The sequence below is a fragment of the Alistipes senegalensis JC50 genome (genome assembly GCF_025145645.1).
Taxonomy (GTDB): domain Bacteria; phylum Bacteroidota; class Bacteroidia; order Bacteroidales; family Rikenellaceae; genus Alistipes; species Alistipes senegalensis.
Genome location: NZ_CP102252.1, coordinates 461372 through 518896 on the forward strand (window position 1 = coordinate 461372; position 57525 = coordinate 518896).

51 protein-coding genes and 1 tRNA gene (2 of these 52 only partly in view) are annotated in these 57525 nt (G+C 62.0%); 28 read left to right on the forward strand and 24 right to left on the reverse strand.

Annotated features, from left to right (window positions below; genetic code table 11):
* Positions 1–1018, forward strand: partial view of a glycerol-3-phosphate dehydrogenase/oxidase gene (locus tag NQ519_RS01805; protein WP_019149776.1) — the 3' portion only. It extends 554 nt beyond the left edge of the window; the window shows 1018 of its 1572 coding nt (coding positions 555–1572); the start codon falls outside the window, past its left edge; the stop codon is at positions 1016–1018.
* A gap of 132 nt (positions 1019–1150) precedes the next feature.
* Complete coding sequence (gene pgtP, locus NQ519_RS01810) at positions 1151–2539, forward strand: phosphoglycerate transporter protein PgtP (RefSeq protein WP_026076331.1); 1389 nt, start codon at positions 1151–1153, stop codon at positions 2537–2539.
* 10 nt (positions 2540–2549) lie between these two features.
* On the opposite strand, the gene NQ519_RS01815 is transcribed toward pgtP, so the two are convergent.
* The 4 genes from NQ519_RS01815 to abc-f all read right to left on the reverse strand — a co-directional run bounded on the left by NQ519_RS01815 (position 2550) and on the right by abc-f (position 7704).
* Positions 2550–3125 (reverse strand): M48 family metallopeptidase, encoded by a 576-nt coding sequence (locus tag NQ519_RS01815; RefSeq protein ID WP_019149774.1) that lies wholly within the window; start codon positions 3123–3125, stop codon positions 2550–2552.
* Positions 3122–4870, reverse strand: a complete 1749-nt coding sequence (locus NQ519_RS01820; RefSeq protein ID WP_019149773.1) for a DUF4153 domain-containing protein — start codon at positions 4868–4870, stop codon at positions 3122–3124. The genes NQ519_RS01815 and NQ519_RS01820 overlap by 4 nt, the downstream gene beginning before the upstream one ends.
* Positions 4871–5021: 151 nt before the next feature.
* Entirely contained in the window at positions 5022–5759 is a 738-nt protein-coding gene (gene rlmB, locus NQ519_RS01825) for a 23S rRNA (guanosine(2251)-2'-O)-methyltransferase RlmB (RefSeq protein WP_019149772.1), read from the reverse strand.
* On the reverse strand, positions 5752–7704 hold the full coding sequence (gene abc-f, locus NQ519_RS01830) for a ribosomal protection-like ABC-F family protein (protein WP_019149771.1): 1953 nt from the start codon (positions 7702–7704) through the stop codon (positions 5752–5754). Before abc-f ends, rlmB begins: the two co-directional genes overlap by 8 nt.
* A 79-nt stretch (positions 7705–7783) precedes the next feature.
* Here abc-f and NQ519_RS01835 point away from each other — a divergent pair, with 79 nt between their 5' ends.
* On the forward strand, positions 7784–8344 hold the full coding sequence (locus NQ519_RS01835) for an HD domain-containing protein (protein WP_019149770.1): 561 nt from the start codon (positions 7784–7786) through the stop codon (positions 8342–8344).
* Here NQ519_RS01835 and rpe read toward each other — a convergent pair.
* The 4 genes from rpe to NQ519_RS01855 form a co-directional block, all read right to left on the reverse strand.
* Positions 8334–8984, reverse strand: a complete 651-nt coding sequence (rpe, locus tag NQ519_RS01840) for a ribulose-phosphate 3-epimerase (RefSeq protein ID WP_026076330.1) — start codon at positions 8982–8984, stop codon at positions 8334–8336. The genes NQ519_RS01835 and rpe overlap by 11 nt on opposite strands.
* A 162-nt stretch (positions 8985–9146) precedes the next feature.
* On the reverse strand, positions 9147–10346 hold the full coding sequence (locus NQ519_RS01845; protein WP_019149768.1) for a hypothetical protein: 1200 nt from the start codon (positions 10344–10346) through the stop codon (positions 9147–9149).
* The gene (locus NQ519_RS01850; protein WP_019149767.1) at positions 10343–10990 is read right to left on the reverse strand and encodes an ATP-binding cassette domain-containing protein; all 648 of its coding nucleotides are present in this window, start codon (positions 10988–10990) and stop codon (positions 10343–10345) included. The genes NQ519_RS01845 and NQ519_RS01850 overlap by 4 nt, the downstream gene beginning before the upstream one ends.
* A gap of 67 nt (positions 10991–11057) precedes the next feature.
* The gene (locus NQ519_RS01855; RefSeq protein WP_019149766.1) at positions 11058–12632 is read right to left on the reverse strand and encodes a DUF4836 family protein; all 1575 of its coding nucleotides are present in this window, start codon (positions 12630–12632) and stop codon (positions 11058–11060) included.
* A 156-nt stretch (positions 12633–12788) separates the two neighbouring features.
* Here NQ519_RS01855 and NQ519_RS01860 point away from each other — a divergent pair, with 156 nt between their 5' ends.
* Positions 12789–14216 carry a DNA recombination protein RmuC gene (locus tag NQ519_RS01860; RefSeq protein WP_019149765.1) on the forward strand — a complete coding sequence of 476 codons (1428 nt, stop codon included), beginning with the start codon at positions 12789–12791 and terminating at the stop codon, positions 14214–14216.
* Between the two features lie 44 nt (positions 14217–14260).
* On the opposite strand, the gene NQ519_RS01865 is transcribed toward NQ519_RS01860, so the two are convergent.
* The 5 genes from NQ519_RS01865 to dnaG all read right to left on the reverse strand — a co-directional run bounded on the left by NQ519_RS01865 (position 14261) and on the right by dnaG (position 19054).
* Positions 14261–14812: a hypothetical protein gene (locus NQ519_RS01865; protein WP_019149764.1), complete on the reverse strand. Its 552-nt coding sequence runs from the start codon at positions 14810–14812 to the stop codon at positions 14261–14263.
* Positions 14813–14827: 15 nt separating this feature from the next.
* Positions 14828–15535 (reverse strand): tRNA (adenosine(37)-N6)-threonylcarbamoyltransferase complex dimerization subunit type 1 TsaB, encoded by a 708-nt coding sequence (gene tsaB, locus NQ519_RS01870; protein ID WP_026076329.1) that lies wholly within the window; start codon positions 15533–15535, stop codon positions 14828–14830.
* Between the two features lie 139 nt (positions 15536–15674).
* A complete protein-coding gene (locus tag NQ519_RS01875) occupies positions 15675–16451 on the reverse strand; it encodes a Cof-type HAD-IIB family hydrolase (RefSeq protein WP_019149762.1) in 777 nt (258 codons plus the stop codon).
* Positions 16448–16912 carry an SsrA-binding protein SmpB gene (gene smpB, locus NQ519_RS01880; RefSeq protein WP_019149761.1) on the reverse strand — a complete coding sequence of 155 codons (465 nt, stop codon included), beginning with the start codon at positions 16910–16912 and terminating at the stop codon, positions 16448–16450. Before smpB ends, NQ519_RS01875 begins: the two co-directional genes overlap by 4 nt.
* 171 nt (positions 16913–17083) lie before the next feature.
* Positions 17084–19054, reverse strand: a complete 1971-nt coding sequence (dnaG, locus tag NQ519_RS01885; protein WP_019149760.1) for a DNA primase — start codon at positions 19052–19054, stop codon at positions 17084–17086.
* A gap of 100 nt (positions 19055–19154) precedes the next feature.
* Here dnaG and uvrB point away from each other — a divergent pair, with 100 nt between their 5' ends.
* Positions 19155–21203, forward strand: a complete 2049-nt coding sequence (gene uvrB, locus NQ519_RS01890; protein WP_019149759.1) for an excinuclease ABC subunit UvrB — start codon at positions 19155–19157, stop codon at positions 21201–21203.
* 206 nt (positions 21204–21409) lie between these two features.
* On the opposite strand, the gene NQ519_RS01895 is transcribed toward uvrB, so the two are convergent.
* The 6 genes from NQ519_RS01895 to NQ519_RS01920 all read right to left on the reverse strand — a co-directional run bounded on the left by NQ519_RS01895 (position 21410) and on the right by NQ519_RS01920 (position 26249).
* Positions 21410–21889: a GtrA family protein gene (locus NQ519_RS01895; protein ID WP_019149758.1), complete on the reverse strand. Its 480-nt coding sequence runs from the start codon at positions 21887–21889 to the stop codon at positions 21410–21412.
* Positions 21889–22854 carry an SPOR domain-containing protein gene (locus tag NQ519_RS01900; protein ID WP_026076328.1) on the reverse strand — a complete coding sequence of 322 codons (966 nt, stop codon included), beginning with the start codon at positions 22852–22854 and terminating at the stop codon, positions 21889–21891. Before NQ519_RS01900 ends, NQ519_RS01895 begins: the two co-directional genes overlap by 1 nt.
* A complete protein-coding gene (gene lgt, locus NQ519_RS01905) occupies positions 22851–23738 on the reverse strand; it encodes a prolipoprotein diacylglyceryl transferase (RefSeq protein WP_026076327.1) in 888 nt (295 codons plus the stop codon). The genes NQ519_RS01900 and lgt overlap by 4 nt, the downstream gene beginning before the upstream one ends.
* A gap of 217 nt (positions 23739–23955) precedes the next feature.
* Positions 23956–25005 carry a sensor histidine kinase gene (locus NQ519_RS01910; protein WP_019149755.1) on the reverse strand — a complete coding sequence of 350 codons (1050 nt, stop codon included), beginning with the start codon at positions 25003–25005 and terminating at the stop codon, positions 23956–23958.
* Between the two features lie 12 nt (positions 25006–25017).
* The gene (locus NQ519_RS01915; RefSeq protein WP_019149754.1) at positions 25018–25614 is read right to left on the reverse strand and encodes a riboflavin synthase; all 597 of its coding nucleotides are present in this window, start codon (positions 25612–25614) and stop codon (positions 25018–25020) included.
* A gap of 5 nt (positions 25615–25619) precedes the next feature.
* The gene (locus tag NQ519_RS01920; protein WP_019149753.1) at positions 25620–26249 is read right to left on the reverse strand and encodes a transcriptional regulator; all 630 of its coding nucleotides are present in this window, start codon (positions 26247–26249) and stop codon (positions 25620–25622) included.
* Between the two features lie 43 nt (positions 26250–26292).
* Here NQ519_RS01920 and NQ519_RS01925 point away from each other — a divergent pair.
* Positions 26293–26367: transfer RNA gene (locus tag NQ519_RS01925), tRNA-Arg, on the forward strand.
* A gap of 220 nt (positions 26368–26587) precedes the next feature.
* Here NQ519_RS01925 and NQ519_RS01930 read toward each other — a convergent pair.
* Together NQ519_RS01930 and NQ519_RS01935 are read right to left on the reverse strand one after the other, a co-directional pair.
* Complete coding sequence (locus tag NQ519_RS01930; protein ID WP_019149752.1) at positions 26588–27922, reverse strand: porin family protein; 1335 nt, start codon at positions 27920–27922, stop codon at positions 26588–26590.
* A gap of 9 nt (positions 27923–27931) precedes the next feature.
* On the reverse strand, positions 27932–28480 hold the full coding sequence (locus tag NQ519_RS01935; protein WP_026076326.1) for an RNA polymerase sigma factor: 549 nt from the start codon (positions 28478–28480) through the stop codon (positions 27932–27934).
* A 135-nt stretch (positions 28481–28615) separates the two neighbouring features.
* Here NQ519_RS01935 and NQ519_RS01940 point away from each other — a divergent pair, with 135 nt between their 5' ends.
* The 4 genes from NQ519_RS01940 to NQ519_RS01955 all read left to right on the forward strand — a co-directional run bounded on the left by NQ519_RS01940 (position 28616) and on the right by NQ519_RS01955 (position 34625).
* Positions 28616–29341: a NigD1/NigD2 family lipoprotein gene (locus tag NQ519_RS01940; RefSeq protein WP_019149750.1), complete on the forward strand. Its 726-nt coding sequence runs from the start codon at positions 28616–28618 to the stop codon at positions 29339–29341.
* Positions 29342–29527: 186 nt separating this feature from the next.
* Positions 29528–31942: a glycoside hydrolase family 3 N-terminal domain-containing protein gene (locus NQ519_RS01945; RefSeq protein ID WP_019149749.1), complete on the forward strand. Its 2415-nt coding sequence runs from the start codon at positions 29528–29530 to the stop codon at positions 31940–31942.
* Positions 31943–32029: 87 nt separating this feature from the next.
* On the forward strand, positions 32030–33037 hold the full coding sequence (gene ruvB / locus NQ519_RS01950) for a Holliday junction branch migration DNA helicase RuvB (RefSeq protein ID WP_019149748.1): 1008 nt from the start codon (positions 32030–32032) through the stop codon (positions 33035–33037).
* A gap of 307 nt (positions 33038–33344) precedes the next feature.
* Positions 33345–34625, forward strand: a complete 1281-nt coding sequence (locus NQ519_RS01955; RefSeq protein WP_026076325.1) for a malic enzyme-like NAD(P)-binding protein — start codon at positions 33345–33347, stop codon at positions 34623–34625.
* 73 nt (positions 34626–34698) lie between these two features.
* Here NQ519_RS01955 and aroB read toward each other — a convergent pair whose 3' ends face one another.
* Positions 34699–35715, reverse strand: a complete 1017-nt coding sequence (gene aroB, locus NQ519_RS01960; RefSeq protein WP_019149746.1) for a 3-dehydroquinate synthase — start codon at positions 35713–35715, stop codon at positions 34699–34701.
* Positions 35716–35796: 81 nt separating this feature from the next.
* Here aroB and typA point away from each other — a divergent pair, with 81 nt between their 5' ends.
* The 3 genes from typA to NQ519_RS01975 all read left to right on the forward strand — a co-directional run bounded on the left by typA (position 35797) and on the right by NQ519_RS01975 (position 38640).
* On the forward strand, positions 35797–37599 hold the full coding sequence (gene typA, locus NQ519_RS01965; protein WP_019149745.1) for a translational GTPase TypA: 1803 nt from the start codon (positions 35797–35799) through the stop codon (positions 37597–37599).
* A gap of 12 nt (positions 37600–37611) precedes the next feature.
* Positions 37612–37926, forward strand: a complete 315-nt coding sequence (locus NQ519_RS01970; RefSeq protein WP_019149744.1) for a hypothetical protein — start codon at positions 37612–37614, stop codon at positions 37924–37926.
* 87 nt (positions 37927–38013) lie between these two features.
* Complete coding sequence (locus NQ519_RS01975; protein ID WP_019149743.1) at positions 38014–38640, forward strand: DUF4377 domain-containing protein; 627 nt, start codon at positions 38014–38016, stop codon at positions 38638–38640.
* 72 nt (positions 38641–38712) lie between these two features.
* Here NQ519_RS01975 and NQ519_RS01980 read toward each other — a convergent pair whose 3' ends face one another.
* Positions 38713–39078, reverse strand: a complete 366-nt coding sequence (locus NQ519_RS01980) for a YbaN family protein (RefSeq protein WP_019149742.1) — start codon at positions 39076–39078, stop codon at positions 38713–38715.
* A 151-nt stretch (positions 39079–39229) separates the two neighbouring features.
* Here NQ519_RS01980 and rpiB point away from each other — a divergent pair, with 151 nt between their 5' ends.
* Positions 39230–39673: a ribose 5-phosphate isomerase B gene (rpiB, locus tag NQ519_RS01985; RefSeq protein WP_019149741.1), complete on the forward strand. Its 444-nt coding sequence runs from the start codon at positions 39230–39232 to the stop codon at positions 39671–39673.
* A 7-nt stretch (positions 39674–39680) separates the two neighbouring features.
* Here the strand turns inward: rpiB and ispE are convergent, their stop codons facing one another.
* Positions 39681–40493 (reverse strand): 4-(cytidine 5'-diphospho)-2-C-methyl-D-erythritol kinase, encoded by an 813-nt coding sequence (gene ispE, locus NQ519_RS01990; protein ID WP_019149740.1) that lies wholly within the window; start codon positions 40491–40493, stop codon positions 39681–39683.
* A 33-nt stretch (positions 40494–40526) separates the two neighbouring features.
* Between ispE and NQ519_RS01995 the strand changes: the two genes are divergently transcribed.
* From NQ519_RS01995 to NQ519_RS02060, 14 genes are all read left to right on the forward strand, one after another.
* Positions 40527–41492: a GSCFA domain-containing protein gene (locus NQ519_RS01995; RefSeq protein ID WP_019149739.1), complete on the forward strand. Its 966-nt coding sequence runs from the start codon at positions 40527–40529 to the stop codon at positions 41490–41492.
* Positions 41493–41517: 25 nt separating this feature from the next.
* Complete coding sequence (locus NQ519_RS02000) at positions 41518–43083, forward strand: alkaline phosphatase family protein (RefSeq protein ID WP_019149738.1); 1566 nt, start codon at positions 41518–41520, stop codon at positions 43081–43083.
* Positions 43084–43105: 22 nt separating this feature from the next.
* Positions 43106–43522 carry a SufE family protein gene (locus NQ519_RS02005; RefSeq protein ID WP_019149737.1) on the forward strand — a complete coding sequence of 139 codons (417 nt, stop codon included), beginning with the start codon at positions 43106–43108 and terminating at the stop codon, positions 43520–43522.
* A gap of 6 nt (positions 43523–43528) precedes the next feature.
* Positions 43529–43849: an iron-sulfur cluster assembly protein gene (locus tag NQ519_RS02010; protein WP_019149736.1), complete on the forward strand. Its 321-nt coding sequence runs from the start codon at positions 43529–43531 to the stop codon at positions 43847–43849.
* Between the two features lie 2 nt (positions 43850–43851).
* Complete coding sequence (locus NQ519_RS02015) at positions 43852–44808, forward strand: DUF2851 family protein (RefSeq protein ID WP_019149735.1); 957 nt, start codon at positions 43852–43854, stop codon at positions 44806–44808.
* 107 nt (positions 44809–44915) lie between these two features.
* A complete protein-coding gene (locus NQ519_RS02020) occupies positions 44916–46382 on the forward strand; it encodes an MBOAT family O-acyltransferase (RefSeq protein WP_019149734.1) in 1467 nt (488 codons plus the stop codon).
* A gap of 7 nt (positions 46383–46389) precedes the next feature.
* Complete coding sequence (locus NQ519_RS02025) at positions 46390–47331, forward strand: hypothetical protein (RefSeq protein ID WP_019149733.1); 942 nt, start codon at positions 46390–46392, stop codon at positions 47329–47331.
* Positions 47332–47435: 104 nt separating this feature from the next.
* A complete protein-coding gene (gene secA / locus NQ519_RS02030) occupies positions 47436–50729 on the forward strand; it encodes a preprotein translocase subunit SecA (protein WP_019149732.1) in 3294 nt (1097 codons plus the stop codon).
* A gap of 101 nt (positions 50730–50830) precedes the next feature.
* A complete protein-coding gene (locus NQ519_RS02035) occupies positions 50831–51268 on the forward strand; it encodes a deoxycytidylate deaminase (protein WP_019149731.1) in 438 nt (145 codons plus the stop codon).
* Between the two features lie 8 nt (positions 51269–51276).
* A complete protein-coding gene (locus NQ519_RS02040) occupies positions 51277–51702 on the forward strand; it encodes a hypothetical protein (RefSeq protein ID WP_019149730.1) in 426 nt (141 codons plus the stop codon).
* A 107-nt stretch (positions 51703–51809) separates the two neighbouring features.
* Positions 51810–52544, forward strand: a complete 735-nt coding sequence (locus NQ519_RS02045) for an SDR family NAD(P)-dependent oxidoreductase (RefSeq protein ID WP_019149729.1) — start codon at positions 51810–51812, stop codon at positions 52542–52544.
* Between the two features lie 30 nt (positions 52545–52574).
* The gene (locus NQ519_RS02050) at positions 52575–54107 is read left to right on the forward strand and encodes a histidine kinase (protein ID WP_019149728.1); all 1533 of its coding nucleotides are present in this window, start codon (positions 52575–52577) and stop codon (positions 54105–54107) included.
* A 127-nt stretch (positions 54108–54234) separates the two neighbouring features.
* The gene (locus tag NQ519_RS02055) at positions 54235–56862 is read left to right on the forward strand and encodes a zinc-dependent metalloprotease (RefSeq protein ID WP_227901049.1); all 2628 of its coding nucleotides are present in this window, start codon (positions 54235–54237) and stop codon (positions 56860–56862) included.
* 155 nt (positions 56863–57017) lie between these two features.
* Positions 57018–57525, forward strand: partial view of a SusC/RagA family TonB-linked outer membrane protein gene (locus NQ519_RS02060; RefSeq protein WP_019149726.1) — the 5' portion only. It continues 2873 nt past the right edge of the window; only the first 508 of its 3381 coding nucleotides appear in the window; its start codon is at positions 57018–57020; its stop codon lies off the right edge, out of view.

The window sequence follows — 57525 nt, forward strand, 5'->3', positions numbered from 1 at the left end:
CCACGCCACGGTGACGGGCATTCTGCACGACGAGGCGGGCAAGGTCGCCGGCGTGAAGTTCGTAGACAACCTCTCGGGCGAGGAGTACACCCTCAAGGCCCGCAGCGTGGTGAACGCCGCCGGCTGTTTCGTCGATGACATCATGCACATGGACAGCCCCGAGCACCGCAAGATGGTCACCCCGAGCCAGGGCGTGCACCTCGTGCTGGACATGAAGTTCCTGCAAAGCGACTACGCCATCATGGTCCCCAAGACCTCCGACGGCCGCGTGCTGTTCGCCGTGCCCTGGCACGACAAGGTCGTGGTCGGCACCACCGACATCGTGCGCCCCACCGCCGAGGAGGAGCCGCGCCCGCTGAAGGAGGAGATCGACTTCATCCTCGGCACCGCGGGACTCTACATGAACCCGGCGCCGACCTATAAGGACATCCTCTCGGTATTCGCGGGCCAGCGTCCGCTGGCGGCGCCCAAGAAGGAGGGCAAGAACACGAAGGAGATTTCGCGCAGCCACAAGGTCATCACCTCGGACAACGGACTGGTGACGATCACGGGCGGCAAATGGACCTCCTACCGCCTGATGGCCGAGGACACGGTGGACAAGGCCATCGAAGTGTGCGGACTTCCCAAACGCAAGTGCGTCACCAAAAAGTTCCGCATCCACGGCTACCGCAAGAACCCCGACCTCACGGACCACATGTACGTCTACGGATCGGACGAGCCGAAGATCCTCCGGCTGATCGAGCAGGAGCCCGCATTGGGCGAGAAGCTCTCGCAGAAATTCGGCTACACGCTGGCCGAGGTGGTCTGGGCCGTGCGCGAGGAGATGGCCATCACGCTCGAAGACGTGCTGGCGCGCCGTGTGCGTATGCTGTTCGTCGATGCCCGCGAGGCGATGGCCGCAGCCCCGAAAGCCGCCGCGGTCATGGCCCGCGAACTGGGCCGCGACCAGGCATGGATCGACGAACAGGTGAAAAGTTTCACCGATCTGGCGAAAAATTATATCTTTGAGCAAAAATAAACCAGCTTGACCCGTCGGAAACCGATCATACCCCCGAAGCCCCGTCCCGAACAAGGAGGGGCTTTCGGGGATAAATCCGGAACCGCACGGCGGACCCGGCGGAACAAGAGCTAAAAACCATCAACCTGCCCTATGTGGAAACTACTGCAACCCCCTGCGTATAAACCGGAAATGGAAGCCGACAAGGTGGATGCGAAATACAAACGCATGCGCCTGCAAGTATTTCTCGGCATCTTCATCGGATACGCCGGATTCTACATCGTCCGGAAGAACTTCTCGATGGCGATTCCCGAACTTACGCTCCTCGGCTTCGACCAGAGCGAACTGAGCATCGTCCTCTCGATGAACGCCGTAGCCTATGCGCTGTCCAAATTCCTGATGGGAAGCGTCTCGGACCGCAGCAACGCCCGCGTGTTCCTGCCGCTGGGACTGGTCCTGGCAGCCGTGTCGATGATGTTCATGATCGTCCCGGTCACGCTGCTCGGCCCGGAGCGCAAACAGCTGGCCATCGTCCTCATGGCGGTCCTGAACTTTCTGGTCGGCTGGTTCAACGGCATGGGCTGGCCCCCGTGCGGCCGCGTCATGACCCACTGGTTCTCGATCAACGAACGCGGCACGAAGATGTCGATCTGGAACTGCGCCCACAACGTGGGCGGAGCGCTGGTCGGCCCGATGGCCGTCTACGGCGCCATCTGGTTCGGCTCGTGGTTCTACGGAGGCCATACGGAGCTCTATTTTCTGATCGGCACCTATCTTTTCCCGGCCGTGGTCGCCATCTTCATCGCCCTGCTGGCCTACGTGCTCATCCGCGACACGCCGCAGTCGTGCAGCCTCCCTTCGGTGGAGAAGTGGCGCAACGATTTCCCGAAGAATTACAGCGCCAAGCAGGAAGAGGTGCTCACGACCCGCGAAATCTTCTTCAAGTACGTGCTGAACAACAAGTTGCTGTGGTTCATCGCCATCGCCAACGCCTTCGTCTACATGGTGCGCTACGGATGTCTCGACTGGGCGCCGACCTACCTCCGCGACGCGCAGGGCTACGACATCAAGCAGGCCGGCTGGGCCTATTTCGCCTATGAATTCGCCGCCATCCCCGGCACGCTGATCTGCGGATGGCTCTCGGACAAGGTATTCCACGGACGCCGCGCCCTGCCGACCATCCTCTTCATGGCGATCGTCGCGGTGTTCATTTTCCTCTACTGGCAGTTCTCGTCGAACTACTTCATCGTCACCATGTCGCTGATCGCCATCGGGTTCTTCATCTACGGCCCCGTGATGCTCATCGGCGTGCAGGCGCTCGACCTGGCCCCGAAGAACGCCGCCGGCACGGCTGCCGGACTGACCGGATTCTTCGGCTACTTCCTCGGCACGGCCATCCTGGCCAACATCGTGATCGGCTCGGTGGCCGACAAGGCCGGCTGGGACTGGACGTTCATCCTGCTGATCGGGGCCTGCGCCCTCTCGATCGTCTTCATGGCGTTCACCTACAAGGGAGAGAAAGAGGTGCTCGGACAGCGGTAACCCCGGAAAATCAACGAATCGTGAAAGCCCTTAACTCCTTGTTAAGGGCTTTTTCGCATCCCCCGACCAACCGATCGACCAGAGCGTGAAACCGCGGCGAATGGTTGTGATGGACCGTGTGGCAGAGTTCGTGGATGATTACATAGTCGCGCAGATGCTCCGGGAGGGTCATCAGAAAGAGGCTCAGCGAGATGTGGTTGCGTCCCGAACAACTCCCCCACTTCGTGCGCGAGGCGCGGATCGAGAGTTTCTCGTATTTCAGCCCCGTCGCCTCCGACAGCCGCGCGATGCGGCCCGGAAGGTCGGCCTTGGCGGCCCGGCGCAGCTCTTCGACGCGGGCTTTCCGCTCCTCGGACGGCAGCTGCGGAGGCAGCGCGGCGCGTTTTCGGGCGAGCCGTTCGCGGGCGGCTTCGATCCATTCCGCCTTCTCGTCGAGAAATGCCAAAGCCCGCTTCTGCGACACCCCGCGGGGGAACGACAGCCGCACGGCGCCCGTGGCGCGCACGCTGATCAAAACACGGCGCGCCCGCACCGACTGCGAAAGCGTCACCTCCCCCAACCGGGGATGCACCCAGACCGAGGTCATCGCATCAGCACAGCATTGATCGACACTCCCTGTATTACAACGGCAGAATCCGTACGTTCCAACTTAATATTTTCGAACAGAATCCGGCAACGGTCATCGCGGTAATCCAACAGCCGCAACAACTGCTCCGGCGTAGGCTCGCACGCTTCGGCCGGATCGAATCCACTCCTTTCCAGCTGGCGTTCCAGCAAGTCCCGACAGGGAATCCGGTACACGGCACCCTCTTTCCCCAAATACAGACAAAGCGTATCGTTCCTGATATTATAGCTATCATCGCTGTACCAGTTCCGGAGATTCGTATAATAATGCGGATATTCCGCATTTACCTCGAACCGGACATTGACGGGTGCCTCCAGTTCAATAATATTGGTATCGACACATTCAACAACAGCGGTATCGACACGACTCCAATCATAGCCCCACCTCACGTAATCGCGCATCGCTTCGGGGAAAATCGCGGCCAGATCGTCGAGGTTCCTCTTCACCCCGAACCGCGCGAAAGCCGCGCTGTCACGGCGGATGTAGTCGAGCGACTCGTAGAGCTGCCGGTACTCCTTTTTATGAACCGTGTCGGCCAGCAGCACCGGCGTCAGCAGCAGCCGTCCGTCTTCGCCAAGGCGTCCGAGCCGTTCCGCCAACCGCTCCGCACGCTGCAACTGCGACTGCACGGCGATACGCCCGGGCTCGAAGCAGGGAACGTAGGCCAGCACGGCGAAACTCACCCATGCCGCAAGGCACACCCACAGATAGCGGCCCGCGCGCTGCGACAGGAACAGCAGCACGCAGAAGGTCATCAGACCGCCGCACACCAAGAGGTAGACGCGCGGTTCGGTCAGCCCGTATTCGTTCGTGCGGCGCACCACGCCGATCCAGAACAGCACCAGCATCGGCAGCGACACGAGGCTGAAGTGGTCGAAGAACCAGTCGTAAATCCGCTTGACGAGCAGCCGGTCCAGCGCCTTGACGGCGAGCGCCGTCATCGTGAAGCCGAAGACCATGTAGGCCACGCCGCCCTCGGGCAGCGACCACGTGAAGAGGATCTTGGCCATGTAGAGGTAGAGGATGGCGGTGTAGATCAGCAGCGCGGGGGTCACGATGTAGTTCAGCAGTATTTCGAGAATGCGGTTGCCGATCATCTCGGCGCCCCGCCAGCGGTCGGCCATCATCAGGAAGAGCACCGGCACGGCCAGCGTCTCGACGATGGTGACGGCCCACACTGCGACGTGTTCGATCCATTTGCCCTCGAGGCCGAAGATATAGGTCGTCGAATAGAGTATCGCATAGAAGAGCCCCAGCGCGACGTTGGCGAACAGCAGGGCGAGCAGCCCCGACCGCAGCCAGACGAGCGCGCCGTTGACGAACCGGTCGTTGCGCACGGCCCGCAGGCTCAGCAACAGCAGCAGCGGCGCCAGTATGCCGAGCGAAATGCGGAAAGGAGCGCTTTCGACCCACGCCCCGAGCCCGCTCCAGAGCGTCAGCGGCACGATCGGCGTCCACACGGCCCAATAGACTTTTCGCCACGGTCCGCGCCCCGCCAGGTTGTTGACGGCAAGCGCCAAGGCGAAGAACAACGGCACGAGGGCGAGACCGTTGAACAATCTCTCCTCGCTCCAATCGAGTTCGTAGGTGAGCAGGCACCGGATGCAGGCGTAGAGCGCAAGGAGCGTTTCGACCGGATACGACCGCACGACCCGCACGGCCCCGTCGCGGAGCCATTGCAGGCAGTATTCGAGTTTGGCTTTCACAGAATTATGATTTTGATTATCGGCTTTGCATATTCGTTCGTCATGGCGAGGCATCGTCAGATGCCGCAGCCATCTGCGGAGAGTGTCGTAACGCCGCAAGGATTGCCGCGTCGCTGCGCTCCTCGCAATGGCGGGACTCCGTTTCCTCCTTTCAGTTCTCCGGCCCGATGCGCTGGCGCACGACCTCGAAGAGCATCACGGCCGCGGCGGCCGAGACGTTCAGCGACTCGATATGTCCGATCAGCGGAATGGCCAGCTGCTCGTCGCAGAGTTTCAGCACCTCTTTCGAGATGCCCGTATCCTCGGCGCCCATCACCAGCACGGTGGGCTTGCGGAAATCGGCGTCGTAGAGCAGTTTACGGCTCTTCTCCGTGGCGGCCACGACCTGAAAACCCTCGGTCTGCAACTGTTTGAGCGTATTGCGGACCGACCCCACGCGGCACACGGGGATCGTCGTGAGGGCCCCGGCCGACGAACGGATGGCCTCGGCGTTCACGGGAGCGGAGTTCTTGAGCGGCGCGATGAGCCCGTGGGCTCCGGCGCACTCGGCCGAACGGGCGATGGCCCCGAAATTCCGCACGTCGGTCACCCCGTCGAACAGGACGATGAGCGGCGTTTCGTCGTCGGGAACCCGCTCCAGAATGTCGGCCAGTTCGACGTATTCGATGGCCGCGGTCTGCGCCACGACCCCCTGGTGGTTGCCGCGCGTCAGGCGGTTGAGCTTCTCGACCGGCACCTCCTGGAAACGCACCCGGTAACGGATGCAGAGGTCCTTCAATTCCTGCATCAGCTGCCCTTCGGCGCCCTTGCGGATGTAGAGTTTCTCGATCTGCTTTCCGGCCTCGATCGCCTCGGCCACGGGACGAATCCCGAAAATCAGGTTATCCATTGTATTGTTCTTCGATGAGTTCCAATTCGTACGACGCCTTCTCCCACTCGTGCATCTGATGCTCGTAACGGTTTTTAAGTTCGTTGTAAGCCTTGTAGCCGGCCTCGTCGTACTCGGCCGCGGCGGCGAATTTCGCATCGTACTCCGCGATCCGCTTCTCGATGTCGGCCAACTCCGCCTCGATCGTCTCCACGACCTTTTTCGCTTTGCGCAACTGCTTCTCCTGCTCCTTCTTCTGCTCGTAGGAGAGCTTTCCGGATACGGCCGGCTTCGGTTCGTCGCCCTTCGCAGGCGTTTTGGCCGGAGCGTCGCGCCGCTCGACCTCCTGCAACGACTCCAGCTTGCGTTTTTCGAGGAAATAGTAGATGCCGCCCAGATACTCCTTCACCCCGCCGTCGCGGAACTCGTAGACCTTCTGCACCATGCCGTCGAGGAATTCGCGGTCGTGCGACACCACGACCACCGTGCCGTCGTACTTCATGATGGCGTTCTTGAGAATGTCCTTCGAACGCATGTCCATGTGGTTCGTCGGCTCGTCCAGCACCAGCAGGTTGCGCGGCTCCAGCATCATGCGGGCCATCGCCAGACGCGCCCGCTCGCCGCCCGAGAGGACCTTGACCTTCTTGTCGATGTCCTCGCCGCGGAACAGGAACGCCCCCAGAATGTCGCGCAGACGCGTGCGGATGTCGCCCACCGCCACGCGGTCCAGCGTGTCGTAGACCGTGAAATCGCCGTCCATCAGGTCGTCCTGATTCTGGGCGTAATAGCCGATGTTGACGTTGGCCCCCAGCCGGATCGACCCCTCGGTGGGCGTCAGCTGGCCGATCAGCATCCGCGCGAGGGTCGTCTTGCCCTCGCCGTTGCGGCCCACCAGCGCGATTTTGTCGCCCTTCTCGATGACGAAATTCGCGCCGCTGAAGACATGTTTCTCGCCGAACGACATCCCGGCTTCGTTGATCTCGGCCACGATCTGCCCCGAGCGCGGAGCGGGCGGAAACTTGATGTTGAGCGTGGCGAGGTCCTCCTCCTCAATCTCCAGACGGTCCAGCCGCTCCAGCTGCTTGATGCGCGACTGCACCTGATTCGATTTGGTGGGCTTGTAGCGGAACTTCTCGATGAACTCCTCGGTCTTTTCGATCATCCGCTGCTGATTCTCGTAGGCCGCCATCTGCTGCGCCCGGCGCTCGGCGCGCAGGACGACGTATTTCGAATAGGAGACCTTGTAATCGGTGATCTTCCCCAGCGACAGTTCGACCGTACGGTTCGTGACGTTGTCCAAAAAGGCCCGGTCGTGGGAAATCAGCAGCACCGCGCCGTTGTAGTTTTTCAGATACTCCTCCAGCCACTGGATCGACTCGATGTCGAGGTGGTTCGTGGGCTCGTCGAGCAGGAAGATCGAGGGACGCCGCAGCAGCAATTTCGCCAGCTCGATGCGCATGCGCCAGCCGCCCGAGAACTCGCTCGTGGCGCGTCCGAAATCCGACCGTTTGAACCCGAGGCCCAAGAGGGTCTTCTCGATGTCCGCGTCGCGGGTCTCGCCGCCGAGGATGTGATAATGGTCCTGCGCGTCGTTCAGCCGGTGCAGGAGCTGTTCGTAGGAGGCGCTCTCGTAGTCGGTGCGCTCGGCGATCTCGCGCGTCAGGGCCTCGATCTCGGCTTCGAGCCGCAACACCTCCTCGAAGGCTTTAGCGGTCTCCTCCACGAGCGTCGTGGTGTCGGCCACGCGCATCGTCTGCGGCAGGTAGCCGATCGTGCAGTCGCCGTTGAGCGTCACGGCGCCCGAGGTGGGCTGCTGCTCGCCCGTGATGATGCGCAACAGCGTGGTTTTGCCGGCGCCGTTGCGGCCCACGAGGCCGATGCGGTCCTTGGGATTGATCAGGAACGAAATATTGTCGAAGAGGGTCCAGCCCCCGTAACTGACGGTGAGATTGTCTAATGAAATCATGGCGAATCTAAAAACACCGCAAAGTTAGCGATTTAATCCGACATATCGTATCTTTGGGCACTGAAACAGAATCCCGGATATGGAAAAACTGGAACGATACCTGCAATTCATGCGCGAAGCCGAGCGGCTCAAAAACGTCCTGCGTTCGGCCCGCACTTCGGCCGGGCGCACCGAGAGCACCGCCGAGCATACGTGGCGGCTGGCCCTGCTGGCGCTGGTCCTTGCGGACGAGAAGCCGGAACTCGACCTTCAGCGGGTGCTGGCGATGTGTCTGGTCCACGACCTCGGGGAGGCTTACGAAGGGGACATCCCGGCCGTCGAACAATCCGATCCGGCGGCCAAAGCCGCGGCGGAACTTGCAGCCATAGACCGGATTACACCCCTGCTGCCCGATGAAGCCGCAGCGCGCATCCGGGCGCTCTGGGAGGAGTACGAAGCCTGCGCCACGCCCGAAGCCCGCTGGGTCAAGGCACTCGACAAGGCCGAGACCATCCTCCAGCACAACCAGGGCGCGAACCCCTCCGATTTCGACTACGGATTCAACCTGACCTACGGCGCCGAATGGTTCCGCGACGACGCGCTGCTGCGCAAACTGCGCCGCCTGCTCGACGCGGAGACAGCCCGGCACGTCAGGCGTTGAGCATCTTCACGATCTCGGCCTGCGGGTCCGCGGCGCCGAAGACGGCGTTGCCGGCCACGAGCACGTCGGCGCCCGCACCGTAAACCTCGGCGGCGTTGTGCGACGAAATGCCGCCATCGACCTCGATGATCGTTTCGAGCCCCATCTCCCGCACCATGCCGCGCAACTGTGCGATCTTCTCCAGCGACCCGGGGATGAACGACTGCCCCCCGAATCCGGGTTCGACGCTCATCACCAGCACCAGATCCACCAGCGGCAGCACGCCGCGAAGCGCCTCGACCGGGGTCGCCGGCTTGATCGAAATGCCGGCTTTGACCCCGGCTTCGCGGATCAGGCCGATGCAGGCCGCGGGATCGTCCGACGCCTCGTAATGGATGGTCACCAGATCGGCGCCCGCTTCGGCGAAGCGTTTCACGTACTTTTCCGGGCTGACGATCATCAGATGAACGTCGAGGAACTTCGCCGTCGCCTTGCGGATGGCTTTCAGCACGGGAAACCCGAACGAAATATTGGGAACGAAAACGCCGTCCATCACATCTATGTGGACCCATTCGGCCGCACTCGCGTCAACCATCCGGGTATCGCGCTCCAGGTGTCCGAAATCGGCCGAGAGCATCGAAGGAGCTACTGTTCTGTTCATGGTGCAGTTCTTAATTTCTATTTACAAAGATACGAATAAGCGAGGGCAATGTCAAATTTATTTGAACATTGCCGAGCGGGAGTATTTGAAACGTTCCGGCGATAGAAAGGGAACTGACGGCTCCAAAACCGAATCGCAGGCTCTCCGCGCCCCGGCATCCCGTCAGCCTCTTCCGCAGCCCGTGCCGCCGATCCTGCGGCGGATCGCCAGGCCGTTGAGCAGCGAAAGCGACAACGCAAGTCCGATGCCGCACAGCAGCGTGATCCCCATGCCCGCCGGCCGATACCCCTCCTGCAACGCCGCCAGCGACGGCAGGTAAGCAAGGCGGAGCAGCCATACGGCCAGCACAGCGGCCGCCAGGACCGCACCGTTCAGCCCGAACGTCAGCAGCCGGTAGGGCCGCGCCACGCGCGTCGGGGCGTAGCCCAGCAGAAGCAGGTTTTCGATCTTGTCGCTGTTCTTCTGCAACAGCAGGAAGATGCTCAACATCAGGACGTAGAACGACATCGCGCTGAATGCCATCCCCACCCCGGCCACGCCGCCCGCGGCCAGCCGCAGGAAACGAGTCGCCTTGCCGTCGTCGCGGCGGTCGCCCTCGGCCTCGTAGCCCTTGCGGGCGAGGTATTCCGAAACGGCGGCATCGACCGGACGGTCGGTCTCGACGATGACCCGCGCCGGACGTTTTTCACTCGTCCGGCTTCCGAACCGCCCGTTCGACCAGCGGATGAACGCATCGGGCACGAGAATCGTGTTCAGCCGGTTCGACAACCCGACGATACGCCCCCGAAAGTGCTCCGTGAGGCCGTTCCCGGCGATGTCGATGCCGAGGCTCACCCGGCGGAAGATGCCTTCCGAAATCTGCGGCAGCCCCTGCGAGGGGGCGAACCCGTAGTTGTAGAGGTTCACGTAGTTGCGCGGGATGATGATGGGAATGTCGCGGCTGCCGGGCTCGTAGTCCCAATCGGCGGCTTCGACATCGAGAAACCGGTCGGGAACCGACTCGAAAAAGAGGTAGGTCGAGAGGTTCACGCCGCCCATGCCGACCGACCCCGTGATCCGGTAATCGGCCGGGGTCAGCGCCCCGACCTCCCGCACAAAAGGCTGGGAGCGAAGCTCCTGCAACTCCTCGGGGGTGAAGCCGCCGCTGCCCAGCCCGATGGCGTTGAGCGCGCTGACGCGCTTCGACAACACGAGGTAGTCGCCGCGCAGGAACGAATCGGGCCGGTCCACGATCGGCCGGATGTCGCGGTAAGCCTGCAAGGCCCCCAGCACGACGGTCATCCCCACCACTCCGGCGAGGGTGAACCCGGCCAGCTGGGCTGCGCTCAGATGGCAGCGAAGCAGTTTCCAAAGCAGTTTCACAGCGTCAGGATTTTATGGTACGGCAGTTCGAGACGGCTGCCGACCGAGGTCACTACGATGCCCGCCCCCTGCGCCCGGGCCTCCTCCAGCAGCAGTCCGGCGAGTATCCCGCCGTTCGCGGCGTCGAGATGGCTCACGGGCTCGTCCAGCAGGATGAAATCGAACGGCTGGCACAGACAGCGCACGAACGCGACGCGCTGCTGCTGCCCGAACGAGAGTTTCCCGACCGGGGTGTTCCGTTTGGCGGCGATCCCGACCGCCTCCAGCAGGCGTTCGATCTGCCCGGGCGTCTTGAACGAGGTCAGTTCGTTTTTCAGGGCGAGGTTCTCGGCCACGGTCAGTTCCCCGAACAGCCGCAGGTCCTGAAAGAGCAGGCTCAGCGACCTTCGCCGCACGTCGCCCCACCGGGCCGCGGAGAAGGTGCGGCAATCTTCGCCGCCGAAGAGGATGCGGCCCGCATAATCGTTCCGCCACCCGTACAGGAAACTGCACAGCGAGGATTTGCCGCTTCCCGAAGCGGCTTCGACCAGATAACACTCCCCCTTGCGGAATGTCACGTCGCGCCCCCACACGTCCGACGCCCGGACTTCCGGATCGTCAGCGAACGCATCGGGCACCACCTGCCGTAAAGTTATCGTCTCCATAGACCGGCTGTTTCGAAAAAGCGGCCGTTCGAATCCGGACGGCCGCTGCTCGGTGTCGCCACCGCCGTTAGATTTCGTCCGCTTCCGGCATATACTGACGGATCAGTGCGCCGGTCGTGTCGCAAATGGTCTTGAAAGCGTTCTGCTCCTTGTCAGCCATGTTGACGACGAGCTTTCCGCCCTCCATCGTGCTGTACGCCTCCATGTCGTCGAACATGCCGAGCACCGCCAGCGCGGCTTCCGCCTGCGGCGTCCCGGCCTCTCCGGCCAGCTGGGAAACCAGGGCGCTCAGCCCCTTGAAATCGACCCAGAAGGTGCAGGACTGCCCTTTCACGATGCCGTCGAGCGACATCAGCGATTCGATCTTCGCACCGTCGAGGGCCGACTTCACGGCCGTGTCGGTCGTGCAGTAAAGCACCTTGTTCTTCACGCCGAACAGCACCGAAACATCGCCCGAATTGAACACGTACTCGCCCTCGGCGGTCTGCTGAACGGGCATGCCCGCCAGGTTCGTGACGACGGTCTGCAACACGGCGGGATCATTGACCTGGGCCAGCAGCGACGCGATCGGGAAACGTCCGTCCGGGGTCATTCCCGAGAACGAGATCACGCAGTCGCCGTCGAAAGCGTCGAGCACCTGCTTGACCATCGGATTGCCCAGCATCATGCCGTAACCGGGCATGGCGGCCAGCATCGCATAGAGCTTTTCGCCGTCGAGTCCGTAGGAAAGCGCAGCGAGGCTGCCGGCGGGCACGTAGCGCAGCAGGTCGCCCGTCTGGGGCTTCACGTAGGCGTAAAACGCCGCTGCTTTCTCCACGCTCGCCTTGTCCTTGTAGCTTACCGCGGCGTCGCTGACGATGCGTCCCTTCTCGAAATTGGCGGAGCCCATCACCAGAGCCCCTTTCAGCACATCCATCATGGGCATCGCACCCAGCATCGGATTGTTCATCATGGCCGACAGATTGGCATACGACACGACCATGTTCACGTCGTTGCGCGCGGCCAGCCGTGCGGCGACGGCCTTGTCGCCCATCAGGCTTTCAGCGCGCTTCTGGGCGAACAGCTTCCGAACCTTCTCCTCGACGACTCCGCAGGGATCGGTCTTGAAATAGAGCAGGCAGGCGATGTCGTTATAGGCGCAGACACCGGACGCCTCCGACTCCTCGCCGATCTTCACCACCGAAACGCCCGCCTCGGTCACCGTCTCGGTGCCGCTCTTCTCGTTGATGCGCGCGATCAGGGCGTCCAGTTTGGATTTGTCGCCGACCGGGAACAGCAGACCGCCGCCCACCTCGGGATTATTGATGTCGGCACCGTCCGCCGACATGAACAGGAAGAGTTCCTTTTTCAGATCGAGCCCCGATTCGGCCGGATTCTCCAACAGCGAAAACAGGTACTCCTTCTCTTCGGCGGAGAGCTCCTCCGCCTTGTCCAACTCCGTTTTCAGGCGATCGAGGAGCGGATTGGAGGCGGCGTCGCACGTCCCGCTCTTCTTCAGGAGCGATGCGGCATCGACCGACATCGTCACGAACGAATCGGCCGGCAGCACGTTCCGGTAATCGGCACCGCCGCCGCAGGAGACGATCAGCGCAGCCGCAGCCGTCAGGCAGGCCAGTTTCACGATGGGTAAGAAGTCTTTCATAACTGAACGGATTAAAGGGTTATTCTAATAGAAAACAAAGTTATAAAATTCGGCGCACGATATGCCATCCGGAGCAAATAAAATTACGCACGGCCCCCAAAATTCCGATTCCGGGAATAAATTGCTATTTTTGCAGTCAAACACCACCGAACAGCCATGACCCTTTCCCTGCTTTTCCTGCTGACGACCTGCTGTCTGACCGCCGTACTCGTCTTCGTCCTGCTCCTGTGGCGCAGGGAGTCGCGCCGGCTCGCCGATGCCGAGGCGCGCGAACGCGACGCCGCGACCCGCCTCTCGGCCGCCGAAGCCCGGCTGGCCGCCTCCGAGCAGACCGCCGCAGCCGAAAAAGAAACCCTCCGGCGCAGCGAGGAACAGGTGCGGTCGCTGACCGAACAACGCTCGCGCGCCGAAGCCGAACTGGCCGCGCTGCGCGCCGCATCCGAAGCCGAGATCGCCGCCCTGCGGCAGCGGAACGCCGAGGAGCGCGAAGCCGCGCGTGCGGAGCGCGAAAAGACCGAAGAACGTTTCCGGGCGCAATTCCGGAACCTGGCGACGGAGATTCTGGGCGAGCAGACCCAGCACTTCAAGCAGACCAGCAAGGAGTCGATCGACATCCTGCTGAAACCCTTCAAGGACAACATCGTCGATTTCCGCAAACGGGTCGAGGAGATTTACACCACGCAGACCTCGCAGCGCGGCGAACTGAAAGCCGAACTCAAACGCCTCATGGAGCTCAACCAGAACATCTCGGCCGAGGCCCGCAACCTGACCGACGCCCTGAAAGGCAACTCGAAAGTGCAGGGCGACTGGGGCGAAATGCTGCTGGAGACGATCCTCGACAGCTCGGCGCTCTCGAAGGGCATCCACTACGAAACGCAGTACAACATCAAGGACGAGGAGGGCCGCAACCTGCGACCCGACGTGGTCCTGCACCTGCCCGAGAAGAAAGAGATCGTCATCGACTCGAAGGTTTCGCTCACGGCCTTCGTGGCCTACACCTCGGCCGACACGGAGGAGGAGCGGCGGCGGCATCTCGCGGCGCACGTCGCGTCGGTCCGCCAGCACGTCACCGAACTGGGGCGCAAGGAGTATCAGCGGCGGCTGAACTCTCCCGATTTCGTCATCATGTTCGTCCCCAACGAACCGGCGTTCCTCGCGGCGTTGCAGAACGACCCGGCCATCTGGTCCGACGCCTACGACAAGAAGGTGATCGTCTCCTCGCCGACGAATCTTTTCGCCCTGCTGAAACTCGTCGCCGACCTCTGGAAATACAACGACCAGGACAAGAACACCAAGGAGATCGCCGCCTGCGGACTGAAACTCTACGAGCAGTTAGTGGCTTTCACGGGATCGCTCGAAAGTGTCGGCACGGCGCTCGACAAGGCCCGCGACGCCTACGAGGACGCCCACAAGCGGCTCTGCACGGGCAACGACAACATCATCCGCGTCGGCGAACGCCTGCGCCGGACGGCCCGCCTGCAAACCAAGCGCCAGCATGCGGCGCGCACGCTCGAAATCGCCGGCAGCGATTCCGAAGAGGAGCTTCCGGAGGAGCCGTCGGCCCGGCCCGATCCGGCCGAATGACCCCCGGAACGAAAAATCCCCGCAACCGAAGTCGCGGGGATTTTTCATATCCGTCTCCAACTTTTGCGCAGCCGGCACGCGAGGCCCGGCGTCGCATCCGCCGCCACCGCCTCCACGATGTCGTCCCACGATTCGGCGACCCAGCCGACCCGGTCCCGGCAACGGCACAACACCTCGACGGCCCAGACCTTCACCGCGACCTTCGAACCCGGATCGACGGCCCATTCGGCGGCCGCCTCGGCGATCCGCTCCAACGCCCCCGGCTCCGGAACGTAACGTCCGAGCAAGTCGGCCATGATCTTGCCGAAATGCCGCCGCGCACTGGGGTCGGCGCATGCCGGGAAATCCCGCCGGCAAAACACCGCCGCACGGGGCATGAAACACTCGGGAACGGTGAAATAGATGCGTTCGAGCACATAGGCGCCACGGAACAGCACCTTGTGTCTGACGGGTTTCGGAAGCTCCCCGTGCCGGAATGCGACGAGGTCGTAGAGCAGCTCCACGCCATCCGCCCCGAGCACCGCCCGGGCCGTCTCGTCGGCGAAATTTTCATGAAACCGCTCCGACAGGAGCTTCACGAGGTCCGTTTCGGTCATACTGCCGGCAGCCGGTCAAAACAGCTTCTTGCGGGATGTCGTAACGACGAAATCTTTCAGATAGAAGGGCTCGAAATAGGCGATGTCCTCCGTGCGGCCTTCGTCAAGGGCCTGCTGGGCCAGCCGCGCCAGGCCGCGGGCCGAGGGGGTCACCTCGACGCATACGGCGTCGGAAAGGACGCCGGCGCACTTGCGGGCCCCGCTGCCGAAGATCACGAACGGACGCCCCTGACCGCGGAACGCCGCGAAACTCCCCTCGCCGACCACCTCGGCCGACACCTCGCCCTGCGGGCGTCCCCCGGCGTCGAAGACCTGCGCATAGACCTCCATGCGGCGTGCATCGACCATCGGACAGAGGTACGCCCCGTCCCAGCCGTCAACCGCGAGAATCCCCGCCTCGTGGTCCTCACGGGCCACCTCGACCAGCGCGTCCAGCGACCCCACGGCCACCAGCGGCTTTTGCAGGCCGTAGCACAGCCCCTTGGCGAACGACACGCCGATACGCAGTCCGGTGTACGACCCGGGGCCCTTGCCCACGGCCACGGCGTCGAGGTCGTCGGGCACGATGCCCGTCTCGCGCAGCAGTTCATCGACGAACACGCCGACCTTGCGGGCGTGGTCGCGCCCCTCGTCGCTCTCGCGCAGCGACAGCAGTTCGCCGTCTTTGGCAATCCCCACGGAACAGATGTCCGTGCCGGTTTCAATAGCAAGTATTAGACTCATAAGTTATTATATCGTTTTCTCGTAACCATCGGCCGTTGTCGCCGCCTTCGGCGTCGTTTACAAGTCTGACCCCACCCCAAACCCCTCCCTCGGGAGGGGCTTGTCGCGACGCAACCGGATTGTCTCCGAAATGTGGACGCTATATCACTCCAAAATACTCCAGCGCCTTCCGGATGCCGTCGTCATCGACCGACGCCGTCACATAATCCGCAGCGTTCAGCGCCTCGCCGCAGGCGTTGCCCATCGCCACGCCGACACCCGCCGCCCGGAGCAGCGCCGCATCGTTGCCGCCGTCGCCGAAAGCCATCGTCTCGTCGTGCGCGAAGCCGAAATGCGCCGCGAATTCGGCCATTCCCGTCGCCTTATCGACACCCCGGACGTTAATGTCCGCAAAGATCGGGCACCAGCGCGACGCCACGAGCGACGGCAATTCGGCCATCACCCGCTTTTCGAGTTCGGGGTCGAAATAAAAGCACATCTGGCAGCAATCGCCCCGGTCGAAAAGCGCCCGCAGATCGACCTCCCGGGGAACCGGATGCGCCACCATCTCCGCCAGACGCACCACCTCGGGCGTCACGCGGTTGACGAAAACCCCGTCGTTCAGCTCCAGCCCGACCGGAAAACCCAGCACCTCCGACAAGGCGAGCGCCTTCTCGAAGTCGGCGCGCGGAACGGGATGCCGGGCGACCAGCGTTCCGTCGCGCATCAGGCAGTCGGCGCCGTTCAGCGCCACCACGCCGTCGTAGGGAATCTCCTGCAACGGCTCCAGATCCGCGGCCGCGCGTCCCGTGGCGATGAAGAGCCGCACGCCGCGGGCATGCGCCCGGCGCAACGCATCCAGCGCGGAAGCCGGCACCTCGTGGGTCTCGAAGCTGATGAGCGTCCCATCTACGTCCAGAAACAGCGCCTTTGTCATCTCCGGTAGTTTTTCATCGCCTTGTCCATCTCGCGCCGGGCGTCGTTCTCTTTCAGGTACTCGCGCTTGTCGTAGGACTTGCGGCCCCGGGCCAGTCCCACGACGACCTTGGCCAGCCCGCGTTCGTTCAGGAACATCCGCAGGCCCACGATCGTGAGCCCCCGGTCCTGCGAGGCGCGCTGCAACTTCTCCAGCTCCCGGGCCGTGAGCAGCAGCTTGCGGTCGCGGCGCGGCACGTGGTTGTTGCAGGTTCCCCAGGCATATTCGGCGATGTTGATGCCGCGCACCCACAGTTCGCCCTTGTCGAAATAGCAGAACGTATCGACCATCGACGCCTTTCCGGCGCGGATCGACTTGATCTCCGTTCCGACCAGCACGACGCCCGCAACGTACTCTTCCAGAATCTCATAGTCGAACGTCGCGCGCTTGTTCCGGATATTTATCTTCTTCTGTTCGCTCATATACTCAAAAACGGCACACGAATTGCAATTTTAATTCGCAGGGGTGGGAATCGGTCAAGGTAACTAATTCTTTTATCTTTGATATGTTTTACACATCTTTCTGTTTATTTTCTGTTTGCACACGGTATGCGCAGTGATGCGTGTACGACCCGAGACCCGCCCCTTTTTTTCTTATAATATCAATCGCTGTATCTTATTCGCAATGGTCACTTTCACTTTGTTGTAGCCGGTCAGCCGTTGCATGATCTCTTTCATCTCGTCGTCGGGAAGTTCGTCGTCCAGCTTCGCCTGCAACTCCTTGATCAGCGCCTCGATGACTTTCGATTTGTAAAGCGTCACGGCCTTCGGGACCCCCACGGCCAGCATCTCGGCGTCGGTTTCCAGGTGTATTTCCTTGCGCCGCCACAGCTCGCTGGGCACGTAGTTGTCGTCCGCCGTGAGGATGTCCACCGACATGTTGCACACCTCCGGGTCGATGTGGTTCAGGAAAACGTGCGCCGGAACCTCCACACCGGTCCCCAACTGCGTCCACTGTTCGCGGTAAACATTCATAATCTTGGCGTAGACCGGATTGCGGAACTCGATGTTGTCGTCGCTCAGCTCCGCGAAGATCACCTCCGCGACGTTGCACGCCACCATCGTCCGCCCCTCCTTGAAGTCGAACGAGCAATGGCCGTATTTCAGGAGGTATTTCACGATCTCGCGCTCCAAAGCCTCGAAACTGCTCCCCGCCTCGACCTGTTTGACGAACTCCACCTCGGGCTGCGGTGCCTCCCGCTGCCTCAGCGTCGTCTGCCGGCGCAGGAAGTCGTCCGTCTCGCGGTCGCCCGACGTGGTCATGCGCTTGCGCGCCACCTCCGAGATCAGAATCTGCTCGTCGATGTCCATGATCCGCGCGCACTCCTTGATGTAGACCGAACGCTGGATCGGGTCGGGTATCTGCGACACCGACTGCACCATGTCGGCGATCAGCGCAGCTTTTTTGATCGGGTCGCCCTGCGCGTCCTTCAGCAACAGTTTGGCCTTGAATTCCAGAAAATCCTGCTCGTTGGCGCGGATATACTCCTGCAACTCGGCAGCCGTGTGGCTGCGGGCGAACGAGTCGGGGTCCTCGGGCTCGGGCAGCAGCACCACGCGCACGTTCATCCCCTCTTTCAGGATCATGTCGATACCGCGCAGCGAGGCGTGGATACCCGCCGAATCGCCGTCGTAGATGACCGTGATGTTCTTCGTAAAGCGGTTCAGCAGGCGTATCTGCTCCGTCGTGAGCGACGTTCCGGACGACGCCACGACGTTCTCCACCCCGGCCTGGTGCATCGAAATCACGTCGGTATAACCCTCGACCATGATGGCGAAGTCCTGCTGCTGAATGGCTTTCTTGGCGAAATAGAGGCCGTACAGTTCGCGTTTCTTGCTGTATATCTCGCTCTCGGGGGAGTTCTGGTACTTGGCAACCTGCTTGTCCGTGCGGAGCGTGCGGCCTCCGAAGGCCACGATGCGTCCCGAGATGTTGTGCACGGGGAAGATCACCCGGTCGCGGAACCGGTCGTAAAGCGATCCGTCGCTCTCGCGGGCCAGCGAAAGTCCCGTCGAGAGGAGGAACTCCTTCTTGTAACCCGCCGCCAAGGCGTCCTTCGACATCCGGTCGCCTTTCGCAGGGCAGAATCCGAGTCCGAATTTCTTGATCGTGGCGTCGGTCATCCCGCGCTTCTGGCGGAAGTAGGCCAGTCCCACGCTCTGTCCTTCGGTTTCGCGCTGGAGGTAGTTGGCGAAATACTCCGCGGCCCAGCCGTTCAGGGCGAACATCGACTCGCGGTCGTCGTTGCGGCGCACCTCCTCCTCCGACATCTCCTTCTCCTTGACCTCGATGCCGTAGCGCTTGGCCACCATCTTCAGGGCCTCGGGATAGGTGATGTTCTCGTGCTCCATCAGGAAGGTCACGGCATTGCCGCCCTTGCCGCATCCGAAGCACTTGTAGACGCCCTTCGAGGGCGACACGACGAACGACGGGGTCTTCTCGTTGTGGAACGGACAGCACGCCTGATAGTTCACGCCCTTTCGTTTGAGCGTGACGTATTCGCCGATAATATCCACGATATTGGCGGCGGCGTAAATGCGGTCTACTGTTTCCCGGTCGATCATACGCGCAAAGATACGGAAAAATATCAACAATGATATAGGACATACGCCCGGGGCCGCGAAATCCGTTATTATTCCACAAAAATTACATACCTTTGCATTCATGGATTTCAAACTCGTATCGGACTACGCCCCGATGGGCGACCAACCGGAGGCGATCGGACAGCTGGTGAGCTCGATCGAACACGGCTCGAAGCACAACACGCTGCTGGGCGTGACGGGCTCCGGGAAGACCTTCACGGTGGCCAACGTCATCGCGCGGCTGAACCGTCCGACGCTGGTGCTGAGCCATAACAAGACCCTCGCGGCGCAGCTGTACGGGGAGTTCAAGAACTTCTTTCCGGAAAATGCCGTGGAGTATTTCGTCTCCTACTACGACTACTACCAGCCGGAAGCCTACCTGCCGTCGTCGGACACCTATATCGAAAAGGACCTCCAAATCAACGCCGAGATCGAGAAAATGCGCCTCGCCACGGTCGCCACGCTGCTGTCGGGACGCCGCGACGTGATCGTCGTGTCGAGCGTCTCGTGCCTCTACGGCGCGGGCAACCCCGCGGACTTCCACGCCACGGCCATCAACATCAAGGTCGGGCAGGTCGTGAGCTACAAGCACTTCCTCTACAAACTGGTCGAGGCGCTCTACACCCGCACCGAACGGGAGCTGGAGCCGGCGACGTTCCGCGTCAACGGCGACACGGTGGACATCATGGCGGCCTTCGGGGAGTTCGGCAACCAGTGTTTCCGGGTGATGTTCTTCGACAACGAGGTCGAAGCCATCCAGTCCATCGACCCTGTGACGGGGCAGCGCATCCAGTCGCTCGACAGCCTGACGCTCTACCCCACGAACCTCTTCGTGACGACCAAGGAGCGCATCAACACCGCCGTGCAACAAATATACCTCGACCTGGGCCAACAGATCGAGTTCTTCGAACGCGCCGGACGCCCGATGGAGGCGCAGCGCATCAAACAGCGCGTGGAGTACGACCTCGAAATGATCAAGGAGCTGGGCTACTGCCCCGGCATCGAGAACTATTCGCGCTATTTCGACGGCCGCGCCGCCGGGACGCGCCCCTTCTGCCTCATAGACTATTTCCCGAAAGACTATCTGATGGTCGTGGACGAAAGCCACGTCACCCTGCCGCAGGTCCACGCCATGTTCGGCGGCGACCGGGCCCGCAAGGAGAACCTCGTGGAGTACGGCTTCCGCCTCCCGGCCGCCAAGGACAACCGCCCGGTGACCTTCGCGGAGTTCGAACAGCTGCAAGGCACCTCGATCTACGTGAGCGCCACGCCGGCCGACTACGAGCTGATGAAGAGCGAAGGGGTGATCGTCGAACAGCTGATCCGCCCCACGGGGCTGGTGGACCCGCCGTTGGAGGTGCGCGTGACGGTGAACCAGATCGACGACCTGATCGGAGAGATCGACAAGCGCGTGAAGAACGACGACAAGGTGCTCGTGACGACCATCACCAAACGTATGGCCGAGGAGCTCTCGAAATATTTCGACCGCGTGGGCGTGCGCAACCGCTACATCCACTCGGACGTAGACACGCTGGAACGCATCCAGATCCTCGAAGACCTGCGGGCCGGGATGTTCGACGTGCTGGTGGGCGTGAACCTGCTGCGCGAGGGTCTCGACCTGCCGGAGGTGGCGCTCGTGGCCATCCTCGACGCCGACAAGGAGGGATTCTTGCGCAACGTGCGCTCCCTCACGCAGATCGCCGGACGCGCCGCCCGCCATTCGCAGGGCAACGTCATCCTCTACGCCGACACCTGCACCGACTCGATGCGCTACGCCATCGAGCAGAGCAACCGCCGCCGGGAGAAGCAGGTGCGCTACAACATGGAGCACGAAATGCTGCCGCGGCGTGCGCAGCGCAGCGGCACGGGACAGAGCACCCTGCTGACGGGACGCGACACCCCGGATGTCAACCTGACGGCCTACCCCATCGCCGAGGACCACTACGCTGCGGTGGCTGACGTGCAGAAGAACTACGTGGCCAGCGAGAACATCGACGCCCTGATCGACAAGGCCCGCGAAGAGATGGAACGGGCGGCCAAATCGCTGGATTTCCTCGCCGCGGCGAAATTCCGCGACCGGATGTACGAATTGCAGAAACTCCGCGAGGAGAACAGAAACAAACGGAACTGAAACCCGCCTCTTTCTTAGGCGGGGCATGATACGATTCCGACACGCCGCGGCTTAACGTCGCCTCCTAAAACCTGCCTCTTAGGCAGGGCGCAACCGGAATTCCTAAACGCCTCAGCCTGCCATCGCCTCTAAAAACCCGCCTCTTAGGCGGGCGTGATACGATTCCGACACGCTACGGCTTAACGTCGCCTCTAAAAACCCGCCTCTTAGGCGGGGAAAGTGAAATATTTGGCCGCAAGGAAACTGTACACCGTCGTCAGCAGCGTCGTGAGCACTTTCGCAGGCGTAGGCCACACCCCGCACACCTCCACGAAGAATTTCAGTCCTGCATACGTCAGTAGGATCGACCCCGCCACCGACAGCAGGTAGCGCAGCAACTGCGTCCCGGCCCCGAGCGGCGAGCGGCGGAACGCCACGTTGCGGTTGAGCCAGAAACCCACGAAAAAGGTGAACGGAAAGACGAGGACCATAGCCGCGATATGCGGGGATATGACCACGAATCCCAGATCGAAATAGCGGTGGGCGACGACGAAATTGTAAAACAGAAAATAACACAAGGGGTCGAACAACATGTAGGTCACCCCTCCGCAAACGGCGTAGCGGAACACCTGCAAGGGCATCAACGCCCGGACAGGCTTGATGTAGAAACAGTCGATCGCCCTGATTATCAACTCCGAGATGCGCATCAACGGGCGGTATAGGTCCACATGCCGGGGAAACGTTCGGCATGGCTGCCGATGAACTGTTTGCACGGTTCGGCATCGTCCGACGAGAAGGGCGAAACCATGAATTTCTCGCCGAAACGATAGATCCGGCAGCGGAACGCAGGCTCTTTGGCCGCGATTTCCCGCAGGGCGCGTCCGGCATTTTCGGTCGTACTGAAAACACCCAGCACCACGTAATGACGCCCCGAAAGCAGCGCCGCCGGCTCTCCGGATTCCGCCTGCACCTCCGCAGCGGGCGTCGTTTCCGGAACGGACGCCCTGGACGATGCCGTGTCGGCCGGCTGCGGGAACTCCTCTACGGCCGCCGGCTGCTCCGGCTGCGGCGCTTCGGCCAGCGCATCGGGGGCCTCGACCGGGGCCGGCATATCCGCACGCTCCGCCCCGACGGTCTCAACCGCAACGGCGTCCGGCTCCGCGGAAAACATCAGAAACTCCCGTCCCCCGTAGACCAGCGCAACCGCGATGGCCGCGACGCCCAGCCACAAGGCCCAGTCGAAACGGCGCGGAGCGCGGATTTTCACGGGCTCCCGGCCCTGGGGATTCAACCGCCGTTCGAACGCCTCGTCGGGTGTGAAGTTCTTGAATGCCAGCACCCCGACGCCTTCGACAGTCAATCGGTCGGCCTCCTGCGCACGGGCGAGCCAGCGGTCGTACACCCCCTGCGCCACAGTCTGCGGATCGACCTCCGGAGCCGTCCCGGCCTTCCGTATGATGCGGGCGATCTCATCGACCAGCGACACGCCCCGCTGCTGCGAGGAGAACGACACCACGCGGCAAGGGGGCTGCACGGTGCGCCTGTCGATCCGTCGGGCAGGCCGCCGCTCGGTATAGAGCGTCCCCACCCCGGGCAGGAATACCTCCCCGCCGCCGGCCAACAGATTGCCTACGAGCCTGCCGACCTGTTCCGTCATCGGTGTAGCGTTCATTTTCTCTTCTTTTTAGGGGCGGCGTGCGCTTTCGGCGCCGGAGCGGCCGGTTCCGGGAGCGTCGCGGGCCGTGCGGCACCCCGCCAGATCATACAGATTCCCAGCAGAATGAAGGGAATGCTGAGCCACTGGCCCATGTCGAGCGTCCATCCCAGTTCGAAAGGCTCCTGCTCGGTTTTGATGAATTCGATGAAGAAGCGCGTGAGGAACGTGCCGATCAGGCCGATTCCGAAGAGGATGCCCGGGCGGCGGCGCGCCATGTCTTTCTTATAGTAGAGCCAGCAGAGGATGCCGAAAGTCGCCAGATAGCAGAGCGCCTCGTAGATCTGCGTCGGATGCACGGGGGTCGGCGCGAACTCGGCGACCCATTTGTGCGAACGCACGAACTCGAAGCCCCAGGGCAGCGAGGTCGCCTGTCCGAAGATCTCCGAATTGAAGAGGTTGCCCAGCCGCACGATGGCCCCGCCGATGCCCACCGGGATCATAATGCGGTCCAGCGACCAGATATAGGGCAGTTTGTTCCTGCGCGAGAAGAGCCACAGTCCGATCAGCAGACCGATGGCGGCGCCGTGGCTGGCCATGCCGCCGTCGCGGAAGCCCGTGATGATGGTCCACGGCTTCGAAAGATACTCCATCGTATCGTAGAAGAGGCAGTGCCCCAGCCGTGCGCCGAGGATCGTGGCGAGCGTACCGTAGATGAATATCGACTCCGAGACTTTCTGCGGAAGCCCTTCGCGCCTGACGAAATTATCGAAGAATTTGGCCCCGATCAGGATGGCCAGCGCCCACATCAGGCCATAGTACCGAATGTCCAGCGATCCAATGGCAAAGAACACCGGATCGAAATCCCAGACGACGGAAAAAGGTTGGAATAGTAATATCATTTATTCAAGTTATTGCATTTTTTCGACCGTCCTTTTTATCCGGCCGCCGTACTCGCGGCGTTCCGCCGCGTTTACAAGTCTGACCCCACCCCAAACCCCTCCCTCGGGAGGGACTTGTCGCGACGCAACCGGTTTTTTAACCGGAATATCGCTCAAAATATCGGCCGGACTTTCGATCGGGGTTTCGGCCCAAGCCTTTCACCCTTCACCTTTAACCTTACTTCATCTCCTGCAAATTCACCTTCTTCAGCGTGAAGGAAAAGGTGCTGCCCACTCCGGGTTCGCTGCGCACCGTGATCCGCTCGCCGTGCGCCTCGACGATGTGCTTGACGATGGCCAGTCCGAGTCCCGTGCCGCCCTGCTCCCGCGAACGGCCCTTGTCCGTGCGGTAGAAGCGTTCGAAAACACGCGGCAGGTCCTCCTTGCCGATACCCGAACCGTTGTCCTCGACCTCCACCAGAATCTTGTCGAGCATGTCGCGGAAATGGACGCGCGTCATGCCGCCCTCCTTGCCGTAGCGCACCGAGTTGATGATGAGGTTGACGAAAACCTGACCGATATAATGCTTGTCGGCCAGCACCCAGAAAGGCGAAGGCAGATTCTCGGCCCCCTTGACCGTGATCTTGATCCCCTTCCGGTCGGCCTCCATCTCGGCCTGCTCGGCGATCTCCTTGGCCAGCGCCACAACGTCGAACTTCTCCAGATCGAGTTTGTTCATGCTGCTCTCCAGCTTCGAGATGGTGTCGAGGTCGTTGACGATGTTTATCAGGCGGTCGATGCTCTTTTCGGCGCGTTCGAGATACTTGCGGTTGATCAACTCGTCCTCCAACCCGCCGTCCAGCAGGGTCGAAATGTAGCCCTGGATATTGAATATCGGGGTTTTCAGCTCGTGGGCCACATTGCCCAGATACTGTTTGCGGAAGCACTCGGCCTCTTTCAGCCGGGCGATCTCCCGGTCGTTGGTGTCGGCCCAGGCCGTGAGCTCCTCGCCGATGTTCTCGACCCGCTTGTCCTTGAGTTCCGAAAAAATCTCGTTGGTGTGCACATCGCGCGAAAGCACGATCGAATAGATCGGCTTGAGCTTGTAAGCCACGTACTTGCGGATGATGAACAGCGCCGCGAGCGCCATCACGACGAACACGCCGGCCGACGTGCAGAGCGTGATCCACCACACAACGTCCAGCAACGTCATGCCCGCGGCCACGATGACCGCGGCGAGCAGGGCTATCCACAGCGACGCCCCCTCCTTCGTTTTGATGTGCACCATAATGTTTCGGGTTTACTTCACGTAGTTTTTCATCAGCCGGGCGATGTACTTGCCCACGATGTCGAATTCGAGATTCACCACCGACCCCACACCGATCCGGCAGAAATTCGTATGCTCGAAGGTGTAGGGAATGATCGCCACGCGGAACGACGACTCTTTCGAGTCGCAGACCGTGAGGCTCACGCCGTTCACCGTCACCGAGCCCTTCTCGACCGTGCACAGCCCCCCGCCCTGCGGCTCGTACTCGAAGGTGAAATACCAGCTGCCGTCGGCGTCCTCCTTGGCCGTGCAGACGGCCGTCTGATCGACATGCCCCTGCACGATGTGGCCGTCCAGCAGGGCGTCGGGCTTCATCGAGCGTTCGAGGTTGACCAAGTCGCCCTCGCGCAGCAGCCCGAGATTGCTCCTGTCGAGCGTCTCCTTCATGGCCGTCACGGTGTAGGTGTCCTCCGTGATGTCCACAACTGTCAAACATACGCCGTTATGTGCTATGCTCTGGTCGATTTTCAACTCCTTGCAGAAATCCGCACGCAGGGTAAAATCCTTGTTCTGACGGTCCGTCCGGATCGCCACGACTTCCGCCGTGCGCTCCACGATGCCTGAAAACATACGCTTCAACTGTTTATGATCAATTTTCCCTTTACCTTGTAGACCGCGACTATATCGCTGACGTTCAACAGAATGTCGTCGTAATTCTCACGGTCTCCGGCCACCAGGCGGACTTTGTCCTCCTCGTCGGCGGCCCGAACTATCCGCAAAGTTACAATTTTTCGGGAGACAATCGCATATTCTCCCCCCGGAATAATCGCATCGCGGTCCACGGCCTTCAGCAGCACCACCGTCCCGGGCGGCACGAGCGCCCCCATCGCGCGGCCCGTATAGCACATCGCCAGGTCGCACGCCCCCACCGGGGAGAGAATCAGATTGCTTTCGGGCTCCAGGTGTTCGAGATGTTTCAGCCCGTGTTCGACATCCACGTCGTAAAAAGGGATCTGGGGGCCGCGCGTCCGCGCGTCGGCGAACATCTGCCCCTCGCCCGTCAGCAGCCACAGCTTGTCCACCTGAGGAAATTTAGCAACGATCCTGTCGGCCACATCGAGCGAAATGCCGTTGTTGCCCCGTTTGATCTGGTAAAGATTTTCCCCTCGCGCAAGACCGATATGCCGCGCGAAATAGTTCGTTGACATGTTGGCCCATTTGATCACAGCCTCGATTCTTTGCCAATTATTCTGCTTTTCCCGCATTTTTTTTCGTATAATTAATTTTTTTTTGCATCTTTGCACTCCCGGTCCCGTAGTTCAATGGATAGAATATAAGATTCCGGTTCTTACGATATGGGTTCGATTCCCGTCGGGACTACCAGGCACAAGTGCGAAAATCCGTACTTGTGCTTTTTTTTCTTCTCGCACGAGATCGGTTCCCGTTCTTTTATCCAACAAAAATAATAACAAATTTCAATCGGACAATAAAAAATAACACTTTTAGTCATAACGGTGGCGCATTCGGCCCAAACGCCAAAAGGAGGCCCGCACCCCCGTGCGAACTTCCTCCTGCAATAAATGTGCGATTTGCGAAATTTGTTTTAGAATGAGAGGCGTACGCCCAGTCTCAGGGTCAGCGTGAGGGGAGAATCCGTCCGGGCCGTCTTCAACCGGGTCTCCGTAAAATAATACGATCCTTCGGGTTCGAAATAGAGCCCCACCAGGCCGCCCAGCCGGTACTGCGCACCGACCGCCGCCAGAGCCGACCACTGCACGCCCGGTTCGTCCACGGACTCCGAGCCGAATTTGGCCGAAACGCATTTCTCGGCCATGCCGCCCGCACCTATATATAAAGAGAACCTCCCGCGCTCCAGGAACTGCCAGTTCATACGCAGGGGAATGCCGATGAAATGGAGCTTCTGGCTCACATCCTCCGACGAGTACTTGACCGTCACATCCGAGCGCAGCAGCGTGTAGTTCACGCCGCTTTCGAGCGAGAGCCCGTGGGCGAACTCTTTCCGCACGGTGAGTCCGAAGCTCAGCGGCTGGTGGTGGCGGAACGAATTTTCATTGTAATCGTTGCGAACCATGAGCGACAGGTTGTCGCCGTTCCCGACGATCGACGACACGTCGTTCGTCACCGAAGAGTACATCCACGGTGCGGCGCCGTTCCCGCCGGAGGCTCCCGATACGCCGCCGGCCGCAAAGGCCGACAGCGAAGTTTTCCGGCGCGGAGGCTTATAGGCCGTGAGCGGTTCGTCGTAGTACGCCGTCCGGGCCGACACCCCGGCCTTCGAGCGGGTGGCGGGACGCTCTCCGGCCGTATTCGCCGCCGGTTCCGCCGCCGGCTGCGAACTCTCCGCCGCCGTCCGCTGCGCGGAAACTCCGTCCGCAACGGCATCCGCCGCAGTCACGGCCTCCGGTTCGGCTGCCGCCGCCCGTTCCGTCTCCGCCGTCGTCGTTTCCGCGATCGTTTCCGCCGTCGTCGTTTTCGCCGCAGGCTTCACCGCCGCGGCGAGCAGTTCCGGCCGCTGCACGGCAGGAGCCGCGGTCCGCACGTCGGCGAGCCCTGCAACCCGGGCGAGCGTCTCCTGCACGGATTCCGCCTCGCGGGGCTGCGGCATGGTTACCGCGGTTGCCTCCTCTCCCACTGCCGATGCGATAACATTCCCATCATTTTCCAACGCCTTGTCCGGCCGGAGCATATAATCACCTGCAACGACCCCGAGCAGAACGACAGCGGCAGCGGCAGCAATCCGCGGCCAATAGATCCGCCATACGGAACCGCGGGGCGCAGCCGTCTCCGAAGCTCCGGGCCCCGGGGCCGCACCGCCCAGTTCGCGTTCCAGACGCTCCCATCCTCCCGCCGGGGGCGGAAGTTCGGCGTCGCGGAGCGCGTTCCGCATGACATCGGTCCAATCTTTATTCCGTTTCATAAACTCTTTCTAATGCGTATCCAAATAGTCCCTGAGCTTGCGGGCCAGCATGGTCCGGGCCCGGAACAACTGCGAAGAGGAGCTTTTCTCGTTGATCCCCAGCATCCGGGCGATCTCCCGGTGGGAATACTCCTCGATGCAGTAGAGGTTGAACACCGTCCGGTAGCCTTCGGGCAGCTCGCTCACGAACCGCATCAGCACCTCGCGCGGGACCCTCGCCATCTCCGATGCGTCGGGCTCGGCGACCTCCGCCGCGGCCTTGCCCTCGTCGAGGGCGACGCTTCCCAGCCGGTTGCGGCTGCGTATCCATTCGAGCGCCACGTTCACGGTGATACGCTCGATCCAGGCCCTGAGCGATCCGGGTCCGCGGTATGTGAACCGGTCGAAGGCGCCGTATATCTTCAGGAATGCGTCGTGAAGCAGGTCTTCGGCCGTGGCCCGGTCTCCGGAGTAGCGCATGCAGATCGCCAGCAAACGGCCTGCATAGCGGTCGTACAGCTCCCTGCGGGCTGTATCGTCCCCCTTTCTGCACCCTTCGGCCAGTATCTGTTCCTCCATCGGCATTACCAGTTCACACATATAAATGCAGCAAAAGCCGAAAGACTGCACGGGATCAAATTTTTTTCTTCCGCGTGCAGTATTCCGCCCTGCCGGACGTTTTAAGAGCGAAAGGTAACATAAAATACGGACATTATGAAAAAAATCGGTTTATTCCTTATCGCGGCTATGGCCGTCTTCGCGTTTACTTCCTGCAACGACGACACCGACGGCGATTATCCGAGATACACGCCGCTCATCACGACCGTCCGCACCATCGGAGGCGAAGAGGGCGAAGCCAGCGCGGACTACTATTTCCAGCGCGACAACGGCGAAAAGCTCTACCCGAGCGACAAAACCCGCGTCCCCGACTACAAGGGCAAGGAGCGTCAGCGGGCGATCATCTGGTTCAACCTGCTGAAGGAAAGCGTGCCCGACTACGACTACAACATCGCGCTTTACGCCGTTGACGAGATCTTTACCGGCAAGGCCCAGGTCGTGAACACGGCCGAGGAACTCGAAGCACTGGGCACGGCCAAGACGGGCTTCAAGGACAGCAAGGAGCTGTTCAACCTCTCGAAAGAGTGGCTGACCTTCTACGCGCTCTACGCCGTCCGCGACAACAGCAAGCACACGTTCACGCTGGCCGTGGACAAGTCGGGAACAACTGAATTCAAGGAGAGCGCCGAGGGGTACCTCGATGTCGTGGTGCGTCACGACGCCGGAGACGACGCAGGCGGATACGACAGCGGATTCTACGTGTCGTTCGACCTCACGGACATCGCCGCCGAACTGGAAGGCAAGAAGGGCATCAACCTGCTTCTGCCGACCCGCGAGAACGGCGACAAGGAGATCAAACTCGATCTGCCGCAGGAGAAGTAGCCACTCCCGGAGGCAGAGCCTGTCCCGGTCCGCAGCGTTGCGGACCGGTTTTTTTTATGCCCCGGAGTGTGTTTTTCGGACGATCGTCGCGGAAAAATGTACGATCGGTTCAATCCCGGCAGCCGATCGCTTGTAATTTTGACTTCGGAAACGTATCTTTGAAACTAAAACCGAAAAACCGAAACGATGAAGAAAACCGCTGTTGCAATCCTGCTGTTCGCAGCCGCCGTCTCCGCGACGACCGCCGAGGCACGGAAGACGACACCCGAGACGATCTACCGCAAAGGCTGGATCGACTTCAACAAAAACGGCCGCATGGACCCCTACGAGGACCCCTCGCGCAGCCTCGACGAACGGGTCGAGGACCTGCTCGGCCGCATGACCCTCGAAGAGAAGAGCTGCCAGCTGGCCACGCTCTACGGCTACGGCCGCGTGCTGCGCGACTCGCTGCCCACCGCGGAGTGGAAGAACGAGGTCTGGAAGGACGGCATCGCCAACATCGACGAGATGCTCAACGGCGTGGGCAAGAGCCTGCGCACGACGCCGCATCTGGTCTCCGACTACACGGGCCACGTCGAGGCGAAGAACACGATCCAGCGCTGGTTCGTCGAGCAGACCCGGCTGGGCATCCCCGCGGAGTTCACCAACGAGGGCATCCACGGACTGAACCACAGCCGCGCCACGCCGCTCCCGGCGCCCATCGCCATCGGATCGACCTGGAACCGGGCGCTGGTGCGCCGTGCGGGCGAGATCGCCGGACTCGAAGCCCGGGTCCTGGGTTACCGGAACGTCTACGCCCCGATCCTCGACGTGGCGCGCGATCCCCGCTGGGGCCGCGTCGTGGAGTGCTACGGCGAAGACCCGTTCCTGATCGCCGAACTGGGCGTCGAGATGGTCCGCGGCATCCAGTCGCAGGGCGTCGCCTCGACGCTCAAACACTATGCGGCTTACAGCGTCCCGAAGGGCGGCCGCGACGGCAACTGCCGCACCGATCCCCACATCGCCCCGCGCGAACTCCACCAGATGTACCTCTATCCGTTCCGCCGCGTGATCCGCGAAGCCCGGCCGATGGGCGTCATGAGCAGCTACAACGACTGGGACGGCGTTCCGGTGACCGCCAGCCGCTATTTCCTCACCGACCTGCTGCGCCACGAATACGGCTTCGACGGCTACGTGGTCAGCGACAGCGAGGCCGTGGAGTACGTCCACACCAAGCACGCCGTGGCGGAAACCTACGAGGAGGCCGTGCGTCAGGTGCTCGAAGCGGGTCTGAACGTGCGCACGAACTTCTCGCCCCCGGCGCGGTTCATCCTCCCGGTGCGGAAACTCGTCGAAGAGGGACGCCTCTCGATGGAGGTCGTGGACCAGCGCGTGCGCGAGGTCCTGCGGGTCAAATTCCGTCTCGGGCTCTTCGACGATCCCTATAACGACCCCGAAGAGGCCGTCGCCCAAGCCGGTGCCGACAAACACGCGGATTTCGTGCTCGACATCCAGCGCCAGTCGCTCGTGCTGCTGAAAAACGAGGACAAAATCCTGCCCCTCGACAAGAAAAAGACCGCCCGCGTGCTGGTCGCCGGACCGCTGGCCGACGAGGACAACTTCATGATCAGCCGCTACGGCCCCAACGACCTTCCGACGGTGACCGTCCTCGACGGCATCCGCAACTACCTGGGCGCCGCCGCCGAGGTGCGCTACGCCAAGGGCTGCGATGTCGTGGACGCCGGATTCCCCGATTCGGAGCTTGCCCCGGGACCCCTCACGGCCGCCGAGCGGGCCGGCATCGACGAAGCGGTGAAGCAGGCCGCGGGCTGCGACGTGATCGTCGCCGTGCTGGGCGAGGACGACAAACGTGTGGGCGAGAGCCATTCGCGCACTTCGCTCGAACTCCCCGGACGCCAGCAGCAACTGCTCGAAGCGCTCCACGCCACGGGCGTCCCCGTGGTGCTGGTGCTCGTCAACGGCCAGCCGCTGACCGTCAACTGGGCGGCGCAAAACGTCCCGGCCATCCTCGAAAGCTGGTTCCCGAGCGTGCAGGGCGGCACGGCCATCGCCGAAACCCTCTTCGGCGACTACAACCCGGGCGGCAAACTCACGATCACCTTCCCGCGGAGCACCGGACAGATCGAGCTGAACTTCCCCTACAAGAAGGGTTCCCACGGCGCACAGCCCCGCAAGGGCCCCAACGGCGGCGGCGTGACCCGCGTGCTGGGGTCGATCTACCCCTTCGGCTACGGGCTGAGCTACACGACGTTCGCCTACGGGAACCTCCGGATCACCCCCGAACCATCGCACACGCAGGGTTCGTTCCGCGTAACCTGCGACGTGACCAACACGGGCGACCGCCGCGGCGACGAGGTCGTGCAGCTCTACGTCAGCGACAAGTTCTCGAGCGTGGTGACCTACGAATCGGTCCTGCGGGGCTTCGAGCGCGTGACGCTCGAACCGGGCGAGACGAAGAGCGTCAGCTTCGAGATCACGCCCTCGCATCTGGAACTGCTCGACAGCAACATGAACCGGACCGTCGAGCCGGGCGAATTCGAAATCCGCATCGGCGCTTCGAGCGAGGACATCCGGCTGAGAAAGACCATCCGGCTGAGCTGACGGGCGGAGTGTCCGAACCTGCGTCCGGGAGCGTTCGCTTCCGGACGTTCGGTTTGTACATTCGCCGAAAATCGCTATCTTTGCATTATGTCTATCGTACGCAACACCGAAAGCGATCTCGAATTCGAAAACAAGATCCGCCCGCAGGAGCTCGAAAACTTCTCCGGCCAGGACAAGATCGTCGAAAATCTCCGCATCTTCATCAAGGCGGCGCTCATGCGCGGCGACTCGCTCGACCACGTGTTGCTGCACGGCCCCCCGGGACTGGGCAAGACCACCCTTGCGAACATCATCGCCAACGAGATGGGGGCGCAGCTGCGGCTCACGTCGGGTCCCGTGCTGGACAAGCCGGGCGACCTGGCGGGCCTGCTGACGAACCTCAACCCGGGCGACGTGCTCTTCATCGACGAGATACACCGCCTCAGCCCGATCGTCGAGGAGTACCTCTACTCGGCGATGGAGGACTACAAGATCGACATCGTGCTGGACAAAGGCCCCTCGGCGCGTTCGATCCAGATCGAACTGGCACCCTTCACGCTGATCGGCGCCACGACGCGCAGCGGCCTGCTGACCTCGCCCCTGAGGGCGCGCTTCGGCATCACCTGCCACCTGGAATACTACGACGCCCCGGTGCTGGCCGGAATCGTGAAGCGTTCGGCCCGCATCCTCGACGTTTCGATCGACGACGATGCGGCGCACGAAGTGGCCCTGCGTTCACGCGGCACGCCGCGTATCGCCAACGCCCTGCTGCGGCGCGTCCGGGACTTCGCCATGGTCAAGGGCGAGGGGCATATCGACCTCGAAATCACGCGCATCGCCCTCGCGGCGCTGAACATCGACTCGCGGGGTCTGGACCAGATGGACAACAAGATACTGGGGGCCATCATCGAGAAATTCAACGGCGGTCCCGTGGGTCTCAACACCGTGGCCACGGCCGTGGGCGAAGAGGCCGGGACGATCGAGGAGGTCTACGAACCGTTCCTGATCAAGGAGGGTTTCCTCAAACGCACACCCCGCGGCCGCGAAGCGACGCCGCTGGCCTACGAGCACCTCGGATTGACCCATCCGCGCGACGGAGAGGCATCGCTTTTCTGACCGCGAAGCCGTCCCATACCCATCTACCAACCCTTTATGAATCCCAGACGCCCCCGATTGCGCCTCTCGGCCGGCATCGAGGCGACAAGGCCGGCATCAGCGGACAATGGCTGATCGTCGGCTCGCCGGACGTGGGCGATGGCTTCGAACTGAATCCGGCAGGCATCTTCCGCGTCCAGTTCGGAGGCGGTCTGCGATTTTATTTCTAAAATAATTTCAGAAAATCCTAAAAAAAGTTAAGATCGGAGCGATTTTTGTGCTATATTTGTCGTTGGTGTTATTAGGTTACTAACGGAAAATGAGAGAGATGAGCACAAAAACGCAACTCGACGAAGCGGCGCTGCGCTACCACAGCGAGGGCCGTCCCGGTAAGATCGGGATCGTCCCGACAAAACCCTACCACACGCAGTACGACCTGTCGCTGGCCTATTCGCCCGGAGTGGCGGCGCCCTCGCTGGCCATCGCCGACAACCCGGACGACGTATACAAGTACACCGGCAAGGGCAACCTCGTGGCCGTGATCTCGAACGGCACGGCCGTGCTCGGACTGGGCAACATCGGTCCGCTGGCCGCCAAACCCGTCATGGAGGGCAAGAGCATGCTCTTCAAGACCTACGCCGGAATCGACGCCTTCGACATCGAAGTCGATACGACCGACCCCGAGGAGTTCATCCGTACGGTGAAGGCCATCGCCCCCACCTTCGGAGGCATCAACCTCGAGGACATCAAGGCCCCGGAGTGCTTCGAAATCGAACGGCGGCTGCGCGACGAACTCGACATTCCGCTGATGCACGACGATCAGCACGGCACGGCGATCATCTCTTCGGCGGCGCTGCTCAACGGCGCGAAGATCGCGGGCAAGCAGCTCGACCGGATGCGCGTGGTGGTCAACGGCGCGGGAGCCGCCGCCATCGCCTGCGCACGGCTGTTCATCGGACTCGGCATCCGCAAGGAGAACGTGGTGCTCTGCGACAGCCAGGGCGTCGTCACGGTCTACCGCGAGGACATCAACCCCATGAAGCGCGAACTCGCCACCACGCGGCGCATCTCGACGCTGGCCGAAGCGGTGCAGGGCGCCGACATCTTCCTGGGCGTTTCGAAGGCCGACACGCTGACGCCCGAGATGCTGCGCACGATGGCCGAAAACCCGATCGTGATGGCCCTGGCCAACCCCGATCCCGAAATCGCCTACGACAAGGCGATGGCCTCGCGCCCCGACATCATCTTCGCCACGGGGCGTTCGGACTACCCGAACCAGGTCAACAACGTGCTGGGATTCCCCTACATCTTCCGCGGAGCCCTCGACGTGCGGGCCACGAAGATCAACGAGGCGATGAAGCTCGCCGCCGCGCACGCGCTGGCCGAGTTGACCCGCGAACCGGTTCCTGCCCAGGTCGCACGGGCCTACGGAGTCGAAAAACTCGAATTCGGACGCGATTACCTGATCCCCAAGCCGCTCGATCCGCGCCTGCTGTGCACCGTCGCCCCGGCCGTAGCCCGCGCCGCGGTGGATTCGTGCGTGGCCAGAAAACCCATCACGGACTGGGAAGCCTATGCGGAAAGCCTCCGCAAACGCTATCAGGAATAGAAAGAAAAAATCCGGTCGAATCGACCGGATTTTTTCTTTGAATGGATTCGGGCGAACAGCGCCGGACACGGATTCAGACGTACAGCGCCGCGAAGTCATCTATCTTCATCGGCCGCACCTCGCAGTCGCCGATCCCGACCGGCAGGACGATGCGCAAAATGCCCTCCTCGTTCTTCTTGTCCTTGCCGACCTCCTTCAGCAGACGTTTCACATCCACCGGAGGCGTCAGGTCGAAGCCCAGCTGCATGAGCACATGCACGATCCGGTCGCGGTCGGCTTCGCTCAGCACCCCCAGCTTCACCGCGGCTCCGGCGATCAGCGCCGTGCCGACGGCCACGGCCTCGCCGTGGTTCATGCGGTTGGAGCACTTCTCGATGGCGTGGGCCAGCGTATGCCCGAGGTTGAGCTTGCGGCGGTCTCCCGACTCATGCTCGTCCCGTTCGACGATGTCGGCCTTGACCCGTATCGCCGCCGAAACGGCGTCGGTCAGCAGGTCCGTATCGGTGCGCAGCGCCTCGAAAGTCGTGTTTTCGATGCGTCCGAACAGATCGGCGTCGGCGATGATCGCGGCCTTGACCACCTCGGCCAGCCCCGCGCGGAACTCCCGGTCCGGAAGTGTCCGCAGCAGCCCGGGGTCGCAGATCACGAACTGCGGCTGGGTGAAGGTCCCGGCCATGTTCTTGTACCCATCGACGTTCACGCCGTTCTTGCCGCCGACCGAAGCATCGACCTGCCCCAGCAGCGTCGTCGAGACGAACCCGAACTTCAGTCCGCGCATGTAGGTCGAGGCGGCGAACCCCGCCACGTCGGTGACGATCCCGCCCCCGACGGCCAGCACGAAGGTCGAACGGTCCACGCCCAGCTCGATGAAACGGCGGTAGATCGTCTCGACGGTCTGCAAGGTCTTGACGCTCTCGCCCAGGCCGATCAATACGGTGTCGTATTTTTCGAGCAGCGGGTGGTACAGACGGTCGATCGTGGCGTCCGAGACCACCACCACACGCCCTTCGGGAAGCACCCCCGAAAGAATGTCTTTCACGGGGCCGATGTAAATCCCGCTCCGGGAGCGGACGTTGAAGAGAGGTTCCATTATTTAACTTTTTTAGGAATCGAGCAAAATTAGTATAATTTCCCGAGAATTTGTTACCTTTGCACCACAAAATAAATTTCTATGCAAAAACTGCGCAATATTGCGATTATTGCCCACGTCGATCACGGCAAAACCACACTCGTGGACAAGATGATTCTGGCAGGACACATCCTGCGGGACAACGCCAAGCCGGCCGGCGAACTCATACTGGACAACAACGACCTGGAACGCGAACGCGGCATCACGATCCTCTCGAAGAACGTTTCGGTCATCTACAAGGACTATAAGATCAACATCATCGACACCCCGGGCCACGCCGACTTCGGCGGCGAGGTCGAGCGCGTGCTGAACATGTGCGACGGCGTGCTGCTGCTGGTCGATGCTTTCGAGGGCACGATGCCCCAGACGCGCTTCGTGCTGCAAAAGGCCCTCGCGCTGGGCAAGAAGCCCATCGTCGTGATCAACAAGGTGGACAAGCCCAACTGCCGCCCCGAGGTGGTCAACGAACAGGTCTTCGACCTGATGTTCTCGCTCGACGCCACCGAGGAGCAGCTCGACTACAAGACCATCTACGGCTCGGCCAAGCAGGGCTGGATGTCGCACAAGTGGAACGAACCGACCGACTCGATCGTGCCGCTGCTGGACGCCATCATCGACGAGATTCCCGAACCGGCCATCGTCGAGGGCACGCCGCAGATGCTCGTCACCTCGCTCGAATACTCCTCCTACACGGGGCGTATCGCCGTGGGCAAGGTCACGCGCGGATCGCTCAAATCGGGCCAGATGGTCACCCTCGCCAAGCGCGACGGCGTGACGATGCAAAAGACCCGGATCAAGGAGCTGATGGTCTTCGAGGGCCTCGGCAAGAAGAAGGTCGAGGAGGTCCCCTGCGGAGAGATCTGCGCCATCATGGGCATCGAGGGATTCGAGATCGGCGACACGGTCTGCGACTACGAGAATCCCGAACCGCTGCCCCCCATCGCCATCGACGAACCCACGATGTCGATGCTCTTCACGATCAACAACTCGCCCTTCTTCGGCAAGGACGGCAAATACGTCACCTCGCGTCACATCAAGGAGCGCCTCGACCGCGAACTGGAGAAGAATCTCGCCCTGCGCGTGACCCCGGGCCCCTCGGCCGACTCGTTCAACGTCTTCGGCCGCGGCGTGCTGCACCTCTCGGTGCTGATCGAGACCATGCGCCGCGAAGGCTACGAATTGCAGGTGGGCCAGCCCCACGTCATCGTCAAGGAGATCGGCGGCAAGAAATGCGAGCCGATCGAGGAGATGACCGTCGATTGCCCCGAGGAATATTCGGGCACGGTGATCGACCTCGCCACGCGCCGCAAAGGCACGCTGACCAACATGTCCTCGGACGGCGAACGCACGCGCCTGGAATTCGACATCCCCTCGCGCGGCATCATCGGCCTGCGCTCGAACATGCTGACCGCCACGGCCGGCGAAGCCATCATGACCCACCGTCTGAAAGGATTCGAACCGTGGGTCGGCGAGATCGAAATGCGCACCAACGGCTCGATCATCTCGGGCGAGACCGGCACGGCCTACGCCTATTCGATCGACAAATTGCAGGACCGCGGCCGCTTCTTCATCAACCCGATGGATCAGGTCTACGAAGGACAGGTCATCGGCGAGCACACGCGCCAGAACGACATCACGGTCAACGTCACCAAGTCCAAGCAGCTCACCAACATGCGCGCTTCGGGTTCCGACGAAAAGACCTCGATCGCCCCGCCGAAGGTCTTCACGTTGGAGGAGGCCCTCGAATACATCCAGGGCGACGAATACGTCGAGGTCACGCCCCACGCCATGCGTCTGCGGAAGATCCTGCTGAACGAAAACGACCGCAAACGCGCGGCGAAATAACTCTTCGGGACGATGGACCGTTTCACCCTTTCGTTGGTCGTGGGCGCCGCCGCCGGGGCGCTGGTGGCGATCCCGATGATCGCCCAGAAAGCGACGTTCCGCCACTGCTTCGCGGCGTTCTGCGTCTATCTGTTCGCCGCCGTCATCACGTTTTACAGCGACCTGCCCTACCTGCCCTGGTGGGCCGACGGCATGGGTGTCGCGCTGATGGTCGCCATCCCCGCGGCGATCGTGGGTTCGGGCAAGGAGAGCCGCCCGGTACCGACGCTGCTCAACGCCGTGCTGGTCGGATTTCTGATAAGCGTCGCGGAACGCTATCTGGCATGACAAAAAAACGGACTTCGGTCCGTTTTTTTTGCATAATCCGTGCAGTATCGGGGCATCTGCTCCGTTTTACGGGAAACATCTGCTCCTATGAAAAAACTTCGCTTCCTGCTGCTCCTGCTGCCGCTCGCGCTCGGCAGCTGCGACGACGACGAATCGCGCGTCGAAATCTGGACCGTGGCTTCCGAAAAGGGCGTCGCCGGCATCTTCATGCGCTTCGGCCACGTCCCCGCCTACATCGTCAAGAAAGGCCCGAACGCCGGGTGGGAAATATCCACGGCACACATCGAGGGCTTCACGTTCGAAAAAGGGTATCAGACCGAGATGCTCGTCCGCATCGACCCCATCCCCGATCCCCCGGCCGACGGCCCCGGATACCGCTACACGATGGAAAAGCCGATCTCGCGCACGCCGATGCAGTCGGATGTCGATCCGCTGCAATTCAGTCCGGAGTTCGAGGTCACCATCGCCTCCCGGCGCGCCGACGACCGGATGGCGGCCTATTGGTTCAAGGACATGCGCTACACCGACCCGCAGTGGGAGCCGTTCCCGTGGGAGATCGAGGGCTTCGATTTCGAACCGGGCTTCGAGGCCCGTATCCGGATACAGCCCGTCGCCGAATACGACGACGCGAAGGGCGACTACGAGGTGAAATACCGCCTGACGAAGCTGATTTCGAGCGAGGAAAAGGTTTCCGAAGGAATACCGGATAAATGAACCGGGGATTGCGCAGACCCGGACCGGAAACGAACCGTCCCCCCCCTAAAACCGGCTTTTTAAGCCGGGAAATCACTTGCGCAGCGTTGCGAACGAGAGGATGTGCCACGTGACGCCGACGGCCACGGCCAGCAGAGCCAGCTGCGCCCACCGCCGCCCGTCCAGTATTCCGAAGATGCAGTAAAGCATCGCCGCCCACATCAGGACGATGGAAAAGATTTTGGCACGCAGGGGTATGGCGCGGTTTTCGCGGAAGTTGCGGATGTATTCGCCGAAACAGCGGTGCGACAGGAGCCACGCATAGAGCCGCGGCGACGAGCGGACCCAAAGGGCCGCCGCCAGCAGCAGAAACGGCGTGGTGGGCAGCAACGGCAGGAAGATGCCGACGATGCCCAGCGCGAAAGCGATGCAGCCCAGTATGGCGAACAGGATTTTCACGGTGCAAAAATAGCATAAATCCGGAACCGGAAATGCCGTGTAACGCCAAATTTATATATATTTGCAGAATATAGGATGCGTCTCGGCAATGCGGCATTGCGCTCGACTTTCACTATATTTGTACGATAGAACACAAACAAACCGATATAGGATGAAAAAAATAGGTATCGCCAGCGACCACGCCGGCTACGAAATGAAAGAATTTCTGGTAGGTTATCTCGACGCTATGGGCTACGACGTGCTCGACTTCGGTCCGCACTCGCCCGAAAGCGTCGATTACCCGGATTTCGCACACCCGCTGGCCGAGGCCATCGAGAAGGGCGAAGTGGAACGCGGCGTCGCGCTCTGCGGCTCGGGCGAAGGGATGACCATGACGCTCAACAAGCACCAGGGCATCCGTGCAGGTCTTTGCTGGGACCCCGAGGTCGCCTCGCTGATCCGCCGCCACAACGATGCCAATGTCATCGTCTTCCCGGCGCGCTTCATCACCAACGACGAGGCCGTCAAGATGCTCGACGCCTACTTCGCCGCCGGGTTCGAAGGCGGACGCCACGAGGCGCGCATCGCCAAAATGCCCGTCGGCGGCTGCAAATAAGCGGGATTCACAACTCGAAAACGAAGGGCGAGAGGGCTTTCAGCCGCTCGCCTTTTCCGTGCCCGGCGAAGAGTCCGAAGACCGCCGAGCCGCTGCCCGACATCGAGGCGTACACAGCCCCGGCCTCCAGCAGACGCTCCTTGGCCGCACGGATGGCCGGACGCGCGGCGAGGATATGCCGCTCGAAATCGTTGGTCACCGAGCCCTGCCACTCCGCGACGGGACGCCGCAAACGCTCCGCCAGCGGGATTTCCGGCACCCGGGGCCGCACTCCGGCATAGGCTTCGCGGGTCGAGACCCCCTCGTCGGGTTTGACGATCACGAGCGTCATCCCGCTCAGGTCCAGCGGATAAGGCTCCATCACCTCGCCCCGCCCCGTACACAGCTGCGGGGTGTTGCGGACGAAAAAGGCCGTGTCGCTGCCCAGCTCGGCGGCGCACGCGATCAGCTCCGCTTCGGACAGCCCGAGCGCAAACAACTCGTTGACAGCCAGCAGCACCGCCGTACCGTCCGACGAACCGCCGCCCAGCCCCGCGCCGAACGGCACGCGCTTGTCGAGCCGGAGCGCGACCCCGTCCACGCCGTAACGCCGCTGCATCAGCCGGAAAGCCTTCACGCAGATGTTCTCCTCCGGGACGCAGTCCACGGCCAGCCCTTCGGCCCGGAAGGCGACGCCGGGCGTATCGGTACGCACCGCCTCCACCTCGTCGTAAAGACCCGCAACGGGGAACATCACGGTCTCCAGATCGTGGAATCCGTCCGCGCGGCGGCGCAGGATGTCGAGGCCCAGATTTATTTTGCAGTTTGCTTTCAGAATCATGGAACAAAGGTAAGAATTTTCTATTTTTGCCGTATGAAATTCCGCACCGAAATCGAACCATCGCCCTCCGGCGTGCAGATCGGCTACGAAAACCGCGTGCTGACGCTCGGGTCGTGCTTCGCCGCACACATCGCCGGAAAGCTCGCCGAAGCCAAATTCCGCGTCACGGCGAATCCCTCGGGCATCCTCTTCAACCCGCTGTCGATCGCCGCGGCGATTCGCAGTTACGCCGATCCCGCGCCCGTCGGATGGGAGGAGCTGGGATTCGACGGCGAGGTGTGGTACCATTTCGGATTCCACGGCGACCTCTCAGCCCCGACGGCCGAAGAGGCTCTCGCACGGATGAACGCCGCACGGCAGGCCGGGGCCGAAGCGCTCCGCACGGCCGACCGCGTGCTCCTCACCTTCGGCACCGCATGGGTCTACGAGCACGGCGGCGAGATCGTCGCCAACTGCCACCGAAGGCCCGCCGCGGAGTTTTCCAGACGGAGGCTTTCGGTCGAAGAGATTGCGGAAACATTCGCGGAACTGCTCGAAGGGCCGCTCGCCGGAAAGCAGATCATTCTGACGGTCAGCCCGGTCCGCCACGTCGGGGACACCCTGCCCGGCAACGCCGTGAGCAAGGCCGTGCTGCGGCTGGCCGCGGAGGAGCTGAGGCAAAGGTTCGGGTGCGTCGAATATTTCCCCGCCTACGAGATCGTCACCGACGACCTGCGCGACTACCGCTTCTATGCCGACGACCTCGTGCACCCCGCCCCGCAGGCCGTCGCGTACATCTGGGAGAAATTCGCCGGGACGGTCCTCACCGACCGCGCCCGGAAGCTCCTCCCGGAGGTCGAAGCCGTCGTCGCAGCGGCGGCCCACCGCCCCCGCAACCCGCAGGGCGAGGCGCACCGCGCCTTCTGTCGCCGCCAGCTGGAACGCATCGCCGCACTTCCGGAGGTCGATTTTCAGTCGGAAGCGGCCGGTTTCCGCCGATGTATCGAAATAAATTCGTAAATTTGCGGTCAATTCCATTACGCAGATGACAAAAAGACTCTTCCTGTATGCCATAGCCGCTGCGGCGGCACTCCAGAGCGCTGCGGCGCAGCCCCGGCTGATCGTCCAGATCGTCGTCGGCTCGATGCGCGGCGAAGACCTCGACCGCTACGCCGCCAATTTCGGCGAAGGGGGCTTCCGCAGGCTCACCGAGGGCGGCACGGTCTACACCGACAGCCGCTACGACTACCTGCAAACCACCACGCCCGTATCGCTGGCCACACTCACCACGGGGGCCATGCCCTCGACCCACGGCGTGATCGGCTCGCGCTGGGTGGACTACACCACCAACCGGATCGTCGGACTCACCGTCGGACGCCAGGGTCCCGGAGCCTACAACCTGATCGCCCCGACGCTCTCGGAAACGCTCCTGCGGCACGCTCCCGGCAGCCGCTCGGTGACCGTAGCCGCCGAAGCCGTGTCGGCCGTGGTGATGGCCGGACGCGCCGGGGAGGTCTTCTGGCTCGACTCGGCGCGCTGCGACTGGGTGACCTCGCCCTACTATGCGCCCGCGGTTCCCGAGTGGATCGACCGCAGCAACCGCGAGCGTTACAACCTCTCGTACATCTCGACCGAGTGGCGCACACTGCTCGAACGCGGCCGCTACCTCAACACGCGCAACCACGACATCGCGCTGGCGGGCAAGAACCGGAAAGAACAGGACCTGAACGGCTCGGGACGCCTGAAGCTGACCGGCGATTTCGAACGCCTGCTCTACACCCCGGCGGGCAACACCGCCGTGCTGGGGCTGGCCAAGCAGGCCATCGCGCAATACAAACTCGGGGACGACAAAGTGCCCGACCTGCTGAACATCTGCCTCGACGTACCGCGCCGCATCAGCGAAGCCTACGGTCCCGAGTCGGTCGAGGTCGAGGACATGTACTACCGGCTGGACCGCGACCTGGCGGATTTCCTGACCTTCGTATTCGCGCAGGTCAAGGACGGCAACGTCATGGTGGTGCTCACCTCCGACCACGGCACGAGCCCCTCCTACGACGCAGGTCCGGAGGAGGCCGACCGCTTCAACCCGCGGCAGTTCGAGGTGATCGTCAACGGATTCCTCAACGTCCGCTACGGCGTGGGCGACTGGGTGGTGGAGTACAGCGACCGGAGCGTGTGGCTCAACCACAACCTCATCTACGAACGGGGGCTGAACCTCGCCGAGGTGCAGAACGAAGTGGCCATCTTCGCCATGCAGTTCCGGGGCATCTCCCACGCGCTGGCCGCCACGGCCATGCGCACGAGCTATTTCGGCAGCGGATACGCCCGGCGGATGCAGAACAGCTTCTACCCCCGGCGTTCGGGCGACGTGATCCTGAACCTGATGCCCGGATGGATCGAAGAGCAGGAGCGCTGCTGGTCGATGTCCGGCTCGATGTACGGCTACGACACCGAAGTGCCGCTGGTCTTCTACGGCAAAGGCGCCGGCATGCAGCGGGTGAACCGCCGCGTGGACATGACCGCCGTGGCCCCGACGCTGGCGCGGCTGGCGGGCATCCGCGAACCGGCGGCCTCGGAAGGCGAAGTGCTGGAGGAGATCGTGGATTTGTAAGAACTTTCAATCAACACGCATCATGGACAAGATACAGGACGAAATCATCGAGGAATTTTCCGTCTTCGACGACTGGCTGGACAAATACGACTACCTGATCGGTCTGAGCGAGACGCTCCCCCCGATCGACCCCGAGCACCGCACCGGGCAGTACCTCATCGAAGGGTGCCAGTCGCGGGTCTGGGTCGACGCAAGGCTCGAAGACGGGAAGGTTTTCTACGCGGCGGACAGCGACGCCATAATAACCAAGGGCATTATCGCGTTATTGATCCGCGTGCTGAACGGCCGCACGCCGCAGGAGATTCTCGACACGGAGCTCTATTTCATCGACGCCATCGGACTTTCGGCCAACCTCTCGCCCACGCGGGCCAACGGGCTGGTGTCGATGGTCAAGCAGATGCGGCTGTACGCACTGGCATACGCAAGCAAAAACAAGTAGCAGGCAATGACACCCGAAGAGATTCTGCAGGTGGAAAAAGACATAGTCGCCACCCTCAAGAACATATACGACCCCGAAATCCCGGTCAACATCTACGACCTGGGACTGATCTACGAGATCGACTACACGCCCGACGGCGCGGCCACGATACGCATGACCCTCACCGCCCCGAACTGTCCGATGGCCGACATGCTGGTCGAGGACGTGAACATCCAGGTCGGGAAGGTCAAGGGGGTGAAATCGGTGAACGTGATCCTCACGTTCGATCCCGTGTGGGACAAGAGCATGATGTCCGAAGAGGCATTGTTGGAACTCAACATGTTCTGAACATGGCGGACACGGCGGCACATACGGTGGAGCGGCTGCGGGCCGGAGCCGAAGCGTACGCCTGCGGCGGGTATCTCGGCGGCCTCGGAGCACTCCAGCGCACCGAGCTCTGCACGGCGCTGATCTTCGACCGTCTGAGCCGCAAGATGCGCATGGTCGAGGCGCTCCGCAACGAAGCCGCCGACAACTGGAACCAGACCTTCTACCTGCTCTACTTCCGCACGCTGGGCGACCGCCGCAACCAGGAGGCTTATCTCGAACTGGCGCGGCGCGTGCCCTACAAGACCGTGCTGCGCGAGCGGCTGGCCCCGCACGCCGTCGAAGCGATGCTGTTCGGCGCCTCGGGGCTGCTGGAACTCTACCGCAACGACGCCTACACGCTCGATCTGAAACGCAGTTTCGAATACCTCGCGGCCAAATACGGGATCGAGGCGATGGAGGCTTCGGCATGGGCGCTGACGGAGGTGCGTCCGGCCAACCATCCGGTGCTGCGGCTGGCGCAGGCGGCGGAGTTCTTCACGCAGGACGAGTTCGTGATGGAGCGCGCCATGACCTGCCGCACGGAAGAGGAGGTCCGGAAGCTGTTCTGCATCGAGGCGTCGCCCTACTGGCGCACGCACCACGTCCCCGGCGCCGAGGGCGGCGAACATCCCAAGCGCATCGGTGCCTTCAAGGCCAACATCATCGGGATCAACCTGGTCGCCGTGCTGCAATTCGCCTACGGCAGCTACACGGGCAACGAACGGCTGCGCGACAGCGCCATGACGCTTCTGGAGCGTCTCCCGGCCGAGGACAACCGCTACATGCGCGAATGGCAGTCGGCGGGTGTCCGTCCGCGCAACGCCTTCGAGTCGCAGGCCCTGTTGCAGCTCGCCACCGAATACTGCGCCGGAAAACGCTGCGCGGAGTGCCCCGTCGGACGACGGATCGTGCGGCAGACAACCGCTGCGGACGACTGAACGGCTGACATTTTGGCTTTTCCGGAAAATTGGTTACTTTTGTGCAACGTCACGCCCCGGCGGCAGACCCCCACTCCGGCAATCTGCCGTAAATCGTGTTTAGACCCATGCTTTTCAATTCGTTCGAATTCGCGCTGTTCCTCCCGGTCGTCTTCCTGCTCTACTGGTTCGTGTTCAACCGCAGCCTGCGGGCGCAGAACCTCTTCGTCGTAGGGGCCAGCTACCTCTTCTACGGATGGTGGGACTGGCGGTTTCTCCTGCTGATCGCCTTCACGTCGCTGTGCAGCTACGCCAGCGGACTGCTTATCGGCCGCTTCCGGAAACGGAGGGGGGGGGAAAGATGGAGCCGGGCCGTCAACGCGGGAAACATCCTGCTGAACCTCACGATCCTCGGCGTCTTCAAGTATTACGACTTCTTCGCGGCATCGTTCGCCGAACTGTTCGGCATCGCCGACTACGACAGTCTCCTGCTGCGGATCATCCTGCCGGTCGGCATCTCGTTCTATACGTTCCAGGCCCTGAGCTACTCGATCGACGTTTACCGCGAAAAGCTCGCCCCGACACGCGACATCGTCGCTTTCTTCGCCTTCATCTCCTTCTTCCCGCAGCTGGTGGCCGGCCCCATCGAACGGGCCACGAACCTGCTGCCGCAGTTCCTGAGGCCGCGGACGTTCGACACGGCGCAGGCCGTGGACGGACTGCGGCAGGCATTGTGGGGATTCTTCAAAAAGATCGTCGTGGCGGACAACTGCGCCATCCTCGCCAACGGCATCTTCGACAACTACGAAAACCTTTCGGGAGGAGCCCTCGTCATCGGCGCCGTGGCCTTCTCGTTCCAGATCTACGGCGATTTCTCGGGCTACTCGGACATCGCCATCGGCATCTCGCGGCTGTTCGGGTTCAGCCTCATGCGCAATTTCAACTACCCCTATTTCTCGCGCGACATCGCCGAATTCTGGCGCCGCTGGCACATCTCGCTCACCACGTGGTTCCGCGACTACATCTACATCCCGCTGGGCGGCAGCCGGGGTTCGAAATGGATGGTGTTCCGCAACACGCTGGTCATCTTCCTCGTCAGCGGGTTCTGGCACGGCGCGAACTGGACATTCATCGCCTGGGGCGCCTACCACGCGCTGCTGTTCCTGCCGCTGATCCTCTCGGGGCGCAACCGCCGGTACACCGGGGAGATCGCCGCGGGACGCACCCTGCCGACGGCACGGGAGGCCCTGCAAATCGCATCGACCTTCGCGCTGGCGGCCGTGGGATGGATCATCTTCCGCGCCGAAACCATCGGCGACGCCTGGCGCTACGTGCGGAGAATCTTCTCGCCGGCGATACTCGACCGCGTGGCGCTCGGCGGCAGCTACGAGTCGCCCGGCATCCATGCCGCCGTCGGGGTGGCGATCCTGCTGGCGGTCGAATGGAGCCAGCGGACCCGCCAGCACGGACTCCAACTGACCGGACGGGCGCACATCAACCGCCGAAGCGTGCGCTACGCCATCTACTACCTGCTGATTCTGGGCATCTACGTCATGCACGCCCAGCAGCAGACGTTCATCTATTTCCAATTCTGATCCTGCCATGAACCGATTCCTGCGACGCATCTTCTGGTTCGTACTGCCCGTGGCCGCCGCGGCCGCCGGCGCGGAATGGGGGCTGCGCAGCATCCCCCACCAGCTCGGGTACAAGGCCGCCTACATGGAACGGCACGCCCCGGAGATCGAAGTGCTCTCGCTGGGGCTCTCGCACGCCTTCTACGGACTCGATTTCCACGCCTCGAAGTTCCGGGGATTCAACCTCGCCTATCACGGACAGCCGCTCGACCGCGATCTGGAACTGTGGGAAAAATACGCCGACCGGCTCACGTCGCTGCGCGCCGTGGTGATTTCGCTCTCGTGCTGGAGCACCCACCACCGGCTGCGCAAGGAGGGCGAACAATGGCGTGTGCCCTTCTACACGATCAACTACGACCTGCCGGTACCGTGGTACGCCTTCAAGGAGCGTTACATCATCGCCTACCCTTCGCCGGCGTTCCGCTACCTGAAACACGCCCTTTCGCCCGGGGACATCCGCGCCGAGGGCAACACCCCGCAGGACGAATTCGGCTCCTACATGGCCCTGCGCGACAACCGGCGCCCCGACTGGGACCGGCGCACGGCCGAAGGCGCCGCCCGGGGACATTCGGATTTCGACCCCGAAGACGTGGCCCACAACCGCGAAGTGCTGCGGCGCATCGCCGCCGACTGTGCGGCCCGCGGCGTCCGGGTGGTTCTCTACACCCCGCCGACATGGCCGACCTATCACGAACACCTCTCGGAGGAGATCGTGGCCCTCACGCGGCAGATCGGAACGTCGCTGGCCCGGGAGTTTCCCAACGTGCGCTATGCGGACCTGCTGAAAGACAAGCGGTTCACGGCCGACGACTTCTTCGACGCCTCGCACCTCAACTACGACCGCGGAGGTCCGAAACTCGTCCGCATCCTCGACGACGAAATAGCCGAAGACCCCTTGCCGGCAAAATAATTCGCAGAAAACCCACTCCGGGCACGCCGTCCGGATGGATTTCAAAAAATTATTACTATTTTTGTAGGATTTAGAATCCGTAACTCCGAAACAACAACAACTTTATGGATATTCTTGCAAGCATAATCAAAGCCCTTTTCGGTTCGAAAGCCGACAAGGACCGCAAACAGATCGAACCCTATCTCGAAAAGATCAAGGCCGTCTACCCCTCGGTCGAGGCGCTCTCGAACGACGAACTGCGCGCCCGCAGCGAGGCCCTGAAAAAACAGATCGCCGACTTCATCGCCGCGGACGAAGCCCGCATCGTCGAACTGAAAGCCGCGCTTGAAAAACCCGAAACGCAGCTCGAAGAGAAGGAGAAGATCTCGAAGGAGATCGACGAGACCACCAAGTGCATCGACGAGAAGATCGAAGAGGTGCTCGACAAGATTCTTCCCGAGGCGTTCGCCATCATGAAAGACACGGCGCGCCGCTTCGCCCAGAACGATACGGTCGTGGTGACGGCCAACGATTTCGACCGCGACCTCGCCGCGACGAAGGATTTCGTCACCATCGAGGGCGACAAGGCCGTCTACGCCACCCACTGGCTCGCCGGAGGCAACGACATGAAGTGGGACATGATCCACTACGACGTGCAGCTGTTCGGCGGCGTGGTGCTCCACCAGGGCAAGATCGCCGAGATGGCGACAGGCGAAGGCAAGACCCTCGTGGCGACGCTCCCCGTATTCCTCAACGCGCTGGCCCGCAAGGGCGTGCACATGGTGACGGTGAACAACTACCTCGCCAAGCGTGACTCCGAGTGGATGGGCCCGATGTACCAGTTCCACGGTCTTTCGGTGGCCTGCATCGACGACACGCAGCCCAACTCCGACGAACGCCGCGCAGCCTACATGGCCGACATCACCTTCGGAACCAACAACGAATACGGCTTCGACTACCTGCGCGACAACATGGCCTCGTCGCCCAAGGACCTCGTGCAGCGCAAACACCACTTCGCCATCGTCGATGAGGTTGACTCGGTGCTGATCGACGACGCCCGGACGCCGCTCATCATCTCGGGTCCCGTGCCCAAGGGCGACGACCAGCTCTTCGAGCAGTACCGCCCGGCGATCGAGCACCTCTACAACCTGCAAAAGAACCTCGTGACGACCCTGCTGGCCGAGGCGCGCCAGCTCATCACGGAAGGCAAGACCGAGGAGGGCGGCGTGAAGCTCTACCGCGTCCACAAGGGTCTGCCGAAATACAAGCCGCTGATCAAATACCTCTCGGAGCAGGGCGTGAAGGCGCTGATGCAGAAGACCGAGAACACCTACATGCAGGACAACAACCGCCGCATGCCCGAAATCACCGACGACCTGTTCTTCGTCATCGACGAGAAACTCAACTCGGTGGAACTCACGGACAAGGGTCACGAAGTGCTGTCGAAATACTTCAACGAGGACGGCTTCTTCGTGATGCCCGACATCGGCGCAGAGATCGCCGAACTGGAAAAGGCCGGGCTGACGCCCGAGGAGAAGGCGCAGAAGCGCGACGAGGTGATCAACGACTACTCGATCAAGTCGGAGCGCGTGCACACGGTGATCCAGCTGCTGAAAGCCTTCGCCATGTTCGAAAAGGACATCGAATACGTGGTGATGGACAACAAGGTGAAGATCGTCGATGAGCAGACGGGCCGCATCCTCGAAGGCCGCCGCTACTCGGACGGACTCCATCAGGCCATCGAGGCCAAGGAGCACGTGAAGGTCGAGGCCGCGACGCAGACCTTCGCCACCATCACGCTGCAAAACTACTTCCGCATGTATCACAAGCTGGCCGGTATGACCGGTACGGCCGAAACGGAGGCTTCGGAGTTCTGGAGCATCTACAAACTGGACGTCGTGGTGATCCCGACCAACCGCAAGGTGATCCGCGACGACCGTCAGGATCTCATCTACAAGACCAAGCGCGAGAAATACAACGCCGTGATCGAAGAGATCGTCAAACTCGTCGAGGAGGGCCGTCCGGTGCTGGTCGGCACCACGTCGGTCGAGATCTCGGAGCTGCTGAGCCGCATGCTCAAACTCCGCGGCATCAAACACAACGTGCTGAACGCCAAGCAGCACGCACTGGAGGCGCAGGTCGTGGCCGAGGCCGGACGCTCGGGGCAGGTGACCATCGCCACCAACATGGCGGGCCGCGGTACCGACATCAAGCTGACGCCCGAGGTGAAGGAGGCCGGAGGTCTGGCCATCATCGGCACGGAGCGGCACGAAAGCCGCCGCGTCGATCGCCAGCTGCGCGGCCGCGCCGGCCGTCAGGGCGACCCCGGATCGTCGCAGTTCTTCGTGTCGCTCGAAGACGACCTGATGCGTCTGTTCGGATCGGGCCGCATCGCCACGATGATGGACCGCATGGGTCTGAAAGAGGGCGAGGTGATCCAGGCCGGAATGATGACCCGCGCCATCGAACGCGCCCAGAAGAAGGTCGAGGAGAACAACTTCGGCATCCGCAAGCGCCTGCTGGAATACGACGACGTGATGAACTCGCAGCGCGAGGTGATCTACACCCGCCGCCGCCACGCACTCTACGGCGAACGCATCGAAATCGACCTGAACAACATCATGTACGACTACGCCGACAACTTCGTGGAGGAGAACCGCGGCATCGACCTCGAAGATTTCCGCATGGAGCTGATCCGCGAGGTGGCCGTAGAGCCCCGGATCGACGAGGCGACCTACAAGGACGCCAAACCTGCGGAGCTGGTCGAAGCAATCGTCACGGCGCTCAAGGAGGCGTACGCCCGCCGGGCGAAAGCCGTGGCCGACACGGTGCGGCCGGTGATGGAGCGCATCTACGAGGACCGGAAAGACCAGCTGGATTCGAACATCTACTTCCCGCTGACGGACGGTCATCTGGGCTACAACGTGCCGGTAAACCTGCAAAAATGCAAGGACACGGACGGTGCGGAAATCTATAAGGTATTCTCGAAAGTGGTGATGTTCACCACCATCGACGACGCCTGGCGCGAACACCTGCGCGAGATGGACGACCTGCGCCAGAGCGTGCAGAACGCCACCTACGAACAGAAGGACCCGCTGCTGATCTACAAGTTCGAATCGTTCGGGCTGTTCTCGAAGATGATCGTCAAGGTCAACCGCGACGTGCTGGCCGTTCTCAACAAAGCCTACATCCCCGTCCGCGACCAGAACGCCGAGGCGGTGCAGCGCCAACAGCAGGAGCGGGCCAAAGTCGATGTCAACAAACTGCAAGCCTCGCGCATGCAGGCCGCGGCGCACGCCGGACAGGAGGAGCGTCAGAAGCCGATGCCGATGCACGTCGAGAAAAAGGTCGGCCGCAACGATCCGTGTCCCTGCGGCTCGGGCAAGAAGTATAAGAACTGTCACGGAAAAGGGCAGTAACAAAGTAAGAGGTGAAAAGTGAAAGGTGAAAAGTGCCCGCCAATTTTCGAGGTTCACTTCCAACCTTTCACCTTTAACTTTTAACCTTTCACCCTAATAAAATGGCTTATCAGGAGGAGAAACAGCGCCAGCTGGACCTGCGCTACCTGCGCATGGCGAGCATCTGGGCCGAAAATTCATACTGCGTGCGCCGCAAGGTCGGGGCGCTGATCGTCAAAGACAAGATGATCATCTCCGACGGTTACAACGGCACCCCTTCGGGCTTCGAGAACATCTGCGAAGACGAAGACGGACACACGAAATCCTATGTGCTCCACGCCGAGGCCAACGCCATCACGAAGGTCGCCAAGTCGGCCAACAACTGCGACGGATCGACGCTCTACATCACCGCCGCGCCCTGCATCGAGTGCTCGAAGCTGATCATTCAGGCGGGCATCAAGCGCGTGGTCTATGCCGAGGATTACCGCTCGGAAGAGGGGCTGAACCTGCTGCGCCGCGTCGGCATCGAGTGCGTGCAGTGCCGGCTGGACGAAAAATGAGGCACCCGATGAAAAAGGTCCTTCTCCTGCTCGCAGCCCTGACGTATGCCGAATTCGATTCGGCGCAGAACGTCGCGGCGGACACCGTGCCGGCGCTGCCGCCCTACGTCTACTGCGAGATCATGGCCGACCACCTGCCCACGTACCACGACAGCGGCGTGCTGTTCGATTTCGGACAGAAGGTCGGGGCCACGAAGTACAACTACCTGACGGACGCCGCAGGCAACAAACTGCTCTTCAGTTCGGGAATCGAGGCGCTCAACTACATGGTGTGCCGCGGATGGGAGTTCGTGCAAGCCTACGCCTCGGGCGACAACAACGGCCTCACCCACTACCTCCTGCGCATCGCACCGGCCCGGCTGACCGCGGAACAGCGAACAGCGCTGCTCGCCCCGCCGGAACGGGAGAAACCGAAGCCCAATAAGAAGCGATAACGCGAAAGAGAGCTCTCTCCGGAGCTCTTTTTCATTTGCCCGAAGATTTGTTTTTCCGGCATACCTTTCGTATATTGGCCGGGTGAAACCCTGAAAATCGAACCGCTATGAAACGCATCGTCATCGTAGGAGCCACGTCGGGCATCGGGCTCGAAACGGCACGGCTCTGCATCCGCCAGGGATGGCGGGTCGGAGCGGCGGGACGCCGCCGGGAGGCCCTCGACGCACTCCGGGCAGAGGCGCCCGAACAAGTCGAGGTCGAAGCGCTGGACATCAACCGCGACGACGCCCCGGAACATCTCGCACGGCTGATCGAACGGCTCGGCGGCATGGACATCTATCTCCACTCGTCGGGCATCGGCAGCCGCAACACCGAACTGCGCCCCGACATCGAGATCGCAACCCTGCGCACCAACGGCGAAGGCTTCGTGAGGATGGTGACGGCGGCTTTCGGCTATTTCCGCGCCCACGGAGGCGGACATCTGGCCGTCATCAGCTCGATCGCCGGGACCCGGGGACTCGGGTCGGCTCCCGCCTACTCGGCGACCAAGCGGATGCAGAACACCTACATAGACGCCCTGGCGCAGCTTTCGCGCATGGAGGGGTACGGCATCCGGTTCACGGACATCCGTCCGGGATTCGTGGCGACCCCGCTGCTGGACGGAGAGGGGCACTACCCGATGCTGATGCCGGTCGAAAAGGTCGCGGCGCGCATCATGCGCATTCTCCGCAGGCCGTGCCGCCGGGCGGTGATCGACCGCCGTTACGCGGCGATGGTCTTCTTCTGGCGGCTGATTCCCCAATGGCTTTGGGAGCGTCTGAAAGTGCGGGTGAAAGAATAAGACGAAAAAATTCATTACATTTGCCCCCGGATGGCACGGCAACGACACATACCCAAGGGGCGGCCGCTGATGGCGGGAACGGTTCTGCTGATCCTGCTCGTCGCGGTGGTGCTCGCCTCGGGACGCATCATCAACGGAATAGCCGTGCAGATGAGCGGGCGCATCGTCACGCAGATCAGCCAGTACCATTACCGGCTCCTGCAAGTCGAATTCGAACGCCCGGTGGAGGTGCTCACGACGGCGGCGCGCTTCACGCATTCGCATCCCGCACCGTCGGAGGCCGAAATGAGCGTGCTCACGGCGACGCTGATGGAGACCGACCCCAAGATCGGCTGCATCTGGTTCATGGAGCGCGGAGAAACGGTCGTCCGCACCTACCCGCGGCGCAGAACCCCCGGCGTCACGGCGGCCGGCGAAGAGCGCCGGCAGCTGGTCGCGGAGCTTCGGGACGATTCGGTCCGCAGCTGCGTGAGCCGCTCCGGAGAGACCCCGGTTTGGAGCCTCGTCTGCCGGGTCCGGGACGAGCGGGGCGGCGAACACTTCTGCGGCGTGGACCTTCCGCTCACGGACATCTACGCCTACATGACCGAGCAGGACCCCCACAGCCCCAGTTACGCCACGCTGTTCGACCCCGAAGGAATCATCGTCTACCATCCCGACCACCGGAGACTGGGCCGATCGGTGTCCGAAACCAGGGACAGCACGGCTTTCCGCGAAGTGCTCGTCTCCGGACGGAAGATCATCGCCTCGGTCGTCTCGGACTACCTGGAAATCGCCGAGGAGCGCATCTACTACCCCCTGCAACTCGGGAACAGCCGCTGGGTGGCCGGCATCGGCATCCCCCGGCTGGCCATCGAGCAGGAGATCGACGATTTCCATCTCTACACCATCCTCACGGCCGTCGTCTCGGTCCTGTTCTTCGCAACGCTGCTCGTCGTGGCGCAACGCCGCTGGCGGCGCGAATACGACCTGCGGCGCCTTTCGGAGCAGGAGTCGGCGCAGCTGCATCTGCAACAGGTGCTCGAACAGATCGACCCCCACTTCCTCTTCAACTCGCTCAATTCGCTCTACGCGCTGATCCGCTGCAACCCCGAACAGGCCCGGGAGTTCACGCTCACGCTGTCGAAGGTCTACCGCCACGTGCTCGAACGCCGCAAGCAGATACTCTCGACGCTCGCGGACGAGATCGACTTCACGTGGCAGTACTACTCGTTGCAGAAGATCCGCTTCGGCGACCGCATCGAACTCACCACGGCCATCGACCCCGCGCTGCGCAACTGGCGGATTCCGGCCATGAGCCTCCAGACGCTCGTCGAGAACGCCCTCAAACACAACCGCATCACGAGCTGCAATCCGCTGCACATCCGTATCCGCACCGAAGGCGAAAGCCTCCTGATCGAGAACAACTTCACCCCGCGCAGCGAAGGCAACGCCGAGTCGCTGGGCGTAGGGCTGGAACGCATCCGCTCGGTATACCGGTTCTACACCGAGGAAAACATCTCCATCGCCTCCGACAGCGGGACTTTCCGATGCCGGCTGCCGCTGCTGCCGCCGGAAAAGTGATCCGCCTGATTGCGGCATTCACTCCCCCAAACAGGGCATTCGCCCCCGAACGTTTTCATTTGAAGAATTTAGATTTTATTATTGCATCGTGCGGATCGAGTATCCGAAAAAAACCGAGCAATAATAAATGAACACACGACGATTCACCCTGATGGCAGCTGCCCTGGCGACACTCTTCCTGCTGGCGGCCGCTCCTGCGGAGGCCAAGAAAAAGCCGGGCCGCAAATCGAAGAAAACCGAAGCCGCCGCCCCGAAGGCCGACTCGCTCAAAAAAGACAAGAAGAAAGGCTACGACGAATTGCTGAAAGGCGCCGTGACCGACAAGGGTCTGTTCGATGTCCACCGCAAAGGCACGGATTTCCTGTTCGAGATCCCCGACTCGCTGATGGGCCGCGACATCCTGATCGTCAACAAAATATCGGGCGTGCCCTACGCCCTGAACGACAGCGGCATCAACAAGGGCATGGGCTACGGCGAAAAGATCGTCCGTTTCCGCAAGGACACCCTCTATAAAAAAGTTTGGGTCATGACCTACGACCCGCGCATCACCTCGCCCGAGGGCGACCGCATCACCCGTTCGGTGAAGGACAACTACCGCGAAACGGCCATCGAACAGTTCCCGATCGAAGCCTACAACTCCGACTCCACGACGGTCGTCATCAAGGTCAACAAGGTCTTCGACGGCAGTGAAAAGAGCTTCAACAACGTCTTCGGGGCGCTCCGCATCAGCGGCTCCCCGAAAAAGGAGCTCTCGAAAATCGAGTCCGTGAAGTCGTTCCCCGAAAACATCGTCGTCAAATCGACCCTCTCGGGCTCGCACTCCGGCGAGGGAGGTTCGATGTCCGTCACCGTGGACATCACCTCGAACCTCGTGCTGCTGGCCGAGGAGCCGATGGTGGCCCGCTTCTCCGACGAGCGCGTGGGCTATTTCGAGATCGGACACCTCTATTTCAACGACAAACAGCAGAAGGCCGAAGAGCGGGCGTTCATCAACCGCTGGCGGCTGGAACCCAAGCCCGAGGACGTGGAACGCTACAAGCGCGGCGAACTGGTGGAGCCCCGGAAGCCGATCGTGCTCTGGATCGACCCGGCGACGCCCCCCGTATGGGTGCCCTACATCAAGAAAGGCATCGTCGAGTGGCAGGAGGCTTTCGAAGCCGCGGGATTCAAGAACGCCATCGTCGCCAAAGAGGTCGATCCCGACGACGAGGAGTTCGACATCGACGACGTACGCTACTCGGTGGTGACCTATGCCGCCTCGGAAACGGCCAACGCCATGGGTCCCTCGGTGATCGACCCCCGCAGCGGCGAGATCATCGAAGCCGACATCATCTGGTGGCACAACGTCATGAGCATCCTTCAGGCATGGATTCGTCTGCAAACCGGCGCCGTAGACCCCCAGGCCCGCGGCAACGAACTCCCCACGGAGCTGATGGGCAACGCCGTGCGTTTCGTCTCGTCGCACGAGCTGGGACACAGCCTCGGACTGAAGCACAATTTCGGCGCCTCGTATTCGGTGCCGGTGGATTCGCTCCGTTCGAAAACCTACACGGCGTCGCACGGCACGGCCAGCTCGATCATGGACTACGCCCGTTTCAACTACGTGGCGCAGCCCGAGGACGGCATCACGCAGCTGACGCCCAAGATCGGAACCTATGACAAACACGCGATCAACTGGGGCTACCGCTGGCTCGGCGCCAAAGACCCCCACGAAGAGCTGCCGACGCTCAACGCCTGGCTGCGCGAACATGAGGACGATCCCGAATACTGGTACGGCGAACAACGGTTCCAGAACAACGAGGACCCCCGTTCGCAGTCGGAGGACCTGAGCGACGACGCCGTGGCGGCCAGCCTCTACGGGCTGAAGAACCTACAACGCATCGTTCCCCACATCACGGACTGGACGGCGGCGGAAGGCGAACTGCAATACGAAAGCGGCCGCTTCCTGATGGCGATCGTCTTTCAATGGATGGCCTATGCCGACCACGTGAAGACCAACGTCGGCGGTTTCTACCTCAACAACGTCGTGGCGGGGCATGACATCGACCGCTACGTCCCGGTTCCGGCCGACTACCAGCGCAAGAGCGTCAAATACCTGATCGACCAGGTGTTCACCATCCCCGAATGGCTGTTCAGCGCCAAAGCCTGGAACAAAGCCTACGCCCAGCGGCTGTCGCCCGTGGGGATGATGGAGTACTCGCCCTACAACCTCGCGCGCGAACTCCAATACAAAGCCTACTATGAACTGCTGGCCGACGAACGCATGGTGCGCATGTACGAAGTCGAGGCGCGGCAGGGACGCGGAGCGAAGACCTACACCCCCGAACAGATGATGGACGACATCACCCGCGCGGTCTTCATCCGCCCCGGAGGCCGGACCCTCTCGATCTGGGAGCGCATGAGCCAAAAGAACTACCTCGACGCGCTGATCGTCTCGTCGAACATCACGATGGTCAAGACCACCAAGCTGGGATCGACGCTCCACGACCACGACGGACGCGGATGCTGTTCGCTGATGCAGGAAGCCCCGGAGGTGCACCTCGAACCGCTGCCGAGGCCCGAGGACATGCAGTTCCGCACGGCCCGCAACTACGAACTGATGAAGCGCGTCAGCGAAACGACCTCGGCCAAGCGCGCCGAGATGCGCAGGCTGCTGACTCTTGTGCAGAACCGCACCGGAAGCGGCGACCAGGCGACCCGGAACCATTACCGGGACCTCGAACTGAGGCTGAAAGAAGCCTTGCGCATGTTATAAGCGAAACACCCGAGCTGCAAAGCCGTCTTCCATCCGGAAAGACGGCTTTGCGGCTCCTAAAGAGAACGCGAAACCGATTACGGATTAAAACATATTTCCGGAATATAGCTTCGGATTAACACAAAAAAAGAACTCAAACACAACTATTTTACAACATGAAAAAACTCCTTACGTTATTCGTCCTGATCTGTCCCCTGCTGGCGCTGGCGCAGCAGACCCGGCAGATCACCGGCCAGGTCCTCGACCGCGCCGACGGGGCACCCCTGGTAGGCGCCACCGTCTTCATCGCGCCCGAGGAGACCCAGGCCAAGAATTACAACCCGCAGGGAACCATCGTCTACGAGCAAGGGCGTTTCGCCTTCAAGCTGCCCGTGAGCGTCAAGAAAGTCGTGGTCAGCTACCTCGGCTACGAAGCCCAGACCATCGACATCTCGGGAAAAAGCAACTTCACGATCTACCTCTCGGCGACGGAAAGCAAGATGGACGCCGTCGTGGTGACCGGTTACCAGCGCATCGAAAAGCGCAAGCTCACCTCGTCGATCTCCAACGTCAAGATGTCGGACATCGCCCGCGACGGCGTGGCGAGCGTCGACGAGATGCTCTCCGGTTCGATCGCAGGTCTGACGTCGACTCCCACGACGGGCGCCCCGGGCGGTGCCAGCA

Excerpts from the sequence above, each read along its gene's own strand:
- pgtP (WP_026076331.1), top strand. The coding sequence starts at position 1,151 with ATGTGGAAACTACTGCAACCCCCTGCGTATAAACCGGAAATGGAAGCC.
- NQ519_RS01815 (WP_019149774.1), bottom strand. The coding sequence starts at position 3,125 with ATGACCTCGGTCTGGGTGCATCCCCGGTTGGGGGAGGTGACGCTTTCG.
- rlmB (WP_019149772.1), bottom strand. The coding sequence starts at position 5,759 with ATGGATAACCTGATTTTCGGGATTCGTCCCGTGGCCGAGGCGATCGAG.
- abc-f (WP_019149771.1), bottom strand. The coding sequence starts at position 7,704 with ATGATTTCATTAGACAATCTCACCGTCAGTTACGGGGGCTGGACCCTC.
- NQ519_RS01835 (WP_019149770.1), top strand. The coding sequence starts at position 7,784 with ATGGAAAAACTGGAACGATACCTGCAATTCATGCGCGAAGCCGAGCGG.
- rpe (WP_026076330.1), bottom strand. The coding sequence starts at position 8,984 with ATGAACAGAACAGTAGCTCCTTCGATGCTCTCGGCCGATTTCGGACAC.
- NQ519_RS01850 (WP_019149767.1), bottom strand. The coding sequence starts at position 10,990 with ATGGAGACGATAACTTTACGGCAGGTGGTGCCCGATGCGTTCGCTGAC.
- NQ519_RS01855 (WP_019149766.1), bottom strand. The coding sequence starts at position 12,632 with ATGAAAGACTTCTTACCCATCGTGAAACTGGCCTGCCTGACGGCTGCG.
- NQ519_RS01860 (WP_019149765.1), top strand. The coding sequence starts at position 12,789 with ATGACCCTTTCCCTGCTTTTCCTGCTGACGACCTGCTGTCTGACCGCC.
- NQ519_RS01865 (WP_019149764.1), bottom strand. The coding sequence starts at position 14,812 with ATGACCGAAACGGACCTCGTGAAGCTCCTGTCGGAGCGGTTTCATGAA.
- tsaB (WP_026076329.1), bottom strand. The coding sequence starts at position 15,535 with ATGAGTCTAATACTTGCTATTGAAACCGGCACGGACATCTGTTCCGTG.
- NQ519_RS01875 (WP_019149762.1), bottom strand. The coding sequence starts at position 16,451 with ATGACAAAGGCGCTGTTTCTGGACGTAGATGGGACGCTCATCAGCTTC.
- smpB (WP_019149761.1), bottom strand. The coding sequence starts at position 16,912 with ATGAGCGAACAGAAGAAGATAAATATCCGGAACAAGCGCGCGACGTTC.
- dnaG (WP_019149760.1), bottom strand. The coding sequence starts at position 19,054 with ATGATCGACCGGGAAACAGTAGACCGCATTTACGCCGCCGCCAATATC.
- uvrB (WP_019149759.1), top strand. The coding sequence starts at position 19,155 with ATGGATTTCAAACTCGTATCGGACTACGCCCCGATGGGCGACCAACCG.
- NQ519_RS01895 (WP_019149758.1), bottom strand. The coding sequence starts at position 21,889 with ATGCGCATCTCGGAGTTGATAATCAGGGCGATCGACTGTTTCTACATC.
- NQ519_RS01900 (WP_026076328.1), bottom strand. The coding sequence starts at position 22,854 with ATGAACGCTACACCGATGACGGAACAGGTCGGCAGGCTCGTAGGCAAT.
- lgt (WP_026076327.1), bottom strand. The coding sequence starts at position 23,738 with ATGATATTACTATTCCAACCTTTTTCCGTCGTCTGGGATTTCGATCCG.
- NQ519_RS01910 (WP_019149755.1), bottom strand. The coding sequence starts at position 25,005 with ATGGTGCACATCAAAACGAAGGAGGGGGCGTCGCTGTGGATAGCCCTG.
- NQ519_RS01915 (WP_019149754.1), bottom strand. The coding sequence starts at position 25,614 with ATGTTTTCAGGCATCGTGGAGCGCACGGCGGAAGTCGTGGCGATCCGG.
- NQ519_RS01920 (WP_019149753.1), bottom strand. The coding sequence starts at position 26,249 with ATGCGGGAAAAGCAGAATAATTGGCAAAGAATCGAGGCTGTGATCAAA.
- NQ519_RS01930 (WP_019149752.1), bottom strand. The coding sequence starts at position 27,922 with ATGAAACGGAATAAAGATTGGACCGATGTCATGCGGAACGCGCTCCGC.
- NQ519_RS01935 (WP_026076326.1), bottom strand. The coding sequence starts at position 28,480 with ATGGAGGAACAGATACTGGCCGAAGGGTGCAGAAAGGGGGACGATACA.
- NQ519_RS01940 (WP_019149750.1), top strand. The coding sequence starts at position 28,616 with ATGAAAAAAATCGGTTTATTCCTTATCGCGGCTATGGCCGTCTTCGCG.
- NQ519_RS01945 (WP_019149749.1), top strand. The coding sequence starts at position 29,528 with ATGAAGAAAACCGCTGTTGCAATCCTGCTGTTCGCAGCCGCCGTCTCC.
- ruvB (WP_019149748.1), top strand. The coding sequence starts at position 32,030 with ATGTCTATCGTACGCAACACCGAAAGCGATCTCGAATTCGAAAACAAG.
- NQ519_RS01955 (WP_026076325.1), top strand. The coding sequence starts at position 33,345 with ATGAGCACAAAAACGCAACTCGACGAAGCGGCGCTGCGCTACCACAGC.
- aroB (WP_019149746.1), bottom strand. The coding sequence starts at position 35,715 with ATGGAACCTCTCTTCAACGTCCGCTCCCGGAGCGGGATTTACATCGGC.
- typA (WP_019149745.1), top strand. The coding sequence starts at position 35,797 with ATGCAAAAACTGCGCAATATTGCGATTATTGCCCACGTCGATCACGGC.
- NQ519_RS01970 (WP_019149744.1), top strand. The coding sequence starts at position 37,612 with ATGGACCGTTTCACCCTTTCGTTGGTCGTGGGCGCCGCCGCCGGGGCG.
- NQ519_RS01975 (WP_019149743.1), top strand. The coding sequence starts at position 38,014 with ATGAAAAAACTTCGCTTCCTGCTGCTCCTGCTGCCGCTCGCGCTCGGC.
- rpiB (WP_019149741.1), top strand. The coding sequence starts at position 39,230 with ATGAAAAAAATAGGTATCGCCAGCGACCACGCCGGCTACGAAATGAAA.
- ispE (WP_019149740.1), bottom strand. The coding sequence starts at position 40,493 with ATGATTCTGAAAGCAAACTGCAAAATAAATCTGGGCCTCGACATCCTG.
- NQ519_RS01995 (WP_019149739.1), top strand. The coding sequence starts at position 40,527 with ATGAAATTCCGCACCGAAATCGAACCATCGCCCTCCGGCGTGCAGATC.
- NQ519_RS02000 (WP_019149738.1), top strand. The coding sequence starts at position 41,518 with ATGACAAAAAGACTCTTCCTGTATGCCATAGCCGCTGCGGCGGCACTC.
- NQ519_RS02005 (WP_019149737.1), top strand. The coding sequence starts at position 43,106 with ATGGACAAGATACAGGACGAAATCATCGAGGAATTTTCCGTCTTCGAC.
- NQ519_RS02010 (WP_019149736.1), top strand. The coding sequence starts at position 43,529 with ATGACACCCGAAGAGATTCTGCAGGTGGAAAAAGACATAGTCGCCACC.
- NQ519_RS02015 (WP_019149735.1), top strand. The coding sequence starts at position 43,852 with ATGGCGGACACGGCGGCACATACGGTGGAGCGGCTGCGGGCCGGAGCC.
- NQ519_RS02020 (WP_019149734.1), top strand. The coding sequence starts at position 44,916 with ATGCTTTTCAATTCGTTCGAATTCGCGCTGTTCCTCCCGGTCGTCTTC.
- NQ519_RS02025 (WP_019149733.1), top strand. The coding sequence starts at position 46,390 with ATGAACCGATTCCTGCGACGCATCTTCTGGTTCGTACTGCCCGTGGCC.
- secA (WP_019149732.1), top strand. The coding sequence starts at position 47,436 with ATGGATATTCTTGCAAGCATAATCAAAGCCCTTTTCGGTTCGAAAGCC.
- NQ519_RS02035 (WP_019149731.1), top strand. The coding sequence starts at position 50,831 with ATGGCTTATCAGGAGGAGAAACAGCGCCAGCTGGACCTGCGCTACCTG.
- NQ519_RS02040 (WP_019149730.1), top strand. The coding sequence starts at position 51,277 with ATGAAAAAGGTCCTTCTCCTGCTCGCAGCCCTGACGTATGCCGAATTC.
- NQ519_RS02045 (WP_019149729.1), top strand. The coding sequence starts at position 51,810 with ATGAAACGCATCGTCATCGTAGGAGCCACGTCGGGCATCGGGCTCGAA.
- NQ519_RS02050 (WP_019149728.1), top strand. The coding sequence starts at position 52,575 with ATGGCACGGCAACGACACATACCCAAGGGGCGGCCGCTGATGGCGGGA.
- NQ519_RS02055 (WP_227901049.1), top strand. The coding sequence starts at position 54,235 with ATGAACACACGACGATTCACCCTGATGGCAGCTGCCCTGGCGACACTC.